We start from the raw sequence: 57671 nt of genomic DNA, 5'->3' as shown, positions 1-57671 counted from the left end.
CGTCGTGCGCGGCGGTCAGGGCCGCGTCGATGGGCGAGGGCCACGCCCCGTAGGCCAGCGTCCGCACCGTCTCCCCCACTCTCCTAGGCCGTCCGCAGGAACCGGTCGAGTACGCGGACACCGAAGTGCAGCGCCTCGATCGGTACCCGCTCGTCGACCCCGTGGAACATGGCCGCGTAGTCGTAGCCGTCCGGCAGCCTCAGCGGGGTGAAGCCGTAGCCGGTGACGCCAAGGCGGGAGAACTGCTTGGCGTCGGTGCCGCCGGACATGCAGAACGGCACCACGTGCCCCTCGGGCGCGAACTCCTCGATGGCGGCCCGCATGCCCGCGAAGATCGCCGAGTCCACCGGGGACTCCAGGGCGACCTCGCGGTGGTGGAACTCCCAGTCCACGTCCGGCCCGGTGAGCCGGTCGAGGGTGCTGCGGAACTCCTCCTCGCCGCCGGGCATATAACGGCCGTCCACGTGCGCCACGGCCTCGCCGGGAATGACGTTGACCTTGTAACCGGCGTCCAGCATGGTCGGGTTGGCGCTGTTGCGCAGGGTCGGTTCGACGAGCTGCGCGGCCGGGCCGAGCTTCTCCAGCAGCGTCTCGACATCGGTGAGGTCGGTCTCGATGCCGTAGAGCGCGCAGAGTTCGGTGAGCGCGGCGCGCACGGTCGGGGTCAGCCTGAGCGGCCACTCGTACGCGCCGATCCTGGCGATCGCGCCCGCGAGGCGGGTCACCGCGTTGTCCCGGTTGACCTTGGAGCCGTGCCCGGCGCGTCCGCGGGCGGTGAGCTTCAGCCAGGCGGTGCCCCGCTCCCCGGCCGCGATCGGGTAGATCTGCCGCCCGTCACCGTCGTGGAAGGTGAAGGCGCCCGACTCGCCGACTCCTTCGGTGCAGCCCTCGAAGAGGCCGGGGTGCCGGTCGGCGAGGAACCCGGCACCGTCCACGGCACTGGCCTCCTCGTCCGCGGTGAAGGCGATGACGATGTCCCGGCGGGGCCGGACGCCCTGACGTGCCCAGCCGCGCACGACGGCCAGGATCATCGCGTCCATGTTCTTCATGTCGACGGCGCCGCGCCCCCAGACGACCCCGTCGCGGATCTCCCCGGAGAACGGGTGCACGCTCCAGTCGGCGGCCTGCGCGGGCACGACGTCCAGGTGACCGTGGAGGAGCAGGGCCGGGGCCGAGGGGTCGGTGCCCTCGATCCGGGCGACGACGTTGGTCCGCCCCTTCGTGCGTTCCAGGAGGGCCGGTTCGATGCCGGCGTCGGCGAGCCGTGCCGCGGCGTACTCGGCGGCCGGCCGCTCCCGGCAGTCGCCCCCGCCCCGGTTGGTGGTGTCGATCCGGATGAGGTCGGACGTGAAGGTCACGACCTCGTCCAGCGCGGGTGCGTCGACCTGGTCAGCCATACTGCTCCTCCACCGCGGCCGAGACGATCGTGGTGACCGCCTTGAAGGCGCGGATGCCCTCGTACATGGTCTCGCTCGTGTACGCCACCTTCCGCTCCGCGATCCGCTCCACCCCCGGGACGACGGTGGCGGTCATCGCCAGGTGCTCCGCGTCGAACTCCACGGCCACGGTGAACGGTCCGGCGTGCACGGGCTCGTGACGCACCGCCAGTGCGGCCGCCTCCTTGGCCGCCGCCCGGATGTCGGCCGCGGTGCGGGCGGGGGTGCGGCACACCGCCGCGTAGCGCGACACGTGGTCCTTCACCGCGACCTTCAGCGCCTCGGGCGCGTAGCCGAGCGCGTCCTCGCAGGCGATGTCGTCCCCCGTGACCAGCACCACCGGCACCCCGTACTCGGCGACGACATGGGCGTTGAGCAGTCCCTCGCTCGCCCGGACGTCGTTCAGCCACACGCCCGTGATGGAGTTGGCGAGGTAGGTGTGCGCGAGGACGCCCTCCATGCCGGCCCCCGCGTGGTAGCCGACGAAGGCGATGCCGTCGACGTCGCCGTGCTGCACGCCCTCCACCATGGACAGCGCCTTGTGCCGGCCGGTGAGCAGCAGGGCGCGGTCGTCGAGCCGCTCCAGCAGCAGATTGCGCATCGTGGAGTGCGCCTCGTTGATGATCACCTCGTCGGCGCCGCCGTCGTGGAAGCCGAGGACGGCGGCGTTGACGTCGGAGGTGAACAGCGCACGGCAGCGCTCCCACTGCGAGGCCCCCGGCATCACGTCGTCGGGCCAGGTGACGCCGGTGGCGCCCTCCATGTCGGCGCTGATGAGGATTCTCATGACGAACCGTCCAGGGCGGAGATCTTCATGGTTCGTCACGTTACGCGCTGCGGGCGGAACCGGCTACGAAGCGCTCACCAACGGATCGGCAGGCCGGCGACGACCGCGGTGAGCCGGTCGGCGAGCAGCCGGTGGTCGCGCGCCGAGTAGTGCCAGTGGCAGCCGGCGAGGTCCAGGCCGGTGGTGTCGAGGGGCCAGTAGCGCACTCCCCGGTCGCCCGCGCCGGCGCGCTGCCGGACGGCGTGTTCGACATGGCCGGCGAACGGGCCGGTGCCCGCGGCCAGGATGGTGGTCGCGGCCCCGTAGCGCTTGCGCAGCTTCTCCAGGAAGCCCGTGTAGGCGCTGCGGAAGGAGGCGGCGAGGCTCTCGTCCGTCCAGGGCTCGCCGGGGTTGAGGGGGGTCGAGAAGTCGTTCGTGCCGAGGTGGACCACCACCAGCTGCGGCCGCCAGGTGCCCGGGTTCTGCCAGACGTCGCCCGGCACGTTCAGCAGCGCGCGATCGTAGAAGGTGCGGTAGTTCACCTCCGGGGAGCCTCCGTTGTAGTTGCGCACCATGCCCTGGCCCGAATACGCGTTGACCTGGTAATCGGCGTGCAGCCTCCGGGCGGTGAGGGCGCCGTAGCTCACGTCGGCGTTGGTGGTGCGCTTGACCTGTTCGCCGTCGCAGTCGCGGGAGGTGGAGAGGTTTCCGTAGCCGGCGGTGAGGGAGTCGCCGATGAACTCGATCTGGCGGCTGCGCGCGGCCGGCCGGGCCAGGACGGCACCGCCGGGGGCGGCGACGAAACCGCCGAAGGAACTGGTGCTCCAGGGGGTGTCGTTGCGTTTGACGAGCCGGACGGTGTGCGTGCCGTCGCGCAGGCCCCTGACCCAGTGGGTGGTCCTGCCCGGCGTGACGAGGGTCGCGACGGTGCTCCCGTCGACCTGGACGTCGTAGTCGGCGGCCGGGTCGTCGAGCACGACGCCCACGCCGGTGCCCCGGATCCGCCCCTCGAAGTAGACCCCGGGCCAGCTGTACTGGAGCACGTCACCGGCGGCCTTGACCCGCCCGGCGGTGTGCACACTGTCCCGCACTGCGCGGTGGTCCGGCGCGGCGGCGCTCGTGACGGCGCTCGTTCCGATCAGCGCCGTCGACACCGCTGACGCGGCCAGCATCCGTAACCAGGGCATGGGCATGGCTGTCCTCCGCGGGGGCGAGGCGGGCACATGGACGGGGGCGGAGTGACCGTACACCGACAAATACCCCGCCGCCAGACCACACCCTCCCGGGCACGCTCCCCCCGGAACCGGGTTCCTGACCGCCCGGCTCAGGCCGTGCGCCCCGCCACCAGCCAGATCGACGGCAGTTCGACACGCGTGCCGTCGGGGCGGTATTCCGTGCTCTTCAGCGGCGCCCGGCCGCTCGCCAGGACGGTGAGACCGGCCGAACGCACCAGTTCGGGCACGGCCTCGTCCGCGACCTCGCCGGGCGCCAGGCCGTGCCGGAAGACGGGCGCGAGCTTGGGCGGCGGACCCTCGGGGCCGCCCGCCAGGCCCGCCAGCACCGGTTTGGCGGCGGCCGAGAGCTCCACCAGGCAGGCCCGGCCGCGGTCGCCGACCAGGGTGGCGATGCCGTCGATCAGCGTCTGCCGGTCGTCCGGCTCGCACTGGTGCAGGACGCCCCGCATGTAGACGTTGGTGTCACCGAGTTCCGCGTGCAGGGCCTGGACCTCGTCCTTCTCGGCGGCGTCCAGCTGCCGGTAGGAGGCCTGCCCCGCCGGATCGGCCCGGCGGGCGTGGCCGAGGGCCGCCGCGGACAGGTCGACCCCCAGGACGTGCGGGAAACGGTCGGCGAGGTAGCGGGTCTGGGTGCCGTTGCCGCAGCCGAGGTCCACCAGGGGCAGGGCGTGATCCGCCAGGTACGGTTCGAACAGGGCGAGATGGGGGCCCACGGTCAGGACCGGTTCCGCGTCCCAGAACACCGCCCCCGGTTCGGCGGGTGCCTCTCGCCAGAACCCCTCCCAGGCCTCCCGGTACCGACGCGTCACGCTCATGGCCCACTCCCAGGGTGCGAACGAATCCCGCCGTACGCGGGCGAGTACGGTGTACCGCGCGCCGGTCGGGCCCACAAGAACGCGGGAGCCCGGCTTCCCACCGCGTTCGGCCCGGGCCTGCTCAGCGGCGCGGCAGCGTCAGCTCGAACCAGACCGTCTTGCCGGTCCTGGTCCGGCTGGTCCCCCACGCGTGGGCCAGGGTGCTGACCACGCGCAGCCCACGTCCACGGTCGTCGAGCGGCCCCGCGTCGATCAGCGTCGGCAGCTCCTGGTCGTCGTCGTCCACCTCGCACAGCAGGGTGTCCCCGCGGACCAGGCGCAGCGTGATCGGCCCGGCCTGGGAGTGCCGTACGGCGTTGGTGACGAGTTCGCAGGCCATCAGCTCCGCGGGGGCCACGAGTTTCGGCAGGCCCCACTCGTGCAGTCGCTCGCGCACCACAGCGCGGGCACGGCCGGCCTCGGCCGGGTCCGGGGCGAGGCGCCATTCGGCCACGTCGCCCGGCTCGATGCCGTTGAGACGGGCCATCAGCAGCGCCACGTCGTCCTTGCGGCCGCCTCGTCCCGCTGCCGGGAAGGTCGCGGCGAGGGCCCGGATGATGGTGTCGCAGGCGTCGTCCATGGACGCGGCGGGGTGGGCGGCCGACTCGCAGAGGGTGGCGAGCCCCACCCCGATGTCCTCGCCCCGCATCTCGACGAGCCCGTCGGTGCACATCACCAGCCGGTCGCCGGGCTCCACCCGCACCGAGACGGCCCGGAAGGGCACCCCGCCGACGCCGATGGGCGCACCGGTGGGCAGGTCGAGCAGTTCGCTGCGGCCGTCGTCGGCCCGGACCAGGACGGGCGGGATGTGACCGGCGTTGGCGAGGTGGAGCTCGCTCGCGATGGGGTCGTAGACGGCGTAGAGGCAGGTCGCGAGGTAGGTGTCGCCGAGGCGCTGGGCGAGGTCGTCGAGGTTGCGCAGCAGCTGGGCGGGCGGCAGGTCGAGCCCGGCCATGGTCTGCACGGCCGTGCGCAACTGGCCCATCTTGGCGGCGGAGTTGAGGCCGTGTCCCATGACGTCGCCGACGACGAACGCCGTGCGCCCGCCGTGCAGTTTCACCGCGTCGAACCAGTCGCCGCCGACCCTGCCGAGCAGCGTGCCCGGCAGATAGCGGGTGGCGATGTCGCAACCGGCCATCCGGGGCGGGATGTGCGGCAGCATGCTGTCCTGGAGCGTCTCGGCGACGTTCTCCTGGAAGGTGTACATGCGCGCGTTGTCCAGCACCAGGCCCGCGCGGGCGGCGAGTTCGGCGCCGGTGACGCGGTCCATGTCGTTGAAGACGGGCCGCTCGGGATGGCGCAGCAGGATCATGAACCCGAGGACGACGTCGCGTGCCTTCAGGGGCACGACCAGCATCGAGCGTCCGGTGATGAGCGGCCGGATGTCGCGCTTTTCGAACTGCGCGGCGATGGCGTGCCCCATCTCCTCGCTGATGCGCGGCACGAGGACGGGTTCACCGCTGGTCATGCACTGGAAGAACGGCGTGTGCGCCGGGAACGGCATGGCCTCGCCGACGGGGACGACGTCGTCCCAGCGGCCGGGTTCGTCGGTGTGCTCGACGGCGACCCGGTGCCACAGGGTGGTCGTGTCGGGCACGCCGTCCGCGAACTGCTCACCGGCGACGACCTGTTCCCGCAGGTAGGTCCCGGCCACGTCCGTGAAGCGGGGCACGACGGCCTTGCTGACCTCGACGATCGTGCGGGACAGGTCGAGGGAGGTGCCGATGCGGCCGCTGACCTCGTTGAGGAACTCCAGCCGCTCGCGGACGGCGGCGTACTCCAGATCCTCCCCCTCGTCCCGCAGTTCCTCGGGCACGGGTTCGCCCGCGGCCAGGGCCCGCGCGGCCAGGGCGCGGCGCACCTTGCGCTCGGCGCGCCGGGCCACGCCCCAGTCGGGGGTGACGGGCACCCGGTCGTTCTGGCTGAACTCCAGGACGGGGTAGCCGAGTTCGAGGATCTGGGCGACGATCCGGGTGCTCTCGCCGACACTCATGCCGGGCAGGATCTCGGGGAGTCCGCGGGCGAGGTCCTCCGCCCCGGGGAGGTCGGTGTGCGGCGCGAAACCGGGCCCGATCCGCTCGAACGCCCCGCCGCCCGTGCGCAGTCCCCCGGCGTCGGTGGCCAGGACGAGCAGCCGCTCGGGCCCTGGTCCGACCAGCGGGTAGGCCCACCACAGGACGTCGACGCGGTCGTTGCCGGGCGTGGTGAGCCGGGCGCGGCCCGCCGCCGGGTAGGAGAGCCCGCCGGCGAGGGTGGATCCGAGGCCCGGGCCGAGGCCGTCGCCGGCGGCGTCCGCGAGGGTGTCCCGTTGGTCGGGCAGGGCGCCGGAGACGGGGAGCAGGTCGAGGGCCGTGCGGCCGATCGCCTCTTCCCTGGGGACGCCGAACAGGCGCCGTGCGCCGCGGCTCCAGTGGGACACCAGCCCGTCGCGGTCGACCACGACGACGGCGAGGGGGACGCGGCCGGGCTCGGCGGGTTCCGTCACCGGGTCCTGCCCGGCCCTGTCGGTGCCATGGTCCATGGCCCAGGCCCTCTCTGGACGCAAGATCTGTGCCGGTGTCACCACCGTACGGCGCGGGCCGGTGGCCATGTGAGGCAATGCGGTAATTGGCCGCGCGGGGCGCGCACCGGCGTGCGACCCCGCGCGCCGGTGCCGTTCAGTCCTCGTGACTCAGCTGGAGATCCCGCTCGGTCCGGCCTCCTCCGGCCACCTGGAGGACGGTGGCCACGGGCGGGTAGCCGGCGGCGATGACGGTGTACTCGCCGGAGGACAGGTCGACGAAGCGGAACGTGCCGTCGGGGCCGGTGGTGAGGGTGTCGACGACGTTGCCCGCCACGTCGAGCAGGGTCACGCGCGCGTCCTCCACGGGCCGTCCGCCGCCCGCCCGGACGGTGCCGCGCAGCACGGCCCCACCGGCCAGTTCGATGTCCCGGCGGGTCTCGCGGGCGGCCTGGACGGTGACGGGGAGCGCCGCCGGGCGGAAGGCGGGCGCGCTGGCGGCGAGGGTGTACTCGCCCGCGACGAGGTCGGTGATGACGTAACCGCCCTCCCGGCCGCTGCGGGTGGTGGCCACCACCTCGCCGTGCACGTTGGTGAGCGTGACGGTGGCGTCCCGTACGGGCGTGCCGTCGGCGGTGACCACGCTGCCGCTCAGGTTTCCGGCGCCGCCGAGGACGATGTCGAGTTCGACGGGGCGTTCGCCGACGGTCACGGTGACCGCCTGGGGCTGGTGGCCACCGGCCGCGGCGATCAGGACGTACGAGCCGGGGCCCGGGGTGGCCAGCGCGTAACGCCCGTCCTCGCCGCTCGCGCCGCGCCCGGTCTGCTGCCCGGTGACGTCGATGAGGGTGAGGGCCGCGCGGGGCACGACCGTCCCGTCGGGGTGCTGCACCGAGCCGCACACGGGGACGCCGGGCGCGTACCCGGCGCGCGCCTGCGGGACGGAGGCGGTCCCGGGCGCCGTGTCCGGGTCGGTGGCGGGGGCGTGGTGGGACACCAGGGGTTTCTCCTTGAGGAAGAGGGCGAGGACCAGTCCGAGGACCAGCACCGGCACCAGGTAGAGGAAGATCCGCGGCATGGCGTCGGCGTACGCCCGGATGTAGTCGTCGCGCAGGGCCGGGGGCAGCGCGTGCACGAGCTGCGGGGTGAGGGACTCGGGGTCCGGCAGCCCGGTGCGCGCGGGAAGCCGGTCGGCGAGGGCGGCGGCGAGCCGGTCGGCGAAGAGCGTGCCGAAGACGGCGGCGCCGACACTGCCCCCGATCTGCCGGAAGTAGTTGTTGGCGCTGGTGGCGGTGCCCAGGTCGGCTGGCCGCACCGAGTTCTGCACGGCGAGGATCAGCACCGGCATCACCATGCCGATGCCGGCGCCGAGGACGGCCATCCAGATGCTGTAGTGCAGCCGGGGCGTGCCGACCTCCAGGCGCGACAGCAGCCACATGCCGACGGCCGAGAGGGCGCCGCCGAGGATCGGGTAGGCCTTGTAGCGGCCGGTGTGGCTGATGAGCTGGCCGACGACGACCGAGGCGCCGACGATGCCGGCCATCATCGGCAGCATGAGCAGGCCCGACTCGGTGGCCGAGGCCCCGTCGACCATCTGCAGGTACGTCGGCAGATAGCTGGCGGCGCCGAACAGGCCCATCCCGATCACCAGGCCGACCAAACCGGTGACGTTGAAGACGGAGTCCCTGAACAGCCTGAGCGGCATGAGGGGTTCGACGGCGAAGTGCTCGGTGACGAGGAAGAGGACGGTGGCCGCCGCCGCTCCGGCCGCGAGCCCCAGGATCGTCCGGGAGTCCCAGGCGTGCTCGGTGCCGCCCCAACTGGTCAGCAGGACGAGGCAGGTGGAGGCGGCGGTCAGCAGCAGCGCGCCGAGGACGTCCAGCCGGGCCTTGGCGGCCGGCCTGGGCAGCTTCAGCGCCACGGCGACCACGGCGAGGGTGACCAGGCCGAAGGGGACGTTGACGTAGAAGCACCAGCGCCAGGAGAGGTGGTCGGTGAAGTAGCCGCCGAGCAGCGGTCCGGCGACGGAGGCGAGTCCGAAGGCGGCGCCGATCACGCCCATGTGGCGGCCGCGCTGCCGGGGCGGCACGATGTCCGCGATGATCGCCTGGACGCCGATCATGAGACCGCCCGCGCCGACGCCCTGCACCGCGCGGAAGGCGATCAGCTGGTCCATGGTCTGCGCCCGGCCCGCGAGCGCGGAACCGGCGACGAAGACGACGATCGCGAACTGGAAGACGCCCTTGCGGCCGAGGAGATCACCGAGCTTGCCGTAGATCGGCAGACCGACCGTGGCGGTGAGCAGGTAGGCGGTGATCGCCCAGGACATGCGGTCCAGGCCGTGCAGCTCACCGACGATCTTCGGGAGCGCCGTGGCGACGATCATCTGCTCCAGGGCGGCCAGGAGCAGGGCCAGCATGAGCGCGAAGAAGACCAGCCGCACCCGGCGGGGGCTCGGCCCGGTGTCCGGCTCCGGCGGTGGAGCGGGAGTGCCGGGAGGCGCCACCGCCGGTTCGTCCTGCGCCAGAGTGATCCCGCCCACTCACCGCTCCCCTCGTCGCGCTGCCGCACCATTCCCGCGTAAAAGCGACAACTTCGAGCAAGCGCGACGAGTTACGGCACAGGAGCGAGCCGTACGGAGATCACCCGAACCGGTGAGGGGAGCAACGCCCCCCGGACGCCCGGGCCTTGAGGCGGGTTACTTCTCGACCTCGGCGGCGAGCCTGGTGAGCATAGCGTCGTAGATCCGGCCGAGGCCCTTGGGCGCGAAGGTCTTCTCGAAGAAGCCGCCGATGCCGCCGGCGCCGGTCCAGGTGGTGGTCACCACGACCCGGGACGTGCCCTCGCCGGCCGGGGTGACGCGCCAGGTGGTGACCATGGAGGAGTTGCGGTCCTTCTCCACCAGCTCGCCGTCGGTGGGCTCGGTGACCTCCAGGAGGCAGTCGCGCACGCGCTTGCTGGTGGCCTGGAGCTTCCAGTGGACGAGAGTGCCCTCGCCGTCGCCGCCCTCCCGGACCTCGTACTCGCTGAACTGCTCGGGCAACAGCTTCGCGCGGGTGCCGCTGTAGTCGGCGAGGGCGTCGAACACCGTCTCCGCGTCCGCCGCGACGATCCGCTCCGTAGTGGCCTCGACCTGCGCCATCGCTTTCCTCCAGGACCTGGTTGCTCGGGGGTCGGGGCAAGCCAACCACCCCGCCGCCCGGCCCCCCAAATCGGGGTGCCCCAACCCGGTCGAACGCGTTCGGAAAACGACCTCGCACGATCAAGGGAACATGTGTTCTATTCTGTGGTCAGTGCTACCGAGGAGGCGTCATGCGCTGGGAGAACCTCACCGTGGACTCCGAACACAGCCGGGCCGATGCCGCGCTGTTCGGCGCGGACGCGGTGGTCACACGGACCTTCGACACGCCGGAGTTCCGCGGGATCACCTTCCACGAGATCCGGGCCCGCTCGATCATCAATCGGGTCCCGGCGGTCTCACGGATGTCGTTCCAGTGGACGGTCAACCCCTACCGGGGCTGTTCGCACGCGTGCGTGTACTGCTTCGCGCGCAAGACGCACAGCTACCTCGACCTCGACACGGGCCTCGGCTTCGACAGCCAGATCGTGGTCAAGACCAACGCGCCGGAGCTGCTGCGGCGGCAGCTCGGCTCGCGCCGCTGGCAGGGCGAGCACATCGCCATGGGCACCAACGTCGACTGCTACCAGCGCGCCGAGGGCCGCTACCGGCTGATGCCGGGCATCATCGCGGCGCTGCGCGATCACGCGAACCCCTTCTCGATCCTGACCAAGGGCACGCTCGTGCTGCGCGACCTGGAGCTGATCAAGCAGGCGGCACAGGTGACCGACGTCGGCATCTCCGTGTCGGTCGGTTTCACCGACCAGGAGCTCTGGCGCACCGTCGAGCCGGGCACGCCCGCGCCGGAGCGGCGCCTGGAGGTGGTGCGCACCCTGGGCGAACACGGCATCGACTGCGGGGTGCTGATGGCGCCGGTGATCCCGTTCTTGAGCGACTCGCCCGACCGGCTCCGGGCCACCGTGCGGTCGATCGCGGCGTCGGGCGCCACCTCCGTGACGCCACTGGTGCTGCACCTGCGGCCCGGCGCCCGGGAGTGGTTCATGTCCTGGCTGGAACAACACCATCCGCACCTGGTCGCCCGCTACGAGCGGATGTACGCGGAGGGCTCCTACGCCCCGAAGTGGTACCAGCGGCAGATCACCCGTCAGGTGCACGAACTGGCCGAGGAGTACGGCATCGGGCCCACGCGCGCGGGGGCACGGCGCACGATCCGGCCGGCCGAACCCGCGGCCGAGGAGCCGCCGGTGACGGGTCCGACGCAACTCACTCTCCTCTAGAGAGGGTGCGACACCCTTCGGGGAGGCCCCTGCGCCCGTTGGCGGGCATTCGAGCGCATATGAAGATCCAATCGGGTCATGAGCTTGACGGAATGAGTTCTTCCGGGACCGGCTTCCGGGACGATGCGGCGAGGACGGTGACCCTCGCGGTCCGACATCCCGCCGTCCTGGGAGGACTCCATGAGAAAACGCGCAGCCGCGCTGTGCGGCGCCGCCGTCGTCATGGCCGGGACCTTCACGGCCGTTCCCGCCGAGGCGAGCGCACCCCGTACCGCGAACCCGACCACGCAGGCCGCGAAGCTCACCTGGAAGAGCTGCGCCACCGAGGACTACCCGACGCTCCAGTGCGCCTCCCTGAAGGTGCCGCTCGACCACCGCAGGCCGCACGGGGAGAAGATCACCCTCGCCCTGTCCCGCGTCCCGCACACCGCCCGGACCCACCAGGGCCCCCTGCTGGTCAACCCCGGCGGTCCCGGAGGCAGCGGCCTGACGCTCGCCGGGTTCGTCGCGTCCTCGCTGCCCGCGAAGGTCGCGGCCCAGTACGACGTCATCGGCTTCGACCCGCGCGGCGTGGGGGCGAGCAAGCCCGCGCTGGACTGCGCGCCGGGCCACTTCGGCCCGGTCCGCCCGAACTCGCTGCCCGCGACACCCGCGCTCGAGAAGACCAACCTCGAGCGCGCCAAGTCCTTCGCCGCCGCCTGCGGCAGGAAGTACGGGCACCTCCTGCCCTACATCAACACCACCAGCGCCGTCCGCGACATGGACGCCATCCGGCGGGCCCTGGGCGCGAAGAAGATCAACTACTTGGGCTACTCGTACGGCACCTACCTGGGAGCGGTCTACGCCCGTTTCTTCCCCGAGCGGGTCCGGCGCCTGGTCCTGGATTCCGTCGTCGACCCGACCGACGTCTGGTACGAGGCCAACCTCAACCAGGACCTCGCCTTCAACGACCGCCACCGCGCCTTCCTGGCCTGGATCGCCAAGCACGACGCCACGTACGGCCTCGGCACCGACCCGGAGAGGATCGAGGCCAGGTGGTACGCGATGCGCGCGGCCCTGGCCGCCAAGCCCGCGGGCGGCACGGTCGGCGCCTCGGAGCTGGAGGACACCTTCATTCCGGGCGGTTACTACAACGGCTACTGGCCGAGCCTGGCCGAGGCGTTCGCGGCGTACGCGCACGACAAGGACCCCGAGCCCCTGGTCGAGGCGTACCAGAACCTCGGCGCGGTGGACGCCTCCGGCGACAACGGCTACAGCGTCTACACCTCGGTGCAGTGCCGGGACGCCGACTGGCCGCGCGACTGGCGGCGGTGGCGCGAGGACAACTGGGCGGTGTACGCGAAGGCACCGTTCATGACCTGGAACAACGCCTGGTACAACGCGCCGTGTGCGTTCTGGCCGGCCGGCTCGCTGCGTCCGGTGAACGTCGCCAACGGCGAAATCCCGCCGGCCCTGCTGTTCCAGGCGACCGGCGACGCGGCCACCCCGTACGAGGGCGGCGTCACCGTGCATCGTCTGCTGGCCCGTTCCAGCCTGGTGGTCGAGGAGGGCGGCGGCAACCACGGCATCACGCTGAGCGGCAACGCCTGCCTGGACGAGCACCTGGCGGCGTACCTCACGGACGGCACCGTGCCGCGCGGACACGGCCAGGCGGACGCGGTGTGCGAGGCGCTGCCCGACCCGAAGCCCGCGGGGGCCGCCGCATCCGTCCCCAGAAGGGGAGCCTCGGCCTCCTCGAACGGCTCGACACTGCACGGCCTGCTCGGCTTCCGCCACTGAGCGGCTGACCCCCCGTCAGGGGCGGGCCGATGTCAGTCCCATGGTCCACCATGGACCCATGACCGAGCTGACGAGGATCCCCGCCCCCGACGGCGTCGCCGCGGCGCCCCAGTACAGCCATGTCGTCCTGGGCACCGGCCGGTTCGTGGCGATCGCCGGCCAGCTGGCGCTCGACGAGCGCGGCGGGCTGGTCGGCGAGGGCGACGCGGCGGCGCAGGCGCGCCAGGTCTTCGAGAACCTCCGGCGCTGCCTGGCCGCCGCCGGCGCGACCTTCGACGACGTCGTCAAACTCACCTACTTCGTCACGGACATGGCGCACATGCCGGCCCTCCGCGCGGCCCGCGCCGAGCACATACCCGACGACCGGCTGCCGGCCGCTTCGGCGGTACAGGTCGCCGCGCTGGTCCAGCCGGAGTTCCTGATGGAGGTCGAGGCGTTCGCCGTGGTCGCGCCTTGAGCGGCATCCGGATACGGGAGATGACGCTCGACGACTGCGACAGCGTCGCGGAGATCCGCGTCCGTGGCTGGCAGCGCGCCTACCGGGGCATGATGCCGCAGACGTACCTGGACGGGCTCAGCGTCCGGGAGGACGCCGAGCGCCGTCGCGCCCACCTGTCGCGGGGCGACGGCGGCGTGGTGAACCTGGTGGCCGAGGGCCATCACGGCGACCTTGTCGGCTGGGCCTGCCACGGACCGTACCGGGAGGGCGAAGTCCTCACCGGAGGCGCCGAGTTGTACGCCCTCTACGCACATCCCGACCGGGTCGGGCAGGGCGTGGGCCGGGCGCTGCTCACGGAGTCCGTCGCGCGCTGCTCCGCCGCGGGCCACGGCCGTCTCCTGCTGTGGGTGCTCAAGGAGAACGTCCGGGCCCGCCGCTTCTACGAACGGGCCGGCTTCGGCGCGGACGGCACGGAGGAGCCCTTCGAGGTGGAGGGCGTCGTGGTGCCGGAGGTCCGGTACGCGAGGACGCTTCCCGGCTGATACGGCACACCCGTAAGCGTCTGGCAGACGCCGGGGAGACGCCCACGCCGCATCGCCGTGCCGGGAGACGCCCCGGCCTGTGCGGCACATAGCGGCGCCTCGCCCGCCGCGCTCACCTCTGCCGGGGAATCCGCCCCAGCGCCCGCACCGCCGCCTCCGCCAGCACCGGGTGCGCGAGCGCCTCGTTCAACACGGGCCGGGCCCGGGCGTCGCCCAGCGTGCCGAGCCCGTCCACGCAGGCGAGGGCCACGCGGCGGTACGGGTCGTGCGGGCGCAGGCGCCGCTGGAGCGTGGTGATCAGCGCGGGCACCGCCTCCGGCGCGCGCAGCTCGACCAGCAGCCGCACCGGGTGCAGGGCGTAGGCGACCCGCAGTTCGTTGGTGGCCAGGGCGGCCGCCGCCCGGGCGGTCCGGGGGTCGCCGAGCCGGGCCAGGGCGTACGCGGCGGATGCGCAGCGCGGCGGGTCACGGTGGTTGAGCAGCAGCACCAGGGCCTCGAAGGCCCGCCGGTCCCGCGCGAGCCCGAGCCGGAACGCGGCCAGCTCCCTCGCCCACAGCTGCCGGCCGGGTTCGGTCAGCACCGCCGCCAGGGCGTCGAGGTCGTCGGTCGCCACGAGTCGCTCGAAGGCGGGCGGCGCCCCCGACTCCTGCCGTAAGCGCTCCGTGAGTGATCGCAACTCTTCGTCCATGACTCAGAGGTTAGGGGCGCCACGAGCCGCGCGGGACGTACATCACAAAGACGGGGGCTGGCGCGCTCGTTACCCGCCAGTTAAGCTCAGACGAGCGAGTTACCCACTCGTTTTTCCTCGTGGCGGTCTGGTGACGCGGCCGTCGCGAGAGCAGTCGGTTCGGTGCCTCAGGTACCGCAGTACGACTCGGCCCCGGGACAGGGCCGGTCGGAACCGCCGTCTCCCCGGGCGTGTGCACGCCCGTGGCGCGGCACCGGGCGTGTGCGCTTCGCGGCCCGGTTAACACCCGCACTTCATCACGCACCCGGTGCGCCCGTGGTCCGGCTTCCGCCGGGCCGCCCTCGGCGCACCCGGAGCGCGTTCCCCGTCGTCACCCTCATCCTGGAGTCCCGCGATGGCCACTCCCCTGCCCGACCCGTCCCAGTCCCCGTTGCAGACCATAGCCGTCGTCGGCCTCGGCACGATGGGCACCGGCATCGCCGAGGTCCTCGCCAAGGCCGGCCGCACGGTCGTCGGCATCGACATCAGCGAGGCCCAGGCCGCGAAGTGCGTCGCCGCGCTGGAGGCCTCCACCGCCCGCGGCGTGCAGCGCGGGCGGCTGACCGAGCAGGAGCGTGCCGAGATCCTCGGCCGCGTCCGCACCTCCGCCGACCTGACCTCGGCGGCCGACGCCGACCTGGTCATCGAGGTGGCCCCGGAGTCCTACGAGGTCAAGCACCAGATCTTCCGTGAGCTGGACGGGATCGTGCGCCCCGAGACGATCCTGGCGACCGGCACCAACGCCCTGTCCGTGACCCGTCTGGCCGCCGACTCCGCCCGCCCCGAGCGGGTGCTGGGCCTGCACTTCTTCAACCCGGCGCCGGCCATGAAGCTGGTCGAGGTGGTCTCCTCGGTGCTGACGGCGCCGGCGGCCGTCACGGCGGTCACCGGTCTCGCGCTCGACCTCGGCAAGGAGCCCGTCGCGGTCGGCGACCGCCCCGGATTCGTCGCCGACGGCCTGCTGTTCGGCTACCTCAACCAGGCGGCCGCGATGTACGAGGCGAAGTACGCCTCCCGCGAGGACATCGACGCCGCGATGCGGCTCGGCTGCGGCCTGCCCATGGGCCCGCTGGCGCTGCTCGACCTGATCGGCGTCGACACCGCGCGCACGGTCCTGGAGGCCATGTACGCCGCCTCCCGCGACCGGCTGCACGCCCCGGCCCCGATCCTCAAGCAGCTGAGCGAGGCGGGCCTGACCGGCCGCAAGGCGGGGCGCGGCTTCTACACGTACGAGGCGCCGGGCAGCGGCACCGTCGTGCGGGACGCGCTGACTCCGCTGGAGGGCGGCGAGCCGGGCCCCGGCCGGGAGATCCGCTCGGTCGGCGTCGCGGGCTCGGGCACCATGGCCTCCGGCATCGCCGAGGTCTTCGCCAAGGCCGGCTACGAGGTGGTCATCGCCGCCCGCAGCGAGGAGAAGGCGCAGACGGCGAAGGCCCGGATCGGCAAGTCCCTGACCCGCTCGGTCGACAAGGGCCGGATGACCGCCGAGGCGGCCGCCGAGACCCTGGACCGCATCACCGCCACGGGCACCTACGACGACTTCGCCGACGTGGACCTGGCCGTCGAGGCGGTCGCCGAGGACCTGGAGGTCAAGCGGCAGCTGTTCGCGGCCCTGGACAAGGTCTGCAAGCCGGGGGCGATCCTGGCCACCACCACCTCGTCGCTGCCGGTCGTCGCGTGCGCCCGGGCCACCTCCCGCCCCCAGGACGTCATCGGGATGCACTTCTTCAACCCGGCGCCGGCCATGAAGCTGGTGGAGGTCGTCCGGACGGTGCTGACCGCCGACGACGTCCACGCCACGGTCCGCCAGGTGTGCGCGCGGATCCGCAAGCACCCGGTCGACTGCGGCGACCGGGCCGGTTTCATCGTGAACGCGCTGCTGTTCCCGTACCTGAACAACGCGATCAAGATGGTGCAGGAGCACTACGCGACGCTCGACGACATCGACGCGGCGATGAAGCTGGGCGGCGGTTATCCGATGGGCCCCTTCGAGCTGCTGGACGTCGTCGGTCTCGACGTCTCGCTCGCCATCGAGAAGGTCCTGCACCGCGAGTTCCGCGACCCGGGGCTCGCTCCGGCGCCGCTGCTGGAGCACCTGGTGGCCGCGGGCTGCCTCGGCCGCAAGACCGGCCGTGGCTTCCGCGAATATGCCAAGCGCTGAGCGTCCCGGCTACTGGTTCCGGTCCGGCGCCGAGTGGGGCGGCCTGCTCGGCCCGGACCGGTTCCACCCGGCCGGCCGGGCCGCCCCTCCCCCGCCCTTGGGCGACGGGGGAGAACCAGGTCACGCGCACCGAGCTGCGCACATGCAGTACGTTCAGGGCATGCCCCAGCCCGCCAAGTCCTCACGTACACCCGCCGCGACCGACGCGCCGGAGAGTGCCGCCGGTTCTCGCGCCGCCGCCCAGCGGCTCAAGATGCGCCGGGAACTGGCGGCCGCCGCGATGGAACTGTTCGCGACGAAGGGGTACGAGGCGACCACCGTCGACGAGATCGCGGCCCAGGCCGGTGTCGCCCGCCGCACCTTCTTCCGCCACTTCCGCTCCAAGGAAGAGGCGATCTTCCCCGACCACGACGACACCCTGATCCGCGCCGAGGCGGTCCTCAACGCCGCGCCCGCCCACGAGCACCCCCTCGACACGGTGTGCCGCGGCATCAAGGAAGTCATGCGGATGTACGCGGCCCGGCCGGAGATCTCGGTCGCCCGCTACAAGCTGACGCGCGAGGTACCCACCCTGCGCGAGGCGGAGATCGCGTCGGTGGCCCGCTACGAGCGGCTGTTCACCCGTTACCTCCTCGGCCACTTCGACGAGCGCGCGCACGCCGACGACGCCAACGACGACCCGCTGCTGGCGGAGGTCGCCGCGTCCGCGGTCGTCACCGCCCACAACCACGTCCTGCGGCGCTGGCTGAGGGCCGGCGCGCAGGGCGACGTGGAGGCGCAGCTGGACCACGCCTTCGCCATCGTGCGCAAGACCTTCGGCTCGGGCATCGGGGCCGGGCGCTCCGCGGAACCGCAGCCGGCCGTCGCCACGGCCTCGGCGCAGGGCGAGGTGCTGGTGACGGTCGCCCGCACCGACGCCCCCCTCGACGAGGTCATGCGGACGATCGAGCAGGCCCTCAAGGAGCGCTGAGCGCCCCTTCAGCTGTGTGATGACGGCCACCCCACGGGGTGGCCGTTTTGGCATGTCAGGGGCCGTTTTGCAGGCCCTCCGAGGGCCTGTTCGATCGATCATCGCTCATTTGTTGCGTAAAGATTTCATCTGAGAGGAAGTTCTGGCACTCAGTGCCTTGCGAGGTGACACGCGGTGTCATACGTTGAAGGAGTCCGGACGACGTCCCGGCAGGCCCACCCGCCTGCACGCCCGGACGCCTGCGTCACAGGCAACCTCCCGCGCCACCATGCGCTGCCGAACAGCACCACCGCCGAACCGACGGCACTCCCTCAACCCTCAGCAGCACCGACGTAACCATCGGCGCCCCTCCCTCAGGGCGCTCACCGCCGGAGGCAACACCGTGACCGTGAAGGACATCCTGGCCGCGATCCAGTCGCCCGACTCCACGTCGGAGGACTTCGCCGCCCTCCCGCTCCCCGAGTCGTACCGCGCGATCACCGTGCACAAGGACGAGACGGAGATGTTCGCCGGGCTCGCCACGCGCGACAAGGACCCCCGCAAGTCGATCCACCTGGACGAGGTGCCGCTGCCCGAGCTCGGCCCGGGCGAGGCGCTGGTGGCCGTCATGGCCTCGTCGGTCAACTACAACTCGGTGTGGACGTCGATCTTCGAGCCGCTGTCGACGTTCGGCTTCCTGGAGCGCTACGGCCGCACCAACGAGCTGGCCAAGCGCCACGACCTGCCGTACCACATCATCGGCTCCGACCTCGCGGGCGTCGTCCTGCGCACCGGCCCGGGCGTGAACGCCTGGCGCCCCGGTGACGAGGTCGTCGCGCACTGCCTGTCCGTCGAGCTGGAGTCCAGCGACGGCCACAACGACACGATGCTCGACCCGGAGCAGCGCATCTGGGGCTTCGAGACCAACTTCGGCGGCCTCGCCGAGATCGCCCTGGTCAAGTCCAACCAGCTGATGCCCAAGCCCGACCACCTCAGCTGGGAGGAGGCCGCCGCCCCCGGTCTGGTCAACTCCACCGCCTACCGCCAGCTGGTCTCCCGCAACGGCGCCGGCATGAAGCAGGGCGACAACGTCCTGATCTGGGGCGCGAGCGGCGGACTCGGCTCCTACGCCACCCAGTTCGCGCTGGCCGGCGGCGCCAACCCGATCTGTGTCGTCTCCAGCGACCAGAAGGCGGACATCTGCCGCTCGATGGGCGCCGAGGCGATCATCGACCGCAACGCCGAGGGCTACAAGTTCTGGAAGGACGAGAACACCCAGGACCCCAAGGAGTGGAAGCGCTTCGGCAAGCGCATCCGCGAGCTCACCGGCGGCGAGGACATCGACATCGTCTTCGAGCACCCCGGCCGCGAGACCTTCGGCGCGTCCGTCTACGTCACGCGCAAGGGCGGCACCATCACCACCTGCGCCTCCACCTCGGGCTACATGCACGAGTACGACAACCGCTACCTGTGGATGTCCCTGAAGCGCATCATCGGCTCCCACTTCGCCAACTACCGCGAGGCCTGGGAGGCCAACCGCCTCATCGCCAAGGGCAAGATCCACCCGACGCTGTCCAAGGTGTATTCCCTGGAGGACACCGGCCAGGCCGCCTACGACGTGCACCGCAACCTGCACCAGGGCAAGGTCGGCGTGCTGTGCATGTCCCCCGAGGAGGGCCTGGGCGTGCGCGACCAGGAAAAGCGCGCCCAGCACATCGACGCCATCAACCGCTTCCGCAACATCTGAGACGTACGGGGGCAGCAGATGACTGAGCGTCAGAAGGACCGGCCGTGGCTCATGCGCACGTACGCCGGTCACTCCACGGCCGAGGCGTCCAACGAGCTGTACCGGCGCAACCTCGCCAAGGGCCAGACGGGTCTGTCGGTGGCGTTCGACCTGCCGACGCAGACCGGCTACGACTCCGACCACATCCTCGCCCGCGGCGAGGTGGGCCGGGTCGGCGTGCCCATCGCGCACGTCGGTGACATGCGCCGGCTGTTCCAGGACATCCCCCTGGAGCAGATGAACACCTCGATGACCATCAACGCCACGGCCATGTGGCTGCTGGCGCTCTACCAGGTCGTCGCCGAGGAGCAGGGTGCCGACATCACCAAGCTCCAGGGCACGACCCAGAACGACATCGTCAAGGAGTACCTCTCCCGCGGTACGCACGTCTTCCCGCCGGGGCCGAGCCTGCGCCTGACGACGGACATGATCGCGTACACGGTCTCCCACATGCCGAAGTGGAACCCCATCAACATCTGCAGCTATCACCTGCAGGAGGCGGGCGCCACACCGGTCCAGGAGATCGCGTACGCGATGTCCACCGCGATCGCCGTCCTCGACGCCGTACGCGACTCCGGCCAGGTGCCGCAGGACCGCATGGGCGACGTCGTGGCCCGCATCTCCTTCTTCGTCAACGCGGGCGTCCGCTTCGTCGAGGAGATGTGCAAGATGCGGGCGTTCGGCCGCATCTGGGACCGCATCACCCGCGAGCGGTACGGCATCGAGGACCCCAAGCAGCGCCGCTTCCGCTACGGCGTCCAGGTCAACTCCCTGGGCCTGACGGAGGCGCAGCCGGAGAACAACGTCCAGCGGATCGTGCTGGAGATGCTGGCCGTGACCCTCTCCAAGGACGCCCGCGCGCGTGCCGTGCAGCTGCCCGCCTGGAACGAGGCCCTGGGTCTGCCCCGCCCGTGGGACCAGCAGTGGTCGCTGCGCATCCAGCAGGTGCTGGCGTACGAGAGCGATCTGCTGGAGTACGAAGACATCTTCGAGGGCTCGAAGGTGATCGAGGCGAAGGTGGAGCAGCTGGTCGAGGCGTCGTTCGCCGAGATCGAGCGCATCCAGGAGATGGGCGGCGCGATGGCGGCCGTCGAGTCCGGCTACCTGAAGTCGCAGCTGGTCGCCTCGCACGCCGAGCGCCGGGGCCGGATCGAGTCCGGCCAGGAGAAGATCATCGGTGTCAACGCCTTCGAGGGCACCGAGCCGAACCCCCTGACCGCCGACCTGGACACCGCGATCCAGACGGTGGACCCGGCGGTCGAGGCCCGTGTCATCGCCGGGCTTCAGCAGTGGCGTGACAGCCGCTACCAGCCGCCCTTCAACCACCCGCGGCCCTGCAAGGCCCTGGAGCGGCTGAAGGAGGCCGCGCGCGGCGACGAGAACCTCATGGAGGCCACCCTGGAATGCGCGCGCGCCGGGGCGACGACCGGCGAGTGGGCCGGGGCCCTGCGCGAGGTGTTCGGCGAGTTCCGGGCGCCCACGGGCGTCTCCTCGGCGCCGGTGGCCGTCCCCGTCGAGGAGGGCAGCGCGCTCTCCCTGGTCCGCCGCAAGGTCGAGCTCACGGCCAAGGACCTGAACGTGGGCAAGCTGCGCTTCCTGGTCGGCAAGCCGGGCCTGGACGGCCACTCCAACGGCGCCGAGCAGATCGCGGTGCGCGCGCGGGACGCCGGCTTCGAGGTGGTCTACCAGGGCATCCGGCTGACGCCCGAGCAGATCGTGGACGCGGCCCTCGCCGAGGACGTGCACGCGGTCGGCCTGTCGATCCTGTCCGGATCGCACGCCCAGCTGGTCCCGGACGTCCTCGAACGGCTGCGTGTGGCCGGTGCCACAGACATCCCGGTGATCGCCGGTGGCATCATCCCGAACGGTGATGCCGAGCAGCTCAGGGCAGCCGGAGTGGCCGCGGTCTTCACCCCGAAGGACTTCGACATCACCGGAATCATCGGCCGCATCGTCGACGAGATCCGGAAAGCGAACAAGCTCGACCCCCTGGAGGTCCCCGCATGACGACCGTCAACCGCCTTCGCCCGCGGCGTTCCTGTCTGGCGGTGCCGGGCTCGAACCCGCGCTTCCTGGAGAAGGCCCAGGGCCTCCCGGCGGACCAGGTCTTCCTCGACCTGGAGGACGCCTGCGCCCCGCTGGCCAAGCCCGAGGCGCGGCACACCATCGTCAAGTTCCTCAACGAGGGCGACTGGACGGGCAAGACGCGGGTGGTGCGCGTCAACGACTGGACGACCGAGTGGACGTACCGCGATGTCGTGACCGTCGTCGAGGGCGCCGGCCAGAACCTCGACTGCATCATGCTGCCGAAGGTCCAGGACGCCCAGCAGATCGTCGCCCTGGACCTGCTTCTGACGCAGATCGAGAAGACGATGGGCTTCGAGGTCGGCAAGATCGGCATCGAGGCGCAGATCGAGAACGCGCAGGGCCTGAACAACGTCAACGAGATCGCGACGGCCTCCCAGCGCGTCGAGACGATCATCTTCGGCCCGGCCGACTTCATGGCGTCCATCAACATGAAGTCGCTGGTCGTGGGTGAGCAGCCGCCCGGTTACCCGGCGGACGCCTACCACTACATCCTGATGAAGATCCTGATGGCCGCCCGTGCCAACAACCTCCAGGCGATCGACGGCCCCTACCTCCAGATCCGCAACATCGACGGCTACCGCGAGGTCGCCCGGCGTGCCGCGGCCCTCGGCTTCGACGGCAAGTGGGTGCTGCACCCGGGCCAGGTCGAGGCGTCCAACGAGATCTTCTCGCCGTCGCAGGAGGACTACGACCACGCCGAGCTGATCCTGGACGCCTACGACTACTACACGTCCGAGGCCGGCGGCAAGAAGGGCTCGGCGATGCTCGGCGACGAGATGATCGACGAGGCCAGCCGCAAGATGGCCCTGGTCATCTCCGGCAAGGGCCGCGCCGCCGGCATGCGGCGCACGAGCAAGTTCGAGATCCCGGAGGCGTGACGGCGATGCAGTTCGGACGCACCTACGAGGAGTTCGAGGTCGGGGCGACGTACAAGCACTGGCCGGGGAAGACGGTCACGGAGTACGACGACCACCTCTTCTGTCTCCTCACCATGAACCACCACCCTCTCCACATGGACACGAACTATGCGGAGAAGACGACGGACTTCGGCAAGAACGTCGTGGTGGGCAACTACATCTACTCGCTGCTGCTCGGCATGTCCGTGCCGGACATCTCCGGCAAGGCCATCGCCAACCTGGAGATCGAGTCGCTGAAGCACGTGGCGCCGACCTTCCACGGCGACACGATCTACGGCCAGACGACGGTGCTGGACAAGTGGCCGTCGAAGTCGAAGAACGACCGCGGAATCGTCTACGTCGAGACCAAGGGCTACAAGCAGGACGGCACGCTGGTCTGCGTGTTCCGCCGCAAGGTGATGGTGCCGACCGAGACGTACATCAAGGAGCGCGGCGGCGAGCAGCCCGGCCGCCCGGAGCTGCGAGAGCAGGAGAAGTAGTCATGGCGCGACTCGCCCAGACCGCCGGTCTGACCGACGTCCAGCAGGAGATCCTGTCCACCGTCCGCGACTTCGTGGACAAGGAGATCATCCCGGTCGCGACCGAGCTGGAGCACCGCGACGAGTACCCGCAGCAGATCGTCGACGGGCTGAAGGAGTTGGGCCTGTTCGGCCTGATGATCCCCGAGGAGTACGGGGGTCTGGGCGAGTCGCTCCTGACCTACGCGCTGTGCGTGGAGGAGATCGCCCGCGGGTGGATGTCGGTGTCCGGCATCATCAACACCCACTTCATCGTGGCGTACATGCTCAAGCAGCACGGCACCCAGGAGCAGAAGGACCACTTCCTGCCGCGGATGGCGGCCGGCGACATCCGGGGCGCGTTCTCGATGTCGGAGCCGGGCCTCGGCTCGGACGTGTCGGCGATCACGTCCAAGGCGGTGAAGGACGGCGAGGAGTACGTCCTCAACGGCCAGAAGATGTGGCTCACGAACGGCGGAACGTCGTCTCTGGTGGCCGTTCTGGTCAGAAGTGACGAAGGTCACCCCGAGGGCACGGCGCCCCACAAGTCGATGACCACGTTCCTGGTCGAGAAGGAACCCGGTTTCGGTGAGGTGCGCCCCGGCCTCACGATCCCCGGCAAGATCGACAAGATGGGCTACAAGGGGGTCGACACCACCGAGCTCATCATGAATGGCCTGCGGATTCCCGCCGATCGCGTGCTCGGCGGGGTCACCGGCCGCGGTTTCTACCAGATGATGGACGGGGTCGAGGTCGGCCGGGTCAACGTGGCGGCCCGTGGTTGCGGCGTCGCGCAGCGTGCGTTCGAACTGGGCGTCCAGTACGCGCAGCAGCGTCACACCTTCGGCAAGCCGATCGCCCAGCACCAGGCGATCCAGTTCAAGCTGGCCGAGATGGCTACCAAGGTCGAGGCCGCGCATGCGATGATGGTGAACGCAGCACGCAAAAAGGACTCCGGGGAGCGAAACGACCTCGAGGCCGGGATGGCGAAGTACCTCGCCTCCGAGTACTGCAAGGAGGTCGTCGAAGACGCCTTCCGGATCCACGGCGGCTACGGCTTCTCCAAGGAGTACGAGATCGAGCGCCTCTACCGCGAGGCTCCGATGCTGCTCATCGGTGAAGGTACCGCCGAGATCCAGAAAATGATCATCGGCAGGCGGCTGCTCGAAGAGTATCGATTCCAGGGCTAGATGTCCGGATACGGGGTGTTTTCTTGGAGAAGAAGATCACACCCCGTCAGCACCCTTCTGCCGCCGACTCGGCTGCCTGGCTTACCCAGTTCGGGCCCCGAGCCGCTACGATCGCCGGAAAGCCGCCGTCCCCCGTCAGTGTGCGGCATCATCCGCTACGAAGGTCATCCATGCCCCACAGCCAAACCTCTGCATCTCGCGACAGCCGGGCCGGCGTACGCCTCGCGCGCGGAGCATCGCCGTGGCTCCTTCCGACCGTCGCCACCGCAGCACTCAGCCTGGTCCGGGCGCGCCGTTCGGGCGCCGCCAAGGCCGTCGCCGTTCCCGCCACCGCGCTGGCGGCGGGGATGCTGTGGTTCTTCCGCGACCCCGAGCGCGAGATCACCCAGGGCCGGGTCATCTCGCCCGCCGACGGTGTGGTGCAGAGCATCATGCCGTGGAAGGACGGCCGCACCCGCGTCGCGATCTTCATGAGCCCGCTGAACGTCCACGTCAACCGCGCGCCGCTGGCCGGCACGGTGACGTCGGTCGAGCACATCCCCGGTGGCTTCGTTCCCGCCTTCAACAAGGAGAGCGAGAACAACGAGCGTGTCGTCTGGCACTTCGACACCGAGCTCGGCGACATCGAGATGATCCAGATCGCCGGCGCCGTCGCCCGCCGCATCGTTCCGTACCTGCCCCAGGGCACCAAGGTCGAGCAGGGCGAGCGGATCGGTCTGATCCGCTTCGGCTCGCGCGTCGACCTCTACCTGCCCGAGGGCGTGGAGGTCGCGGTCGAGGTGGGACAGAAGACCGTGGCTGGGGTGACTCGCATTGACCGTGATTGATCCTGACACCAAGGCCGGCTGGGTCCCGGAGGCCGACGAGGTGGACGAAGAAGAGGAGATGCCCCTCTCTCTTCGCCTGTCGATAGCGGACACGCTGACGCTCGGCAACGCCACGTGCGGCTTCATGGCGGTGTACTTCACCACCACCGGCATCCTGATCCCCGACCTCATGGGCAGCCAGGAGACCGGCATGGCGCGCAACAGCGCGGCCACCGCGGTCATCCTGATGCTGTGCGCGGCGGTCTTCGACCTGTTCGACGGCCTGGTGGCGCGCAAGCTGCGCTCCTCCCCCATGGGCGCCGAGCTGGACAACCTGTCCGACCTGATCAGCTTCGGCCTGGCACCGGCGTACTTCGTCCTCGTCTACGGCATGGTGGCCGACGGCGCGTACCAGCGGGTCGCGGCGGTCGGGGCGATCGTGGTGCTGCTGGCGGTGGTGCTACGGCTTGCGCGGTTCTCGTGCGTCACGGTCAAGGACGGCACCTTCCAGGGCATGCCGTCACCGTTCGGCGCACTGACGGTGGTGTCCATCGTGCTGCTGGAGCTGCCCTTCGTGGCGACGCTGCTGGCGATCCTGGGGACGGCGTGGCTGATGGTGAGCCGCGTGGAATACCCGAAGCCGCGCGGCCGGCTCGCTGTGGCGATGCTGTCGTGGATCGTGGTGGGCATGGGCATGATGGCGGCCTGGGCGTTCGACGCCCCGAGCGGCCAGCTGCTGCTCCAGACGGGCTGTGCGCTCCAGCTGGTCATGGGGGCGGTGATCCCGCTGTTCGCGACGGCCCGGCGGGTGAACAACTTCCGCGACAACCGACGGGAAGCACGCGCGGCACAGCTGCCGTGACCTCGTCCCTCCGCTGACGGGTGTGGCCCGGGCCTTCAAGGCCCGGGCCACACCCGTTCCGCGTTCAAGGACGTCCTTCTTCTGCCCTTGACCGGTCAACTACCTCTGGTTGAGGCCGATTTGCCAGAAAAGTACAGGAAGAGGAGGGTGGAAAGAGGGGGGTTTCAGATAGTTTTCCCCACTTCCCGCACCGGGAGGCGGCCATGCCCGCACCCATCCTCAAAGAGCACAACGTCACGCTGGAATCCCAAATCCCCGCCAACTTCGGCGAGACGGTGACGCTGCCCGTACGGGAGTACGACGGCACCAAGCCGAACCATCCGCACCAGCCGGTACTGATGCTGCACGGCAGAAGCGTGCCGGCGCTGGCGGGCTTCGATCTCGCGCCGGTGCCCGGCGGCTCCGCCACCCGGTACAGCTGGGCACAGGAACTCGCGGACGACGGTTACGACGTCTTCATCATGGACCTCCAGGGCTCGGGCCGGTCGCCGCGCCCCAGGATGGACGATCCGTGCAACGCCAACCCGGCTCAGCAGCGGGTCCTCGTCCCCAACCCGCTCCAGCAGCCCTGCCCTCCCCCTCCCCCTTACGCGTCCCAGCTGGGGAACTCGGAGAGCGAGTGGGCCGAGCTCGACGCGGTGGTCCGGCACATCAGAGGCCTGCCCGACCGGAACAAGCCGATCCGTTTCATCGGCTGGTCCCTGGGCGCGGCCATCATGGGCCCCTACACCCTCCAGCATCCCGAGCTTGTCGAGAGCCTGCTCCTGCTCGCCCCTGTCTTCCCGCCCAGGGGACGGTGGTCGGGCAAGCCCGACGAGCCCTTCGGACGCCCGGCCGAGGCCCAGACCCTCCCCCTGTCCAAGCCCGCGCTCACCTGGGGCTTCCCCATGTTCGTCGGCACCAGGACCGGGTTCGGGACCGGGCTGGACGGCAACCCCGCCCTGCGGGAGCCGGACATCGTCGACTACGCCTGGGAGGCCTGCATGGACAGCGACCCCACCGGCAGCAAGTGGGGCCCCGAGGTGGAGCCGGGCAGGGCCGAGGGCATCCTGCGCTACCGCAACACCTACTGGTGGGGCTGGAACGAACAGACGGTGCCCCACCGGGACCCGGGCGGCGCGTACATCCTCGGCCGGCGGGTCCCCGTGCTCATCATCTATGGGGAGCTGGACCGGGCCGCCAACAGCCCGGCGACCTTCCCCGACGCCACCCGCTTCTCCGTGCCGGCCCTCTACTCGGCTGTCAAGGGACCGCACAAGCTGATGTTCTGCCTCGCCGGCGCGGGCCACTCCCTGGTGTGGGAGCTCACCGCCAAGACCGTCCACCACATGTCGAAACAGTGGTTCAAGAACGGCATGGTGGAAGGCCTCACCGAGGGCAGCTACTTCAGGGACGGGGACGGTGAGCTGACGGCCCTGACGTGACGGCTCAGGTCAGGAAGTCCCGGGCGATCCGTTCCGCGACCCGTTCCAGGATCGGGCCCGCCTCGGCGATGCACTTCGCCACGTCCGGCTCCGCGTCCGTCAGCGGGTAGGCCCGGCGGAAGCCGGCACGGCCCAGAACCTGGGGTGGCAGGGCGAGGCGGCCGCAGACGGCCACCACGTCCTTGTCCGCGGCGCGGGCCGCCGCGGCGACGCCCGCCGGGGCCTTGCCGTGCAGGGTCTGCTCGTCGAGGGAGCCCTCGCCGGTGATGACCAGGTCGGCGCGGTCCAGGGCGGGGGCGAAGCCCAGGACGTCGAGCATCACCTCGATGCCGGGGCGGAACCGGGCGCCCAGCAGCAGGGCGCCGTAGCCGATGCCGCCCGCCGCGCCCGCGCCGGGCGAGGCCGCGTACTCGGCGGCCTTCGGTCCGGCGGGCCCCTCCAGCACCTTCGCGAAGTGCGCGAGGGCGGCGTCCAGTGCCTCCACGTCGTCCGGTGAGGCGCCCTTCTGCGGGCCGTAGACGGCGGGTGCGCCCTTCGGGCCGGTCAGCGGGTTGTCCACATCGCTCGCGAGGACCAGCTCGACCTCGGCGAGACGCGGGTCCAGTCCCGACAGGTCGGCGGTGGCCAGCTCGGCGAGTCCGCCGCCGCCCGGGGGCACCGGCTCCCCGTCGGCGTCCAGGAACCGGGCGCCCAGCGCGGACAGCATCCCGGCACCGCCGTCGGTGGTGGCACTGCCTCCGACCCCGAAGACGATCGTGCGGGCGCCCGCGTCCAGGGCGGCCCGCAGCAACTCGCCGGAGCCGTACGTGGACGCCGTGAGCGGGGCGAAGACCCCGGCGGGAAGCCGTTGCAGCCCGCTCGCCTCGGCCATCTCCACGACCGCGGTGCCCTCACGCAGCGCGAACGCCGCCGTGACCTCCTCGCCGAGGGGGCCGGCGACCCGTGCCTCCCGGCGTTCGAAGCCCGCCGCGACCGCCGCGGCCACGGTGCCGTCGCCGCCGTCGGCCACGGGCAGCGCCTCGACGTCGAGGTCCGGCAGGACCCGGCGCAGCCCGGCCGTGATCCGCTCGGCGACCTCCACGGCCGTCAGCGACCCCTTGAACTTGTCCGCGGCGACGAGCACTCGCTGTGTCCTGCGGGTGTCGCTCACTGCAGCGTCCGCCACTTGCTCTCCCCTTGCTCTCCGGGCCCTCACGCATGTCAAGGCCAGTCGCGCCGCTGTGACCTTAACCGGAGGACGCCCCGGTCGTCAGCACATGCCCACCTCCTGGACGGGTGGCTCCCGCTCGCGAACGGGTGGATCGCGGGAAACGGGTAGACCGTAACCATGGCCCTTGCGCACACCGAGACGGACCTGGCCGACCGCGTCCTCGGCGGATGGACGGGGCGCGTCGCGGGCAACATGCTCGGCAAGCCCGTCGAACAGGGCGAGGTCTGGTCGCGCGACCGCATCGACCGCTACCTCAGACGGGCAGCCGCCCTCCCGCTGACCGACTACCTGCCCGAGCCCACCGGCGACGAGGCGACCGCGCTGCGCCCCGAGTGGCGCCAGTGCGTCCGTGGCCGCATCCACGGCAGCTGCCGCGACGACGACGTCGACTACGCGATCCTCGGCCTGGACCTGCTGGAGACGCACGGCTTCGGCTTCAGCACCGAGCAGGTCGGCGACCTGTGGCTGCTGCGGCTGCCGTATCTGCAGACGTTCACCGCCGAGCGGGCCGCCTACCGCAACCTCGCCACCGGGCTGAAGCCGCCGCTGACCGCGACGTACGACAACCCCTACCAGGAGTGGATCGGCGCCCTCATCCGCGCCGACATCTTCGGCTGGACCTGCCCGGGCGAGCCGCGCCGGGCCGCTTCCCTCGCCCGGCGCGACGCGGTGCTCTCGCACACCGGCAACGGGGTCTACGGGGCGATGTGGGCGGCTGCCCTGATCGCGGCGGCGTTCACGGCGCCCACGGTGCGCCACGCCGTCGACGAGGCCCTGACCGTGATCCCTGCCAGCAGCCGGCTCGCCCGCACGGTGCGCCGGGTGACCTCGCTGCACGACACCCGCATGCCGTGGGAGGACACGCTCACCACGGTCGCCGAGGAGACCGCGGGGATGGGCTGGATCCACACCGTGCCGAACGCGGCCGTCCTGACCGCGGGCCTGCTCTACGGCGACGGCGACTTCACGCGCACCATCACCCTGACCGTCCGGGGCGGCCTGGACACCGACTCCAACGGCGCGACGGCGGGTTCGGTGGCCGGCGTGTTCGGCGGGGCGGGGGCCATCCCCGACCAGTGGAAGGTCCCCCTGGAGGACACGGTCCGCAGTGCGGTGTTCGGCTTCGACGGGGTGCGGATCAGCGAGCTGGCGCAGCGGACGCTGCGGCTGGCGCAGCCGGCTGCCCCGAGGGCCGGGGGATGAGCCGTGGCCCGGTGGTTACCCTGCACCGATGACGTCCTTCCCTGATTTCGCCGCCTACATCGCCTCCCTGCCCCGCGTGCTGGCCGGCGCCGCCGCGCTGTTCCGGGACGACGAGGGCCGGGTGCTGCTGGTCGAGCCCAACTACCGGGAGGGCTGGGCGCTGCCCGGCGGCACCGTGGAGTCCGACGACGGCGAGACCCCGCGGCAGGGCGCGCGGCGCGAGACGGCCGAGGAGATCGGTCTCGACCGTGAGCTCGGCCAGCTGCTGGCGGTGGACTGGGTGCAGGGCCCGGGCCGCCCGCCCCTGGTGGCGTACCTGTACGACGGCGGGGTGCTGAGCGAGGACGAGTTCAAGGCGATCCGCCTCCAGGAGGAGGAGCTGCTGTCCTGGCGGCTGGTCCCGCGCGAGGAACTGACCCGGTACCTGCCGGGCGCCCTCGGCGGCCGTGTGCTGGCGGCCCTCGACGTACTGGCGGAGGGCTCGGGGACGGCGGAGCTGGAGAACGGGCGGCGGGTGCACTGACGGGGCCGCCGCTCCCCCCGCGGTCCGGCGATATCCGCTCGCCGCGTGCCACGGCCCCGCCTACCCTCGGTGCCATGGCCAAGCCCCTCGTCGCCCTGCTCACCGGTGCCGGTATCAGCACCGACTCCGGGATTCCGGACTACCGCGGGCCCAAGGGGCTGTGGCGGCGGGATCCCGAGGCCGAGAAGCTCGTCACGTACGAGTACTACATGGGCGATCCGGAGATCCGCCGCCGGTCGTGGCGCATGCGGCTGGAGAACCACGCGCTGCGCCCCGAGCCCAACGCCGGGCACCGGGCGGTGGTGGAGCTGGAGCGGTCCGGGGTGCCGGTGCGGGTGATCACGCAGAACGTGGACGGGCTGCACCAGCTCGCCGGGATGCCCGACCGCAAGGTGCTCGAACTGCACGGCACGGCACGGCGTTTCGTGTGCACCGGCTGTCCTGCCCGCGGCCCGATGCCGGAGGTGCTCGCCCGGGTCGAGGCCGGGGAGGGCGACCCGCCCTGCCGGGAGTGCGGCGGGATCCTGAAGCCGGCGACGGTGATGTTCGGCGAGCGGCTCGACCCCGTCGTGCTCGGCGAGGCGGCCGCCATCAGCAAGGCCTGCCAGGTGTTCATCGCGGTCGGCACCAGTCTCCAGGTCCAGCCCGCGGCGGGACTGGCCGAAGTCGCCGCCGACCACGGCGCCCGCCTGATCATCGTCAACGCGGAACCGACCCCGTACGACGACCGGGCCGACGAGATCGTCCGCGATCCGATCGGCACGGCGCTGCCGCGGCTGCTGCGCCGCCTCACGGACTCGCCGAGTCCCGCAGGTCCGCCAGGCGCGTGAGCGCGTCACGCCCCCGGGATGAAGGTGACGAGCCGAAGGGTCAGAACAGCGCGGCCCCGCGTTCGAAGTCCAGCAGCCGCCGCTTGCGCTCCAGTCCGCCCCCGTATCCGGTGAGGCCGCCGTTCGCGCCGATGACGCGGTGGCAGGGGACGATGATGCCGATGGGGTTGCGGCCGTTGGCGAGGCCGACCGCGCGGGAGGCGGCGGGGGCGCCGAGGGCGTCGGCGAGCTGGCCGTAGGTGCGGGTCTCGCCGTAGGGGATGCGGCGCAGCTCGTCCCAGACGGCGCGCTGGAACGGGGTGCCGGTCAGGCGCAGGGCGACGGTGAAGTCCTCGAGTTCCCCCGCGAAGTAGGCCTTCAGCTGCTCCTCCGCCTCGGCAAAGAGGGTGTCGTCGCGGGTGCCGAAGGTCTCCTCCTGCGGGCGGTGGCGCTGGTCGGTCATGTAGAGCCCGCACAGGACGCCGTCGTCGGCGACGAGGGTCAGGGGGCCGTAGGGGCTGTCGGTCACGGTGTGCTGCTTCATCGGACGTCCCTATACCGGAAGGAAGTTGATCGGGTGGCTGTCGGTCGCCCAGAGGTACTGGACCGCGTAGGCCCGCCAGGGGCGCCAGGCCGCCGCCCGGGCGGTGAGCGCGGCCGGGGTGGAGGGCAGGCCCAGCTCCCGGGCGGCGCGGCGGATGCCGAGGTCGGTGGGGAGGAAGGCGTCGGGGTCGCCGAGGGCGCGCATGGCGATGACGTCGACCGTCCAGGGGCCGAAGCCGGGCAGGGCCAGGAGCTGGGCGCGGGTGCGCGGCCAGTCGCTCTCCACACCCAGGTGGAGAGCGCCGTCGGCGAGGCCGCGGACCAGGGTGGTGAAGGTCGCCCGGCGGGTGCGCGGCATGGCGAGGGTCTGCGGGTCCAGCGCCGCGAGGGCCCCGGGGGCCGGGAAGAGGTGGGTGAGGCCGCCCTCGGGGTCCTCGATCGGTTCGCCGTGCGCCGCGACCAGGCGGGCCGCGTGGGTACGGGCGGCGGCGGTGGAGACCTGCTGGCCGAGCACCGCCCGGACGGCGAACTCGGCCTCGTCGACCGTGCGCGGCACGCGCCGGCCGGGCGCCTTGTCGACCAGGGGCGCCAGGACCGGGTCCGTGCGCAGCTGGTCGTCGATGGCGACGGGATCGGCGTCCAGGTCGAGCAGGCGGCGGCAGCGGCTGATGGCGACGGTCAGATCGCGCAGGTCGCTGAGGGTGAGGCGGCAGGCGATGTGGTCCGGGCCGGGGGTCAGCGCCACGATGCCCTGGCCGTACGGCAGACGCAGGGTGCGGCGGTAGGAGCCGTCGCGCCACTCCTCCACACCGGGCACGGCCGTCGCCGCGAGGTGGCCGAAGAGGTTGTCGGGATTGAGCGGGGCGCGGAACGGCAGCCGCAGCGACAGCACACCGGGCGTGCTCGCGCCCTGTCGCTTCGGGGCGCGGGCGCGCAGGTCGCTCGGGGCCAGGGCGAAGACCTCGCGGACCGTGTCGTTGAAGGTGCGGATCGAGGCGAATCCGGCGGCGAAGGCGATCTGCGCCATGGGCAGGGCGGTCGTCTCGATGAGCAGCCGGGCCGTCTGGGCGCGCTGGGCGCGGGCGAGCGCGAGCGGGCCGGCGCCCAGCTCGGCCAGGAGCTGCCGCTCGACCTGCCGGGTGCTGTAGCCGAGCCGGCCGGCGAGGCCGGGCACGCCCTCGCGGTCCACGACTCCGTCGGCGATCAGCCGCATGGCGCGGGCCACGAGGTCGGCGCGCTGGTTCCACTCCGGCGAGCCGGGGCTGGTGTCGGGCCGGCAGCGCTTGCAGGCCCGGAACCCGGCCTGCTGACAGGCCGCGGCGCTCGGGTGGAAGACCATGTTCTCCGGCTTGGGCGGCACCACCGGACAGCTGGGACGGCAGTAGATGCCGGTGGTCAGGACGGCCGTGAAGAACCAGCCGTCGAACCGCGCGTCCTTGGACCGGACGGCGCGTACGCAGCGCTCGGTGTCGGTGTGCATCCCCATCTGCATGCGTCCAGCATCCGGCACCCGGCGGCGCGGGGCTGGCGAGAATCCGACATCGACGTGGCAGTGCCGCACCACCTCACCGGCACAGATGAAGATTCATTCATGTGTTCGTGCGGGCCCGGTACGATGACGTCATGGGTCATGGAGCCGTCACCCCCGCGCCGGACGCCGGCGAGCGCGTACGCCTGGACGCCGACAACGTCGCGAAGGTCGCCACCACGCTCCAGGCCCTGTCCACGCCCTCGCGGCTGCTGATCCTGGCGCGGCTGCGCGAAGGCCCGCTGCCGGCCACGGAGTTGGCCGCCGAGGTGGGCATGGAGCAGTCGGCCTGCTCGCACCAGCTGCGGCTGCTGCGCAATCTGGGCCTGGTCGTGGGCGAGCGGCGGGGCCGTTCGGTGGTCTACGCGTTGCACGACCACCATGTCGCCGAGCTGCTCGACCAGGCCGTCTACCACGTGGAGCACCTGCGCCTGGGCATCAGCGACGCCGCCGACTGAGGCGGCGCCGCTGACCCCCCGCTCGTGCTATTCGGTGGCGGTCGGCCGGCGCGAGGCCTCCATCGCCTCGCTCACCCGCGTCAGCGGACGCAGCCGGTAGGTGTAGGCGTAGTCGCGGTTCGCGAACAGCTTGAACTCGTCGTGCGTGTGCGCTCCCCAGCTGTTGTCGCCGCCCACGCCCATCTGGCGGTGGTTGACCCGCAGGACGACCGCGTCCCGGGGGGTGAGCTGGTAGTCGTGGCGGGCCCCGACGGACAGGTCCTCGGGGGTGAAGCGTGAGGCGTTGACCTCCAGCAGCGGCTCACCGGAGACCAGCAGCCCGCGCCCCCTTGCGTCGGTCAGCGCGGCCCAGCGGACATCGGTCTTGTTGCCGTTCTCCTGGGGGCGCAGGTAGGAGGTCCACTGCCCGGAGACGCTGCCGGAGTACAGGCCGACGTCGGTGGCGTTGTTGCGGTCCCACATGTTCTCCTCGGGGCCCCGGCCGTAGTAGTGCAGCCGGTCCAGGCTCCGCGGCAGGAACAGCAGATTGCCCACCTCCGGGATGTACGGCAGGTTCGCCGCGCCCGGGTGCAGCGTGTTGTCGACCTTGATCTCCCCGTTGCCGAACACCGTGTAGGTCGTGCTGTAGGTGGATTCGGTGCCGGTGGGCAGGGTGCCGGTGACGGTGATCTCCACGGCCCGGTCGTCCAGGGGCCGGACCCGTACGCCGGCCACCTTCCGCCTGGCTCCGGCGTCGCGCCACACCTGGTTGCGGGTGTGCTGGCCGTTGCCGCGGTCGTTGTCGGTGGGCGCCCGCCAGAAGTTGGGGACGGGGCCGGAGGTGATGAGCGGGATGCCGCCCGCCTCGTACGAGATGATGGTGCCGCTGCTCTTGTCGACGGTGACGGTGAAGCCCTTGCCCTTGACGGTGACCGTCTCGTCCCCGTCGGTGTGGCGCAGGGCGGGCACGCCGCGCAGCGGGGCGGGCTTCACGGCGGGGCTGTTCGCGTCGAGGGCGAGCTGCTGCTTGGCCACCTCGAAACCGGCCTTGGCCCACCGGGTGGCTTCCCTGGTGGTGAAGGAGAGCTGGAGGAAGTACTCCGTGCCGGGCTCGGGCCTGGCGGGCAGCCGCACCGGTACCTTGACGTCCTTGCTGCCGAGCGGGGCGACGTCCAGCTGGTCGCGGGTCAGCCGGCCGCGCTGGACGACCTCGCCGTCGGCGACCAGGGACCAACGGCCGTCGAACTCACGGAGGTTGGTGAACAGGTACTCGTTGGTGAGGGTGACGGCGCCGGGACCGCCCGAGGCCGGGGTGGCGTTGATCGCCTGGTAGATCTGCTTGACCTCGGCGGACTTGCCGGTGAGGCCTCGGTCGGCGGTGACGATGCCGTCGCCGGCGAATGCGCCGTCGTTGGGGTTGTCGCCCCAGTCGCCGCCGTAGGCGTAGAACGTCTTGTCGCGCGGGCGCTTCTCGGTGAAGCCGGCGGTGGCGGCGTCGAACCAGAAGCGCACGCCCTCGTCGTCCGGCTCGCGGCTGTCCGAGGCCAGTTCGGCGGCGCTCAGCGCGCGGGCGTACACCCGGGCCCGGCGGATGGTGCCGCTGAACTCGCGGGTCGGGTTGTCGACGTCGGTGCCGAGGGACAGGGAGGCGGTGTTCACGCCGGGGCGCCGGGTCGTGGTCTTGCTGCCGCGCGCCTGGCCGTCGACGTACAGGGTGAGCGTGCCCGCGTCCGCGTCGAAGACGCCGGCGATGTGGTGCTCCTTGCCGGTCCAGCCCTCGGGCAGGGCCCAGCTCGCGGTGACCCACTGGCCGCCGCCGTGGATGAAGAACTCCAGGTTCCTGTCGCTCTGCTTGAGGGCGTACTGGGTGTCGCCCTTGGCGAGGATCGGCTGGTGGAAGCCGGTCACGCGCGGGGTGACCCAGGCCTCCAGCGTGAGGGAGCCGGTGAGGTCGAGGCGGGTGTCGCGGGCGAAGACGGTGCCGCCGGAGACGCCCTTGGCGCGGTCGAAGGTGCCGCTGGGGTTGATGACCTCGCCGTGGATCCCACCGGGCCCGGTCTCCGTGAGCAGCTTGCGCGTCGGCGTCGGCCAGGCCAGGGCCTGGTCGACGAAGTCCCAGATCCAGCCGCCCTGGAGGACGTCGTAGCGGCGGACGATGTCCCAGTACTTCTTGAAGTTGCCGCTGGAGTTCCCCATCGCGTGGGAGTACTCGATCATCACGTACGGCCGGGTGTCGCCGGTGTCCTTGGCGCGCTGCTCGACGCGCTGCGGGCTGTCGTACATCTCGGAGCGGATGTCGCTGATGCCCGGGCGGTCGTCGCCCTCGTACTGGATGACACGGGTGGGGTCGTAGGAGCGGATCCAGTCGTGCATGGCGTTGAAGGTGGTGCCGCCGCCCGCCTCGTTGCCGAGGGACCAGATGACCACGCTGGCGTGGTTCTTGTCGCGGTGGACCATGTTCTGGGCGCGGACCACGCACGCCTCGGTCCACTCGGGATGGCCGCTGCCAGGGAACCTGTCGCGGATGCCGTGGGTTTCGAGGTTGGTCTCGTCGACGAGGTACAGGCCGTACTCGTCGGCCAGTTCCAGCCACAGGGGGTTGTTGGGGTAGTGCGAGGTGCGGACGCTGTTGATGTTGAGCCGCTTGATGATCTCGATGTCCTGGACCATCTGCGCGCGGGTGAGCGCCGAGCCGGTGACGGGGTGCATCTCGTGCCGGTTGGTGCCGCGCAGGGAGACCGGCTTGCCGTTGATGCGCATCAGGCCGTCCTTGAGCGCGAACTCCCGGAAGCCGACCCGGTGCGAGAGCGTCTCGACCACCTTGCCGGCCGGATCGCGCAGGCGGAGCACGGCGGTGTAGAGGTTCGGGTGCTCGGCCGACCAGAGTTTCGGCGCGGGTACGGCCCTGGAGACCTCGACTGACGTCTCGTCGCCGTCCGGGACGTCGGCGGTCCCGTTCAGGGGCCGGGACCACACGGCGTGGCCGCGCTCGTCGTACAGCTGGGTCTCGACGGTGTAGCGGCCCCCGCCCTCGCCGCCGTAGTCGCGCACCTGCGCGGTGACCTTGAGCTCGGCGGAGGTGTAGCCGTCGCCGAGCGGGGTGTCCAGGCGGAAGTCGCGCAGGTGCACGCTCGGTGTGGAGTACAGGTGGACCGAGCGGAAGATGCCGCTCAGCCGGATCATGTCCTGGTCCTCCAGCCACTCCGCGTCGGAGTAGCGGTACACCTCGACGGCGATCTGGTTGGTGCCCGGCTTGAGGTGCGGCGTGATGTCGTACTCGGCGGAGGTGTACGAGTCCTCGTGGTAGCCCACCAGTTCGCCGTTGATCCACACGTAGTGGGCGGACTTGACGCCCTCGAAGTGCAGGAAGGTGCGCCGGCCCTTCCAGCTCCGGGGCACGGTGAACGTACGGCGGTACTGGCCGACGGGGTTGTAGCGGGTCGGGGCGGCCGGCGGCTGGGCGTCCTCGCCGCCGCCGTTGGGGCCCCACCAGGGGTAGGTGATGTTGACATAGATCGGGAAGTCGTAGCCGTGCAGCTGCCAGGCCGAGGGCACGGGGATGGTGTCCCAGCCGGAGTCGTCGACGTCGGTGCGGTGGAAGTCGGTGTCCCGGTCGTCGGGGCGGTCCACGTAGGCGAACTTCCACGTGCCGTCCAGGCTCAGGCGGTAGGGCGAGCGCTCACGGTCGCCTTTCAGCGCCTGTCCGAGATCCGCGTACGGCATGAGGGTGGTGTGCGGCGGCTCGGTGCCGATCCGGTACGTGCCCAGGCCGTCGTTCCACTCCGGCGGGGCGTCCGCCGCCGGGCGCCGGCCGGCCGCGTGCGCCGCGCCGGGCGCCCCGGCCAGGGCGAGCGCGCCGAGCACGGCGGCTCCGCCCTCCAGCAGTCGGCGGCGGCTGACGACCGGCCGGTCGGCGGGAGAGGGGTGGGTGTGCGGGTGCGGCATGACCGTGGCCTTCCTCGGTTCGACAGGGTGCTGCACGGACTGAGGGCATGTCAGATGCGATCCCCAACCGCCCATCCGTGATGGGTGTTTCTGTTGGTACGCGTGCAACTCACGGTGACGGAGCAACTGCTGAGCAGGCACACCCTAGAACTCGAACACAACCGAAGCAATGATCCCGTCGGACTTTGTGCGGTCCTGATGGTTACGCGGGGTCACACGGCTGGGCCCCGGCCGGATGCGGCCCGCGACAGGCGGCGGGACGGCCGGCTGGAGAGTCGGCTGAAGAGCCGGAGGGACAGTCGGCGGGCTTCCTGATCAGCGACCCGTGCGGCGGCACCACCGGCTCGCCCCCGGCTCGCCGGGCCGGTTCCGGCGGCCCTGTCCGCCGCGGTGACCAGCCTCTCCGCGGCGTCCGGTCCCCCGCGACACCGCTTCCTCGCACCCCGCGCGCCCACCCGCGACTTTTTGTCATTTCGGCGCGACAGTGCTGCTCCTCCGACCGTAATGTGACCTCATCGGACAGCCCGCGCAACAGATCTTGGCGGTACCTTTTGCCGCGCCGGAAGAAGGAGCGGCTCGCATGAACGGGTATGCGACCCCGGACCCCGACGCCGTCACGGCCGCGCCCGGCGGGCTGCTGGATCTGCTGAAGGTCGCGGCCGTGGTTTTGGACGCGGGCGGGCACATCGCGCTGTGGAGCCCCGAGATCGAACAGCTGCTCGGCTGGACCGCGCAGGAGGCCCTGCGGCAGCGCGCCGACACCCTCCTGGTGTCCCCTGCGAACCGCACCCGGGGCAGGGAACTGTTCGCCCAGGTCAGCACCGGCGCGCGATGGGCGGGAGTGTTCCCGCTGCGGCATCGCGACGGCACGGAACGCGCCGTCGAGTTCCGCACGATGCGCCTGCTCGACCCCGACGGGCAGCCCCACCTGCTGGGGCTCGCCACGGACGCCACGACCGTGCGGAAGGTGGAGCGCGACCTCGCCCTCTCGCACAGCCTCGTCAACCAGACCCCGCTCGGCATCGCCGTCTTCGACAACGACCTGCGCTGGGTCGGGGTCAACCCCGCGCTGGAGCGGATCAACGGCCTGCCCGAGGAGGCCGTGCTGGGGCGCCGGATCGCCGAGGTGCTGCCGGACCTGGACGTGCGGACCATCGAGGCCCGGATGCGGCACGTCCTGGAGACCGGCAGACCGCTGCTCGACCAGCAGACCGTCGGCCGGACGGCGGCGGACGACCAGGACCGCGCCTACTCCGAGTCGTACCACCGCATCGAGGACACCGACGGCCGGGTGCTCGGACTGGCGATGGCCGTGCTGGACGTCACCGAGCGGCAGCAGGCCGCCGCCGAGGTCGCACAGGCCCGCCAGCACCTGTCGGTGATCGCCGACGCGGGAGTGAGGATCGGCACCACGCTCGACCTCCAGCAGACCGCCAGGGAACTGGCCGACGTGGTCGTGCCGCATCTCGCGGACCTGGCCGCCGTGGACGTGCTGGAGTCCGTCGTCGCAGGCGGGACCATCGTGCCCGTGTCGGGCGGCGCCCCGGCCGAGTTCCGGGCGCTGGCCGTCGCGGCCGGTTACCCCACCGACGCCATCCACGCCGCCGACCCGGTGGGCGAGCTGGCCACGTACGGCTCGTCACGGATCATCACCCAGTGCGTCCGCCACGCCCGCCCGGTCCTGGTCCAGCACGTGGACGGCAGGATGCTGCGGCGGCTGGCCCGGGACGCGCGGGCCGCCCAGGCCCTGCACGAGGCCGGGGCCCACTCCTACCTGGCGCTGCCGCTGATGGCCCGCGGCAAGGTGCTCGGCACGCTGTCGCTGTTCCGCACGGTCAACGAGCGCCCCTTCGACGACCAGGACCGGGTGCTCGCCTCGGAACTCTCCGCCCGCGCCGCGATCTGCATGGACAACGCCCGCCTCTACGGCCGCGAACGCGGCACCGCCCTCACCCTCCAGCGCAGCCTGCTGCCCAGCACGCCCGCCGAGCGGGAGGGGCTGGACATCGCCGCCCGCTACCGCCCGGCCCTCAGCGAGGTCGGCGGCGACTGGTACGACGTCCTGCCGCTGGGCCCGGGCCGCACCGGGCTGGTCGTGGGGGACGTCATGGGCAAGGGCGTGCAGGCCGCGGCGATCATGGGGCAGCTGAGCACGGCGACCCGGGCGCTGGCCCGGCTGGATCTGCCGCCCGCCGAGCTGCTGCGGCACCTGGACGACATCGCCGGCTCCCTCGGGGACGCGATCGCCACCTGCGTGTACGCGGTGTGCGACCTGCGGCGCGGCACCTGTGAGCTGTCCAGCGCGGGGCATCTGCCGCCGGTGCTGGTCGGGGCGGACGGCGATGCGCGGCTCGTCGACGTGCCGGGCGGTGTGCCGCTCGGGGTCGGCGGTGTGGAGTTCGGCACGGTGGAGGTGGATCTCGCCCCCGGCTCGCTGCTCGCCCTGTACACGGACGGGCTTGTGGAGAACCGCGTGGAGCCGATCGACGCCGGCCTCGACACCCTGACCCGGCTGCTCCGGACGGCCGGGCCCAGCCTTCAGCGCGCGAGCGACAGTCTGCTCGGCGCGCTGAGTCCGGAACCGGACGACGATGTGGCCCTGCTGCTGGTCCGCACGCGGGCCTGAACAGCGACGGCTCAGGCATCACCCCTGCGGGGGGCGCACAGGGCCCAGATGATGAACGCGGACATCGCGATCATGACCACGGACCAGACCGGGTAGGCCGGCAGGGACAGGAAGTTGGCGATGATGACGAGTCCCGCGATGCCCACGCCGGTGGCACGCGCCCAGCCCGCCCCCTGGAACAGGCCCAGGCTGACGAGGACGGCGACCACACCCAGGATGAGGTGGATCCAGCCCCAGCCGGTGAGATCGAACGCGAAGATGTAGTTGCGGGTCGAGACGAAGACCTCGTCCTCGGCGATCGCCGCGATGCCGCGGAAGACGGCCAGGATCCCGGCGATCATCAGCATGACGGCCGCGAAGACCATCATTCCGGTGGCCAGGCCGTGCCTCGCCGACGTGTGCCCGTGCGTGGGGTGGGTGGCGGTCATCTGCTGCCTCGTTTCTGCCGGGTCCGGCGCGGTCAGCGACCGGAGGTGGGGGTACCGGGGGCGGAGGCCCCCGAGGTTCCGGAGCCGCTCAGCACCAGCTCCTTGGCCCTGCGGAACTCCTCGTCGGTGATGTCACCGCGGGAGCGGATCTCGGACAGCCGGGCGAGCTCGTCGACGCTGCTGGGCCGGTCCTCGCCGCCCCGGGCGGTCTCCCTGACGTAGCTGTCGAAGGCCTGCTGCTGCGCGCGGGCCCGGTCCGTCTCCCGGCGGCCCATGTTCCGGCCGCGGGCGAGGACGTAGACGAAGACGCCCAGGAAGGGCAGGACGACACAGAAGACCAGCCAGCCGGCCTTGGCCCCGCCGCTCAGGGAGTCGTCGCGGAAGATGTCGAGGATCACCCGGAAGAGCAGGACGAACCACATGATCCAGAGGAAGAACCACAGCATCGACCAGAAGGCGCTCAGCAGCGGAAAGTCGTACGCCAGGTAGGTCTGCGCACTCATGTCGGTCCTCCGATCCGGGGGGCGCGCCCGACGGGCGTCCCGTCGATCCCAGCCTGCCGGGGGTCCTGGCCGGGCTGCCTCACCCGTGGCGGGTGATCCCCACGCGGCGCCAGGGCGCTGAAGTGGTGGGGCAGGCCTTGTGGGGTGTCCGGGTGCCGGGCAGGACCGAGACCGAGAGTCGCGCGATGGACCGACCAGCAGAGGTGCCGTACCGGCGGCGGCCGGGGCACCGGCGTGCGGCGGTCTCGGCCCTCGTGCGGACCCTCCTGATCGCGGTCGGGCTCGTCGCCGTCTACTACGTGCTGCCGCTGGACGGGCGCGCCACGAGCGGCGACTCGGTGGTGCTGGCCTGCGGTCTGCTGCTCGTGACCGTGGTCTTCTGGTGGGAGGTGCGGGCCATCGTGACCTCGTCCCACCCCCGGCTGAAGGCCGTCGAGGCCCTGGGGACGACGCTGGCGCTGTTCCTGCTGCTCTTCGCCGGCGCCTACTACCTGCTGGAGCACAACACCCCGGGCTCGTTCAGCGAGCCGCTGACCAAGACGGACTCCCTGTACTTCACGCTCACCACCTTCACCACCGTCGGCTACGGAGACATCGCGGCCCGGTCCCAGACCGGGCGGGTGCTGACGATGGTGCAGATGACCGGCGGGCTGCTGCTGGTGGGCGTGGCGGCACGGATCCTGGCGGGCGCGGTGCAGACGGGACTGCGCCGGCAGGGCCGGGATCCCTCGGACGACTTCCCCTCGCGGCCGGAGCGCTGAGCCATGACCGAACCGAGCCCCTTCTCGACCTTCCTGTCACCGGCCGAACGGGCCGCCACGGGCCGGGACGCGCGCAAGCGCGTGCCACGCTCGTCGCAGGCCGGGTTCGAGGCGGGCCCGGACCGGTTCGACCCGGTCGAGGTGGTGGAACGCCAGTCGGCCACCCGCGTACCGGAGTTGGTGCCGCTGCGCTACGGCCGCATGCTCCAGTCGCCGTTCCGGTTCTACCGAGGCGCGGCGGCGATCATGGCGGCCGACCTCGGGGCCACCACCGACACCGGGCTGCGGGTGCAGCTGTGCGGGGACGCCCATCTGCTGAACTTCCGGCTGCTGGCCTCGCCGGAGCGCCATCTGGTCTTCGACATCAACGACTTCGACGAGACGCTGGGCGGGCCCTTCGAGTGGGACGTCAAACGGCTCGCGGCCAGTTTCGCCATCGCCGGCCGGGCCAACGGCTTCTCGGCGGCGCAGCAGAACAGCGCGGTGGAGACATGTGTCCGGGCCTACCGGCGGCGGATGCGGGAGTTCGCCCGGATGCGCACGCTGGACATCTGGTACGCCCAGGACGACGCCGACCGCATGCGCGAGCTGATGGCCGCGTCGCTGTCCAAGGAGGCCCGGCGGCGCACCGCCCGGGCCACGGCGAGCGCCCGGACCCGCACCCACATGCAGGCCTACGAGAAGCTCACCCGGGCCACGGCCGAGGGGCGGCGGATCACACCGGACCCGCCGCTGATCACCCCGTTGCGGGACCTGGTGACCGACAGCTCGCCGCACGGCCAGGAGCAGGAGCTGCGCGCCGTCCTGGACGGCTACGCCCGGTCCCTGTCCTCGGAGCGCCGGCATCTGCTGCGCCGCTACCGGCTGGTCGACATCGCCCGCAAGGTGGTCGGGGTCGGCAGCGTCGGCACCCGCTGCTGGATCGTGCTGCTCCTCGGCCGGGACGACGACGATCCGCTGCTGCTCCAGGCCAAGGAGGCCCAGGAGTCGGTGCTCGCCGCCCACGGCGGCGGTGGCCGCTGGGACAACCAGGGCCGGCGCGTGGTGGCGGGACAGCGGCTGATCCAGACGACCAGCGACATCCTGCTGGGCTGGACCCACGCGGTGGGGCTCGACGGGCACGAGCGGGACTTCTACGTGCGGCAGTTGCGGGACTGGAAGGGCATCGCCCGGCCGGAGACCATGGACCCCGGTCTGCTCCGGCTGTTCGGGCAGCTGTGCGGGGCGAGCCTGGCGCGGGCCCACGCCCGCTCGGGCGATCCCGTCGCCATCGCGGCCTATCTGGGCCGCGGCGACCGCTTCGACCGCGCGCTCACCGCGTTCGCGCAGGCGTACGCCGATCAGAACGAACGGGATTTCGAGGCCCTGGGCGCGGCGGTCCGCTCGGGCCGTGTGCGCGCCGCGACGGAGTGACGCCCGCCCCCTCCGGCAGGCCAGGGGGCCGAACGACCGGCGAGCAGCCCGGGCGCGGAGGGGGCGCTTGTGGGCGGCCGGCGCTGGCCCGGGCGGGTGTCCTCCCCAGGGAACGGCCTGCGCGGCCGTCCCGAGCCATGTGGGCGGCCGATGGCGGGCGAGCCGGTACGGTTCGCCGACCCCCTCGGCGGCCTGGGCATGCCGGGTCACCGTCGGTCCAGCCGAGCGTTCCCCCCAGGTGGGGCGGTGCGGTCGGCGGTGCCGTATGCCTCCCGGGACGGGCCAGAGCCGGTCGGGGCGGTCACCGGCGGTCCGGTCGGCGTTCTCCCCCGGGACGGGCGGTCGGGGAACCACCCGTGGCGGGCGATGCGTGGCGGGGGCGGAAGGGGGTTTCCTGGGTGCACGCACCTCGCCTATGGAGCCGTACGGCCCGCCCGGGCGGCTCGGAACGGGGGTATCGGCCATGTGCCGCTGGCTCGCCTACTCGGGCACTCCCGTGCTGCTCGACGACGTCCTCTACCGCCCGGAGCACTCCCTGATCGACCAGAGCCTGCACGCGCGGATGGGGGTGGAGACCACCAACGGCGACGGTTTCGGCGTGGGCTGGTACGCGTGGCACCTGCGCACCCCCGCCGTCATCCGGGACACCGGTCCGGCCTGGAGCAACCGCAACCTGCGCGAGATCGCCGACCACGTCCGCTCGCCCCTGTTCTTCGCGCATGTGCGTGCCTCCACCGGCTCGGCCGTGCAGCAGACGAACTGCCATCCGTTCCGCCACGGGCGCTGGATGTGGATGCACAACGGGGCGATCGACGGGTTCCGCGCACTGCGCCGGGACCTGATGCTGGCCGTGGACCCGGGGCTGTTCCCGTCTCTGGAGGGCACGACGGACTCCGAGGTGATGTTCCACGTGGCGCTCACCTTCGGGCTGGACGGCGATCCGCCGGGTGCGGTGGCCCGGATGACGGGGCTGATCGAGCGGCTGGGCCGGGAGCACGGGGTGCCGCAGCCGCTGCAGATGACCGTCGCGGTCACCGACGGGGAGCGGGTGTGGTTCTTCCGGTACTCCAGCGCCGGCACGTCACGGTCGCTGTACTACAGCAGCCGGGTGGAGGACGTCCGGGCCCTCCACCCCGACCTGGGGTTCCTCAACCATCTCTCCGACGAGACGCGGCTGGTCGTGTCGGAGCCGCTGGGCGATCTCCCGGGCGTGTGGAACGCCGTACCGGAGAGCACCTACGGCGTCGTGCAGCCCGGCCGGTACCTGCTGCGGCACTTCGAGCCCGAGCCCGTCTGATCGCTGAGGTCCTTCGCCTCAGCGCAGGTGCGCGGCGAACGCCTCGTAGGCGGGCTGGTCGAAGAGGACGAACCTGACCTCCTCGACGGTGGTGTCCGCCGCCCGTACGGTCGCCAGCGCGATACGGGCGCCGTCGTCCATGGGCCAGCCGTACACGCCGGTGGAGATGGCGGGGAAGGCGACGCTGCGGGCGCCGAGTTCACCGGCGACGCGCAGCGACTCGCGGTAGCAGGAGGCGAGGAGGCCGGAGCGGTCCTCGCTGGTGCTGAACACCGGGCCGACGGTGTGGATGACCCAGCGGGCGTCGAGGTCGCCCGCGGTGGTGGCGACGGCCTGTCCCGTGGGCAGGCCCTTGCCGAGGTGCGCCGCGCGGAGCCTGCGGCAGTCCTCCAGGATGGCGGGGCCGCCGCGGCGGTGGATGGCCCCGTCGACCCCTCCCCCGCCCAGCAGTGAGGAGTTGGCGGCGTTGACGATCGCGTCGACGCTCTCGCGGGTGATGTCGCCCCGGACCAGTTCGATGGTGGTCATGTCTGCCTCAGTCGCTTCCATACGGCCTTGGCCGCGTTGTGCCCCGACATGCCGTGTACTCCAGGGCCCGGCGGGGTCGCCGACGAGCAGATGAACACGGCCGGATGGGGCGTGTGGTACGGGAACAGGGTGGGCTTGGGGCGCAGCAGGAGCTGGAGGCCGGAGGCCGCGCCGGAGGCGATGTCCCCGCCGACGTAGTTGGCGTTGCGGGCGGCGAGTTCGGGAGGGCCGGCCGTGGCCCGGGCCAGGACGCGGTCGCGGAACCCGGGGGCGAAGCGCTCCAGTTGACGCTCGATGGTGTCGGTGAGGTCGCCGGTCCAGCCGTGCGGGACGTGCCCGTAGGCCCAGAAGACGTGCTTGCCGGCCGGGGCCCGGGTGGGGTCGACGACGCTCGGCTGCACCGTGATCAGGAACGGCTTGTCGGGGGCCCTGCCCTCCCGGGACACCGCGCGCAGGGCGGCGCCGATCTCCGCGCTGTCCGCGCCGACCTGCACCGTGCCGGCGGCGCGGGCCTCCTTCGCGGTCCACGGCACGGGGCCGTCCAGGGCGTAGTCGACCTTGAAGGCGCCCGGTCCGTAGCGGTAGTCGCCGTAGTGGTTGCCGAGGCCGGCGATGCGGGCCAGGGCGGTGGGCGAGGTGTCGAAGACGTACGCCCGGGCCGGTGGCAGGTCGTCGAGGCGCTTGACCTCGTAGTCGGTGTGGACGCTGCCGCCGAGATCGCGCAGGTAGGCGGCGAGGGCGTCGGAGAGGGACTGGGAGCCGCCGCGGGCGACGGGCCAGCCGCGGGCGTGGGCCGCGAGGGCGAAGACCAGGCCGACGGCGCCGGTGCCGAGGCCGCCGAGGGGTGCCATGACGTGGGCGACGAGCCCGGAGAAGAGGGCCTTGGCCGGTTCGTCGCGGAAGCGGCGCATCAGCAGCGTCGACGGGGGCAGCCCGGTCAGGCCGAAGCGGGCGAGGGTGACCGGGTCGCGGGGCAGCGCGGTCAGCGGCAGGGACATGAAGTCCCGGGCGAGGGTGTCCCACTTGGGCAGGAACGGCGCGACGAGCTTGCGGTACGCGCCGGCGTCGCGCGGGCCGAAGGAGGCGGCCGTCTCACCGACCGTCCGGGCCAGCACGGCCGCCCTGCCGTCGGGGAAGGGATGCGCCATGGGCAGCTCGGCGTGCAGCCACTCCAGGCCGTAGCGCTCGAGCGGCAGGGCGCGGAACGCCGGTGAGTTGACGGCGAGCGGATGGGCCGCGGAGCACGGGTCGTGCCGGAAACCGGGGAGGGTGAGCTCCTCGGTGCGGGCCCCGCCGCCCACGGTGCCCTTGGCCTCGAAGACGGCGACGGAGAAGCCGCGGCGGGCCAGTTCCACGGCCGCGGTCAGTCCGTTCGGCCCCGCACCCACTACGACGGCATCGAGCATCGACTGCACTGTCGGACCCCTTCGTCAGCCGACGGCCACTGAGGATCAGGATAGGCCCGGGGACTGTCCGTCACCGGACGCGGGCTGTTTCGGCCGAGGAAGGCCGGTTTGCTCCGGTCGGAGGCCTCGCCGACGCACGCTGGGTGTCCGTTCGTGTGCGCCGGGCGACCGGCCGGGTGCTCAGGCACCGCCCGCGAGCAGGCCCGCCACCCTGCGGGCCGTGGCCGCGTCCCGGGCCGCGGTGAAGGGCAGGACATTGCCGCCCGTGATGCGGAACGGCTCGCCCGCGCGGGTCAGATGAGCACCGCCCGCCTCTTCGACCAGGAGCAGACCGGCCGCGTGGTCCCAGGCGGCTTCCCACGAGAACGCGACGGCGTCCAACTCGCCGCGGGCGATGGCGAGATACTCCAGTCCGGCCGAGCCGCACGGTCGTGGTTCCACCCCGTCGGTGCGCAGGCTGAGCAGGGCCTGCTTCTCCTGGTCCGTCGTGTAGTCAGGGTGGGAGGTGGCCACCCGCAGGTCGCGGCCGGGCTCCGGCACTCCGGCGAACAGCCGCTCCCCGTCGAGGTGGGCGCCCTTGCCCCGCTGGGCGGTGGCGAGCCGGTCACGGGCGGGCGCGTACGTCCAGGACGCGAGCAGGGTGCCGCCGCGTGCCAGCGCGACCAGGGTGCAGAACCCGGCCTCGCCGCGCACGAACTGCCGGGTCCCGTCGACCGGGTCGACGATCCAGACCGGGGCGTCGCCCTGGATCGCCCCGTAGGACGCGGGGTTGGCGTGGACCGCCTCCTCGCCGACCACGACCGAGCCGGGCAGCAGGGCCGTCAGCGCCTCGGTCAGGTACAGCTCCGCCTTGCGGTCGGCGTCGGTCACCAGGTCGTGCGGGCCGCTCTTCTGGTCGACCTCGTGCGCGGCGAGCCGGCGCCAGCGCGGCATGATCTCGGTGGCGGCCGCCGTGCGGATCGCCTCTTCGACGTCGGGGGCGTGCTCTGCGAGAAACTCTTCGATGGTTTCGGTCATGTCGATCACATCTCCCATGACACCACGCGCCACTGACAGGGCGCCCCCGGCGGGTGCACTCCGGGTGGCATCGCGATGAACAGCCCTCCGCCCGGTCAGCGGCCCACCGCGTATCCCTGCATCCCGCGCGGGTTGGCCGCCGCCGACAGCACGCCGGTCTCCGGGTCCCGTGCGACCGCGCACAGCCGGCCCTCCGACCAGGGTCCGCCGACGGTCACGTCGTGGCCGCGGCGCCGCAGTTCCGCGACGACGGCCGGGTCGGTGCGGGACTCCACCGTCACGCTGCCGGGGCGCATGCCGCGCGGGTAGAAGGAGCCGGGGAAGCTGTCGTTGTGCCAGTTCGGGGCGTCGATCGCGCCCTGGAGGTCGAGGCCGCCGCGCACGGGCGGGCGCAGCGCGACCGCGAGGAAGAAGTGCAGCTGCCACTGGTCCTGCTGGTCCCCGCCGGGCGTGCCGAACGCCATGACGGGCACGCCGTCGCGCAGGGCGATCGAGGGCGTCAGGGTGGTGCGGGGGCGGCGTCCGGGGGTCAGGGAGTTGGGCAGCCCCTCCTCCAGCCAGGTCATCTGGAGCCGGGTGCCGAGCGGGAAGCCGAGTTCGGGCACGACGGGGTTGGACTGGAGCCAGCCGCCGCTGGGGGTGGCCGAGACCATGTTGCCCCAGCGGTCGACGACGTCGAGGTGGCAGGTGTCGCCGCGGGTGGTCCCGTCGGCGAGGATCTCCGGCTCGCCCGGCACGGGGGACGCGGGGCTCTTGGCGACGGTCGGTTCGCCGACGCCCAGGGCGTCGAAGCCTTCCTGTGCGGCGGCCGCCACGCGCGCGTGCGCGCACAGCCTGGGGGTGCGTCCGCCGGGGCTGCCGGGCCGCAGGCCGTTCTCGGCCCGCTCGCCGACGAGGGCGCGGCGGGCGGTGTTGTACGCGTCGGACAGCAGGTCGTCGAGCGGCACGTGGGCGGCGTCCCCGTACCAGGCCTCACGGTCGGCCATGGCGAGCTTGCAGTTCTCGACCAGGAGGTGGACGTGGTCGGCCGAGCCGGGACGGGGCAGGTCGGGCGGGAGGAGGGCGAGTTGCTGGAGCAGGACGGGACCCTGGCTCCACGGGCCGGGCTTGCACAGGGTCCAGCCGTTCCAGTCGTACGTCACCGGGGTCTCGTAGGTCGCGGACCAGCCGGCGAGATCGGCGGCCGTGAGGGTGCCGGTGTGGCGCTCTCCGGTCGTGTCCCTGGTGGGGCGCCCGGCCTGGCGGACGAGGGCGTCGGCGATGAACCCGGTGCGCCACACCTGCCGGGCCGCCTCGATCCGCGCCTCCCGGTCACCCGCGCCGGCGGTCTCGGCGAGCAGCCGCTTCCAGGTGGCGGCGAGCGCGGGGTTGGCGAAGAGCTCGCCGGGGCGCGGCGCCTTGCCGCCGGGGAGGTAGACCTCCGCCGAGGAGGTCCACTCGGTCTCGAACAGCTCGCGCACCGTCTCGACGGTCTCGCCGACGCGCTCCACCGGCGCGTGGCCGTGCTCGGCGTAGCCGATGGCGTACTTCAGGACCTCGTCGAGGGATCTGGTGCCGTGGTCGCGCAGCAGCAGCATCCAGGCGTCGAACGCGCCGGGCACGGCCGCGGCGAGCGGGCCGGTGCCGGGGACGAGGTCAAGGCCGAGTCCCCGGTAGTGCGCGACGCTCGCTCCGGCCGGTGCGACGCCCTGGCCGCACAGCACCCGCACTTTCCCGCCGGCCGGGGCGAGCAGGATCGGCACCTCGCCGGCCGGGCCGTTGAGGTGCGGCTCGACGACGTGCAGCACGAAGGCGCCCGCCACGGCCGCGTCGTAGGCGTTGCCGCCGCCCTCCAGCACGGCCATCGCGGACTGCGAGGCGAGCCAGTGGGTGGAGGAGACCATGCCGAAGGTGCCCTGGAGGGTGGGGCGGGTGGTGAACATCTGACCTCTCACCGGGCCTCGGGACTCGGACCGGGAGCCGGAGCCGTCGGGTCCGGGATCTCCCTCCCCTTCGCTGCCCCCGCCCGGGCGACGTCAATCACAGTCGGCGGCGAGCCCGATGTCGTGCCCTCGGAAAACCGCAGGTCAACGCTCGAATGTCCTGGGGTTATGGATCTCCGTCCTGTCAGGCATTGGACGCATGCCACGCAGCGTCACAGGGTGGAACGAACCCCGGTACCGACCTTGTGAGGAGTCATCATGGGCACGGAGAGGAGCACCGTCGACGGTGCCATCCGGACGAGCGCGCGCGGACACGCCGTCCTGAACAGTCCGCGTCTGAACCGGGGTACGGCCTTCACCCGGCGGGAGCGGCAGGAGCTCGGGCTGACCGGTCTGGTGCCGCCGCAGGTCCTGACGCAGGATCAGCAGGCCGCCCGCGCCTACGCACAGTTCCGGTCCCAGCCGGACGACCTCGCCAAGAACGTCTATCTGACGGCGCTGCGCGACCGCAACGAGGTGCTGTTCCACCGGCTCCTCGGGGATCACCTCTCCGAGATGCTGCCGATCGTCTACACCCCGACCGTGGGCACGGCGATCGAGCGCTACAGCTACGAGTACCGCCGCCCGCGCGGCGTGTACCTCTCGGTCGACGACCCCGAGTCCATCGAGAGCTCCCTGCGCGCCTGCGGGCTGGGCGCCGACGACGTCGACCTGATCGTGGCGACGGACGGCGAGGCGATCCTCGGCATCGGTGACTGGGGCGTGGGCGGCATCGACATCGCGGTCGGCAAGCTCGCCGTCTACACGGCCGCCGCCGGCGTGGACCCGGCCCGGACCCTGGCGGTGATGCTGGACGTCGGCACGGACCGGCAGGAACTGCTGGACGACCCGCTGTACCTCGGCAACCGGCACCCGCGCGTGGACCGGGACCGCTACGACGCGTTCGTCGACGCCTACGTCACCGCGGCCACGAAGCTGTTCCCCGACGCGCTGCTGCACTGGGAGGACTTCGGCTCGTCCAACGCCCGCCGGATCCTGGACCGCTACCGCGAGAAGACGCTCACGTTCAACGACGACATCCAGGGCACCGGCGCCGTCAATCTGGCCGCCGTGCTCTCCGGCGTGCGCGCCGGTGGTGCCGCGCTGCGCGACCACCGGGTGGTGCTCTTCGGCGCCGGCACCGCCGGCATCGGGATCGCCGAGCAGCTCCGCGACGCGATGATCGTCGACGGACTCACGCCGCGGGAGGCCGCGGAGCGCATCTGGGCCGTGGACCGTCACGGCCTGCTGGCCGAGGGTCAGCAGGGGCTGCGGGACTTCCAGCTGCCCTACGCCCGTCGCCGCGCCGAGGTCGCCGACTGGCGGCACGACGAGGACCTCGGCGGGGTGCCGCTGGCCGAGGTCGTCGACCGGGTGCGTCCGAGCGTCCTGATCGGCACCTCGGGGCAGGGCGGCGCCTTCACCGAGGACATCGTCCGCGCCATGGCCGCGCACACCGACCGTCCGGTCATCCTGCCCCTGTCCAACCCCACGCGGCTGGCCGAGGCCGTCCCCGCCGACCTGCTCGCCTGGACCGGCGGCCGGGCCCTGATCGCCACCGGCAGTCCCTTCGAGCCGGTGGAGACGGACGGCGTCACCCACCACATCGGCCAGGCCAACAACGCGCTGGTCTTCCCCGGGCTGGGTCTGGGCACGGCCGTCTCCCGGGCCGAGCGGATCACCGACGGCATGCTGGTGGCCGCGGCCCGCGCCATCGCGGACCGGACCGACCCCACGGCGCCGGGAGCGCCGATCCTGCCCCCGATCGACCGGCTGCGCGAGACCTCCGTGGCGGTGGCCGTGGCCGTGGCCCGCGCCGCGGTCGCCGACGGCGTCGCCCGGGTCAGCGCCGACGACACGCTCGAGGAGCGTGTCCGCGCGGCCATGTGGCATCCGGTGTACCCGCCGATCGAGGCCGTCTGACGGTCCCGCGCCCGGCTGTCGCTCCTCCCCCGAGGGGGCGCCGACCGAAGCTCCCGGCTCTCTGACGTACCGTCACCGGCCCGCACGGTCGCGCCCCCGCCTTGCTCCTAAGGATTGACGCAGTCATGTCTTTCGCCGAGATCTTCACCGTCGTGGTGCCGGTCTTCCTCCTCATCCTGGTCGGCTACGGCACCGGCCGCCGGGCGCTCTTCGACGCGGGCGGCGCCCGGGCTCTGCGCGAGCTGACCATGCAACTCGCGCTGCCCGCCGCCCTGTTGCTGAGCATCTGGCAGACACCACGGCACGTGCTGATCGAGCAACTGCCCCTGGTGGGCCTGCTGGCGTTCGGGTTCCTCGCCGTGTACGCCGTCCTGCTGGGCGTGCTGCGCCTCGCGGCCCGCCGGCCGCTGAGGCGGGCGGCCCTGTTCGCGCTCGCCTGCGTCCAGCCGCAGTACGCCTTCATGGGCACGTCCATCTTGGGAGGCCTGTTCGGGACCGCGCAGGCCGCGGTCCCGATCGCCGTCGCGGGCATCATCGTCAACGTCGTCCTCGACCCGGTCGTCCTGATCCTCCTCGGCATGCCCGGCCATCCGGAGCGCCGGACGGTCACCGCCGGGGCGGCGGACCCCGCACGGCGGCCCGTCCTGGCCACCGTCGGCGGTCGAGCGCCCGAGGCGGCCGTCCGGCCGGCCCCCGCCGGGTCCGGGGCACCGGACCCGCGCCCCTCCGTGCTGCGCACCGTCGGGCACGCGCTGCGCGAGCCGTTCTGCTGGGGCCCCGTCCTGGGCCTGGTGCTGTCGATCGCCGGGGTGGGCGTGCCGGAGATCGCCGATGCCACGCTGAGTCTGCTGGCGGGCGCCGCCTCGGCGACGGCCCTGCTGTACGTCGGCGTCTCCGTCGCCCGGATCGGCCGGCCCGCGCTGTCCCCCGCCGTGTGGGCCGTCTCGCTCACCAGCGTGGTCGTCCTGCCCCTGCTCGTCTACGGCACGGGGCTGCTCCTGGCCTCCGAGGCGGTCGCCGCCCAGGCCGCGCTGATCCTCGCGTTCCCCGTCTCGCCCGTCCCCCTGATGTTCGCCGCCCGGCACGGCTCGGCCGAGGACGTGCGGACCATCGGCTCCGCCGTCGTGGTGAGCCTGCTCCTCTCCTTCGTCACCCTGCCCCTGCTCATCGAGCTGGTCGGCTGACCTCGGCGGGAGCACGGATGCCGGGGCCGCGCCCCGCACGCTCCGCGCCCGCCTTCCGCCCGACCCCTGCGAAAGGACACGGCCTCATGACACCCGCCGCCGACACGCGAGCGGCCCGCCCAGGCCGCCCGTCGCCGTGGTGGCCGCGCTCCGTTCTCGGCCGGCTGCCCGGATCCCTGCCGTTCGCCGCGGCGGCCCGGGGGGCCGTCGCGCTCGCGCTGCCCCTGCTCGCCGGGCTCGCCACCGGGTGGGTCGTGCTCTCGGCCATCGCCGCCATCGGCGCCCTGTGGGGGGTGAGCCAGGACGGCTCCGACCCGTACCGGGTCCGGGTGCGGCGGCTGGGCTGGACCGGGGTGTCCAGTGCGCTCGGCCTGCTCGCCGGTGAAGTCGCCCTGCGCAGCGGGGAGTCCGTGGCCGTGGCGGGGTGCCTGGTGGCCGCCGCGCTCGTGGCGGGCGGTGTCGGCCTGCGCGGGCGGATCGCGTCCGTGTCGGGCATGCACCTGCTGCTCGGCGTCACGATCGGCAGCGGCATCCCCGTACCGGGGCCGTGGTGGCAGCCGCCGCTGGCGCTGCTGGCCGGTGTCGCGCTCGTCCTCGTGCTGTCCGCGGCGCCCTGGCTGTGGCGCCGGCACCACGTCGAACGGGACGCCGTGCTGGCCGTGTACCGCAGCGCGGGCGAGGCCCTGGCCGCGGCGGGCACCGAGGCCGCCGAGGAGGCCCGCCTGCGCATGACGCTGGCCCTGAACCACGCCCACGAGGTGATGGCCCCCCATCTCGCCCCGCGCGGGCGGCGGCAGCGGGACGGCACAGGGGACCTCGTCCGGGCGTTCCACCACGCCGTGCGGCTGGGCGAGGCCGTGACGGCGGTGATGTGGGAGGGCCGCGCGCTGCCGTCCGCCCTGACCCGCGTACCGCGGCACCTGGCCGGACGCCTGCTGCCGGGGCACTCCGCGGCCCCGGAGGACCGTGCGGCGCAGCCGGTACCGGCGACCGGCTCGCCGGGCAGGCGCGCCCTGGCCGAACTGGTCGCCGCCGTGGACGGTGAACCGGACGGGCCCGATCTGGAGTTGCGTCTGCCGGCGCACGACGGGCCCGGACGGGCGGCGCGGGTGCGGTACGCCCTGCTGCTGGCCGGGTGCGTGCTCGCCGCCCATGTGCTCGCGGAGGTGCTGCACCGGCCTCGCGGCTACTGGCTGCCCATGACGGTGGCCTTCGTCTACAAGCCCGACTTCGGGCCGCTGTTCCCCCGGGCCCTGCACCGGTGCGTCGGCACGATCGTCGGGGTGGCCGCCATCGGGGCGGTGTCCGCGGCGGCCACCGGTACGTACGCCGTGGTGGGTGTCGTGGCCGTGTTCGGCGCGCTCATGGCCATCGGCGTGCGGCACCACTACGCACTCGCCACGCTGGGCCTGACCGCCGTCGTGTTCGTGCTGCTGGACCTGCTGGGCGACCATCGTCCGCTGTACGGCACGCGGGTGGTGGACACGGCGCTGGCGTCCGCGCTGGTGCTCGTCGCGCACTTCGCGGTGTGGCCGGACTCCGCCGCGCACCGCGCGGAGGCACAGACCGAGGCCGCCGTCGCCGCCGCGCGGCGCTACCGCGACGCCGCTTCGCAGGCGGGCCCGGTCCAGCGGCAGGCGCTGCGCCGCGCCGCCTACCACCAGCTGGCCGAGGCCCGCCGCACGGTCGCTCACGCCCGCCGGGAACCGGCCCGTCGCGGGCGGCCGCTGCCCGACTGGGAGAGCGCGATCACGGCAGCCGAACAGCTCTGCGACCAGGTGACGGGACACGTGGTCGCGGGTGCGGCGATCCCGGCCCGGTAGCGGGTCCCGGTCCGGACGTCAGGCTCCGGCCCGGTTGTCAGGTCCCGGCCCGGTTGTCCGGTCCGGCCCGCGCGCGGGTGTGATCCACGCTGCCGTCGCCCGGGTCGTCGGCGACCGTGACGGGGAAGAATGGCGGCATGGATCTTCAGGTGCTGCGTTCCTTCCAGTCCGTCGCGGAGGGGACGACGGTGACCGACGCCGCGACGGACGCCGGCATCACCCAGCCCGCCCTGTCCCGCGCTCTGGCCCGGCTGGAGGACGAGGTCGGCGCCGAGCTCCTCCAGCGCGTCGGGCGCGTGCTGCGCCTGACCCCGGCGGGCCGGGTGTTCAAGGAGTACGTCGACGGGGTGCTCGACAACTACGACCGGGGCCGGCGGGCCGTGGCCGAGATGGTCCACCCCGACGCGGGCGTGGTGTCGCTCGCGTTCCTGCACACCCTGGGCACCTGGCTGGTCCCCCGGCTCGTCACCGACTTCCGGCGGACCTTCCCGCAGGCGCAGTTCGAGCTGCACCAGGACGGCGAGATGGGCCTGACCCGGCACCTCCTCGACGCGACCGCGGATCTGGTCATCACCAGCAGCGACCCCGGCCACCCCCTGATCACCTGGCGGCGCCTGCTGGTGGAGCCGCTGCGGCTGGCCGTACCGTCCCGGCACCGGCTGGCCAAGCGCCGCCGGATCCGCCTGGCCGAGGTGTCCGAGGAGCGGTTCATCCTGCTCAAACAGGGATACGGGCTGCGCGACATCACCGCGGGGCTGTGCCGCGAGGCCGGCTTCGCGCCGGTCATCGCCTTCGAGGGCGAAGAGGTGGAGACCCTGCGTGGCCTGGTCGCCGCGGGCCTCGGGGTGTCCCTGATCCCGTCGTCGCCGGACACCTCGGCGGCCTCCGAGTCCCCGATCCGCTACCTGGAGATCACCGACGTACGGGGCGCCCGGGACATCGGCATCGCCTGGCTGAGCTCCCGCTCCGTGCCGCCGATCACCCGGCGCTTCCTCGACCACGCGCTGCGGGCGTCGGCCGGGGAGTGAATGTCCCTTCCTGTCATGGGAAGTTGAGGCATGTCCGGCCTTGTCCCGGGCGACACGGGCAGGTTGTGCCGGGCGCAGCGCGACGGCGCCGACACGCACGGTGGTGCACGGAACATGGGAGGGAGACCGCCCTTCCGCCGCACAGGGACGCGTGTGACACTGTCGTCCCGTCCGCCGTGCGGACCCGTTCCGCACCGCCGTCCCCCACGAGAAGGGCGCCGTGCGTTCTCTACCCCTGCCCCTCGCCCTGACCGCCCGTCTGTCCCCGGTGGTGGTGCTCGCCGCGCTGGGCTGGGCGCTGTCGTCCGGTCCGCTCGCCGCGCCGCAGGCCGCCGGGCCCAAGCCGGCCGAGGACAAGACCGAGACGCGGTCGGCGTCGGCGCCGTCCAGGTCGACGGTGTCGAAGACGTACGCGGCCGCGCCCGCCCCGTGCGAGAGCGTCGCCAAGAAGACGATCGAGGCGCTGGTGCCCGGCGCGAAGACGGGTGGCAAGGAAATCCCGTCCACGGACACGAAACTGCGCCGCACCTGCTCCTGGAACGCGCTCAAGGGGTACGACTACCGCTGGCTCGACGTGTCCTACGAGATCATGGAGTCGGACGAGGCGGCCCGCGGCTCCTACGAGGAGCACACCGGGAAGAAGAGCGGCGGCGGGGCCGTCCCCGGCCTGGGAGACAGTGCCTACTCCGTCGTGAACCTCACCACCGAGGACAAGCAGGAGACCCGTGAGGGTGTCGTGATCGCCCGCGCCTCCAACGCGCTGGTGACGGTCACCTACAACGGCAGCGACTTCGAGTCGAAGAAGGCGCCCGGCACGGACACCATCAACAAGGGCGCCATCAAGGCGGCGAAGGAAGCGGTGGCGGCGCTGGAGGCCGGCAAGGGCTGATCGCCGTCCTCCAGCGCCGGTCCGCGTCCGTCAGACAGCCGTGCGGTCACGGCCTCGCAGGGCCATCAGCAGCAGGTACAGCACCATGGACGTCCCCAGGCCGACGGCCCAGCCGTAGTCGGCCAGATCGGCCAGCGCCGGGATCGGACGGCCGTCGATCAGCGGCTTGAAGTTGGCGCCGCCCACGGCGAGGACACCGCCGACCGCGAAGGCGAGGACCGCCCGCCAGTTCCAGCCGCCCTCGTACCAGTAGCGGCCGCCGGGCCGGTACAGGTCGGCGAGGTCGAGGCGGGAGCGGCGCAGGATCCAGTAGTCGGCGATGAGGATGCCCGCGACGGTGCCGAGCAGGCCGCCGACCAGGCCGAGCCAGGTGAAGATGTAGCCCTGCGGGTCGGAGTACAGCTTCCACGGGAAGATCAGCACACCGAGGACGCAGGTGGCGAGGGCGCCGGCCCGGAAACTGATGCGCCGGGGCGCGATGTTGGAGAAGTCGAACGCCGGGGAGACCAGGTTGGCGGCCACGTTGACGGAGAGCGTCGCCACCAGGACGGTGACCAGGGCGAAGAGCAGGCCCACCGTGTTGTCGGTCTTGGCGGCGAGCTGTACCGGGTCCCAGATGGCCTCTCCGTAGACGGCCTGGGAGCCGGAGGTGACCATCACCGACAGGAACGCGAAGAGGGTCATGGTGGTCGGCAGGCCGAGCGCCTGGCCCCGGGTCTGCGCCTTCTGGCTCCTGCCGTAGCGGGTGAAGTCGGGGATGTTCAGCGACAGGGTGGACCAGAAGCCGATCATGCCCATCAGGGCGGGCGCGAACAGCTTCCAGAAGTCGGCACCCCAGCCCAGCTTCGACGGCTGGTCGAACAGCGGGCCGAAGCCGCCCGCCTTGTCGCTCATCCACCACAGCATCACGAACGCGCCGACGAGGACGAAGGGCGCCGCCCAGTTCTCGAAGCGGCGGATCGTCTCCATGCCCCGGTAGATGATGACGACCTGCAACGCCCAGAAGATCGCGAACGACAGCCACATGGTCCAGGCGTAGCCGCCGACCTTCGCGGCGTCCGTCCAGCCGGTGCCGACGAGCTTGCCGGCGAGGAAGTAGATGGCCTCGCCGCCGATCCAGGTCTGGATGCCGAACCAGCCGCACGCCACCAACGCCCGTACGACGGCGGGCAGGTTGGCGCCGCGGATGCCGAAGGAGGCCCGGGCGAAGACCGGGAAGGGTATGCCGTACTTGGGCCCGGCGTGCCCGGTGAGCAGCATCGGTATCAGCACGATGATGTTGGCCAGGGCGATGGTGAGCACCGCCTGCTTCCAGTCCATGCCCACGGCGATGAGCCCGGAGGCCAGGGTCCAGGAGGCCGTGTTGTGGGCC

The 57671-nt window shown here is 72.2% G+C and carries 46 protein-coding genes and 1 pseudogene (2 of these 47 cut by a window edge); 27 read left to right on the top strand and 20 right to left on the bottom strand.

Features of this window, described 5'->3' with window-relative positions; translation table 11 throughout:
* The 8 genes from AB0I06_RS31050 to AB0I06_RS31015 form a co-directional block, all read right to left on the bottom strand.
* Positions 1-79, bottom strand: the beginning of a protein-coding gene (locus AB0I06_RS31050) for a prolyl oligopeptidase family serine peptidase (RefSeq protein ID WP_363122168.1). Its footprint begins 1886 nt before the window's first position; the window shows 79 of its 1965 coding nt (coding positions 1-79); it begins with the start codon at positions 77-79; its stop codon lies beyond the left edge, outside the window.
* A gap of 4 nt (positions 80-83) precedes the next feature.
* Positions 84-1397, bottom strand: a complete 1314-nt coding sequence (locus tag AB0I06_RS31045; protein WP_363122167.1) for a M20/M25/M40 family metallo-hydrolase — start codon at positions 1395-1397, stop codon at positions 84-86.
* Positions 1390-2223, bottom strand: a complete 834-nt coding sequence (locus tag AB0I06_RS31040) for a M55 family metallopeptidase (protein ID WP_363122166.1) — start codon at positions 2221-2223, stop codon at positions 1390-1392. The genes AB0I06_RS31045 and AB0I06_RS31040 overlap by 8 nt, the downstream gene beginning before the upstream one ends.
* Positions 2224-2297: 74 nt before the next feature.
* Positions 2298-3395: a GDSL-type esterase/lipase family protein gene (locus AB0I06_RS31035; protein WP_363122165.1), complete on the bottom strand. Its 1098-nt coding sequence runs from the start codon at positions 3393-3395 to the stop codon at positions 2298-2300.
* A gap of 131 nt (positions 3396-3526) precedes the next feature.
* The gene (locus tag AB0I06_RS31030; RefSeq protein ID WP_363122164.1) at positions 3527-4252 is read right to left on the bottom strand and encodes a methyltransferase domain-containing protein; all 726 of its coding nucleotides are present in this window, start codon (positions 4250-4252) and stop codon (positions 3527-3529) included.
* A gap of 121 nt (positions 4253-4373) precedes the next feature.
* Positions 4374-6812 (bottom strand): SpoIIE family protein phosphatase, encoded by a 2439-nt coding sequence (locus tag AB0I06_RS31025; RefSeq protein ID WP_363122163.1) that lies wholly within the window; start codon positions 6810-6812, stop codon positions 4374-4376.
* Positions 6813-6948: 136 nt separating this feature from the next.
* Positions 6949-9333 (bottom strand): MFS transporter, encoded by a 2385-nt coding sequence (locus tag AB0I06_RS31020; protein WP_363122162.1) that lies wholly within the window; start codon positions 9331-9333, stop codon positions 6949-6951.
* A 156-nt stretch (positions 9334-9489) separates the two neighbouring features.
* On the bottom strand, positions 9490-9933 hold the full coding sequence (locus AB0I06_RS31015) for an SRPBCC family protein (protein WP_363122161.1): 444 nt from the start codon (positions 9931-9933) through the stop codon (positions 9490-9492).
* A gap of 170 nt (positions 9934-10103) precedes the next feature.
* Between AB0I06_RS31015 and AB0I06_RS31010 the strand changes: the two genes are divergently transcribed.
* The 4 genes from AB0I06_RS31010 to AB0I06_RS30995 all read left to right on the top strand — a co-directional run bounded on the left by AB0I06_RS31010 (position 10104) and on the right by AB0I06_RS30995 (position 13907).
* Positions 10104-11147, top strand: a complete 1044-nt coding sequence (locus AB0I06_RS31010; RefSeq protein ID WP_363122160.1) for an Rv2578c family radical SAM protein — start codon at positions 10104-10106, stop codon at positions 11145-11147.
* 180 nt (positions 11148-11327) lie between these two features.
* Positions 11328-12926, top strand: coding sequence for an alpha/beta hydrolase (locus AB0I06_RS31005; protein ID WP_363122159.1), 1599 nt, complete (start codon positions 11328-11330; stop codon positions 12924-12926).
* A 58-nt stretch (positions 12927-12984) separates the two neighbouring features.
* Positions 12985-13383, top strand: a complete 399-nt coding sequence (locus AB0I06_RS31000; RefSeq protein ID WP_363122158.1) for a RidA family protein — start codon at positions 12985-12987, stop codon at positions 13381-13383.
* A 20-nt stretch (positions 13384-13403) separates the two neighbouring features.
* Positions 13404-13907, top strand: a complete 504-nt coding sequence (locus AB0I06_RS30995) for a GNAT family N-acetyltransferase (RefSeq protein ID WP_363122157.1) — start codon at positions 13404-13406, stop codon at positions 13905-13907.
* Positions 13908-14019: 112 nt separating this feature from the next.
* Here the strand turns inward: AB0I06_RS30995 and AB0I06_RS30990 are convergent, their stop codons facing one another.
* On the bottom strand, positions 14020-14595 hold the full coding sequence (locus AB0I06_RS30990) for an adenylosuccinate lyase (RefSeq protein ID WP_363122156.1): 576 nt from the start codon (positions 14593-14595) through the stop codon (positions 14020-14022).
* 394 nt (positions 14596-14989) lie between these two features.
* On the opposite strand from AB0I06_RS30990, the gene AB0I06_RS30985 reads away from it, so the two are divergent.
* From AB0I06_RS30985 to AB0I06_RS30940, 10 genes and pseudogenes are all read left to right on the top strand, one after another.
* The gene (locus AB0I06_RS30985; protein WP_363122155.1) at positions 14990-16795 is read left to right on the top strand and encodes a 3-hydroxybutyryl-CoA dehydrogenase; all 1806 of its coding nucleotides are present in this window, start codon (positions 14990-14992) and stop codon (positions 16793-16795) included.
* 142 nt (positions 16796-16937) lie between these two features.
* Complete coding sequence (locus tag AB0I06_RS30980; protein WP_363122154.1) at positions 16938-17765, top strand: TetR family transcriptional regulator; 828 nt, start codon at positions 16938-16940, stop codon at positions 17763-17765.
* A gap of 382 nt (positions 17766-18147) precedes the next feature.
* Complete coding sequence (gene ccrA, locus AB0I06_RS30975; protein ID WP_363122153.1) at positions 18148-19491, top strand: crotonyl-CoA carboxylase/reductase; 1344 nt, start codon at positions 18148-18150, stop codon at positions 19489-19491.
* Between the two features lie 15 nt (positions 19492-19506).
* Positions 19507-21537: pseudogene (locus tag AB0I06_RS30970) on the top strand (protein meaA); the annotation flags it as partial.
* Positions 21534-22496, top strand: coding sequence for a CoA ester lyase (locus AB0I06_RS30965; RefSeq protein WP_363122152.1), 963 nt, complete (start codon positions 21534-21536; stop codon positions 22494-22496). The pseudogene AB0I06_RS30970 and the gene AB0I06_RS30965, both read left to right, overlap by 4 nt.
* 5 nt (positions 22497-22501) lie before the next feature.
* A complete protein-coding gene (locus AB0I06_RS30960; protein ID WP_030843910.1) occupies positions 22502-23014 on the top strand; it encodes a MaoC family dehydratase in 513 nt (170 codons plus the stop codon).
* A 2-nt stretch (positions 23015-23016) separates the two neighbouring features.
* A complete protein-coding gene (locus tag AB0I06_RS30955; protein ID WP_363122151.1) occupies positions 23017-24222 on the top strand; it encodes an acyl-CoA dehydrogenase family protein in 1206 nt (401 codons plus the stop codon).
* A gap of 170 nt (positions 24223-24392) precedes the next feature.
* Positions 24393-25049: a phosphatidylserine decarboxylase gene (locus tag AB0I06_RS30950; RefSeq protein ID WP_363122180.1), complete on the top strand. Its 657-nt coding sequence runs from the start codon at positions 24393-24395 to the stop codon at positions 25047-25049.
* Positions 25050-25107: 58 nt separating this feature from the next.
* Positions 25108-25890: a CDP-diacylglycerol--serine O-phosphatidyltransferase gene (pssA, locus tag AB0I06_RS30945; RefSeq protein WP_363122179.1), complete on the top strand. Its 783-nt coding sequence runs from the start codon at positions 25108-25110 to the stop codon at positions 25888-25890.
* A gap of 203 nt (positions 25891-26093) precedes the next feature.
* The gene (locus tag AB0I06_RS30940) at positions 26094-27314 is read left to right on the top strand and encodes an alpha/beta fold hydrolase (protein WP_363122150.1); all 1221 of its coding nucleotides are present in this window, start codon (positions 26094-26096) and stop codon (positions 27312-27314) included.
* Between the two features lie 4 nt (positions 27315-27318).
* Here the strand turns inward: AB0I06_RS30940 and AB0I06_RS30935 are convergent, their stop codons facing one another.
* Positions 27319-28437: a glycerate kinase gene (locus AB0I06_RS30935; protein WP_363122178.1), complete on the bottom strand. Its 1119-nt coding sequence runs from the start codon at positions 28435-28437 to the stop codon at positions 27319-27321.
* Between the two features lie 204 nt (positions 28438-28641).
* On the opposite strand from AB0I06_RS30935, the gene AB0I06_RS30930 reads away from it, so the two are divergent.
* The 3 genes from AB0I06_RS30930 to AB0I06_RS30920 all read left to right on the top strand — a co-directional run bounded on the left by AB0I06_RS30930 (position 28642) and on the right by AB0I06_RS30920 (position 31080).
* On the top strand, positions 28642-29727 hold the full coding sequence (locus tag AB0I06_RS30930) for an ADP-ribosylglycohydrolase family protein (RefSeq protein WP_363122149.1): 1086 nt from the start codon (positions 28642-28644) through the stop codon (positions 29725-29727).
* Positions 29728-29755: 28 nt separating this feature from the next.
* A complete protein-coding gene (locus AB0I06_RS30925; RefSeq protein ID WP_363122148.1) occupies positions 29756-30250 on the top strand; it encodes an NUDIX hydrolase in 495 nt (164 codons plus the stop codon).
* Between the two features lie 74 nt (positions 30251-30324).
* Positions 30325-31080 carry a Sir2 family NAD-dependent protein deacetylase gene (locus AB0I06_RS30920; protein ID WP_363122147.1) on the top strand — a complete coding sequence of 252 codons (756 nt, stop codon included), beginning with the start codon at positions 30325-30327 and terminating at the stop codon, positions 31078-31080.
* A 40-nt stretch (positions 31081-31120) separates the two neighbouring features.
* On the opposite strand, the gene AB0I06_RS30915 is transcribed toward AB0I06_RS30920, so the two are convergent.
* Both AB0I06_RS30915 and AB0I06_RS30910 read right to left on the bottom strand, forming a co-directional pair.
* The gene (locus AB0I06_RS30915; RefSeq protein ID WP_363122146.1) at positions 31121-31603 is read right to left on the bottom strand and encodes a methylated-DNA--[protein]-cysteine S-methyltransferase; all 483 of its coding nucleotides are present in this window, start codon (positions 31601-31603) and stop codon (positions 31121-31123) included.
* Between the two features lie 9 nt (positions 31604-31612).
* Positions 31613-33094, bottom strand: coding sequence for an AlkA N-terminal domain-containing protein (locus AB0I06_RS30910; protein WP_363122145.1), 1482 nt, complete (start codon positions 33092-33094; stop codon positions 31613-31615).
* Positions 33095-33225: 131 nt separating this feature from the next.
* Between AB0I06_RS30910 and AB0I06_RS30905 the strand changes: the two genes are divergently transcribed.
* A complete protein-coding gene (locus tag AB0I06_RS30905) occupies positions 33226-33588 on the top strand; it encodes a metalloregulator ArsR/SmtB family transcription factor (RefSeq protein ID WP_363122144.1) in 363 nt (120 codons plus the stop codon).
* A 27-nt stretch (positions 33589-33615) separates the two neighbouring features.
* On the opposite strand, the gene AB0I06_RS30900 is transcribed toward AB0I06_RS30905, so the two are convergent.
* Positions 33616-37512 (bottom strand): glycoside hydrolase family 2 TIM barrel-domain containing protein, encoded by a 3897-nt coding sequence (locus tag AB0I06_RS30900; protein ID WP_363122177.1) that lies wholly within the window; start codon positions 37510-37512, stop codon positions 33616-33618.
* A gap of 580 nt (positions 37513-38092) precedes the next feature.
* On the opposite strand from AB0I06_RS30900, the gene AB0I06_RS30895 reads away from it, so the two are divergent.
* A complete protein-coding gene (locus AB0I06_RS30895) occupies positions 38093-40138 on the top strand; it encodes a SpoIIE family protein phosphatase (RefSeq protein ID WP_363122143.1) in 2046 nt (681 codons plus the stop codon).
* 11 nt (positions 40139-40149) lie between these two features.
* Here AB0I06_RS30895 and AB0I06_RS30890 read toward each other — a convergent pair whose 3' ends face one another.
* Both AB0I06_RS30890 and AB0I06_RS30885 read right to left on the bottom strand, forming a co-directional pair.
* Complete coding sequence (locus AB0I06_RS30890; protein ID WP_363122142.1) at positions 40150-40566, bottom strand: hypothetical protein; 417 nt, start codon at positions 40564-40566, stop codon at positions 40150-40152.
* A gap of 32 nt (positions 40567-40598) precedes the next feature.
* Complete coding sequence (locus AB0I06_RS30885; protein WP_363122141.1) at positions 40599-41069, bottom strand: PLDc N-terminal domain-containing protein; 471 nt, start codon at positions 41067-41069, stop codon at positions 40599-40601.
* Between the two features lie 185 nt (positions 41070-41254).
* On the opposite strand from AB0I06_RS30885, the gene AB0I06_RS30880 reads away from it, so the two are divergent.
* The 3 genes from AB0I06_RS30880 (at position 41255) to AB0I06_RS30870 (ending at position 44540) form a co-directional block, all read left to right on the top strand.
* The gene (locus tag AB0I06_RS30880; RefSeq protein ID WP_363122140.1) at positions 41255-41830 is read left to right on the top strand and encodes a potassium channel family protein; all 576 of its coding nucleotides are present in this window, start codon (positions 41255-41257) and stop codon (positions 41828-41830) included.
* A gap of 3 nt (positions 41831-41833) precedes the next feature.
* A complete protein-coding gene (locus tag AB0I06_RS30875; RefSeq protein WP_363122139.1) occupies positions 41834-43243 on the top strand; it encodes a DUF2252 domain-containing protein in 1410 nt (469 codons plus the stop codon).
* Between the two features lie 463 nt (positions 43244-43706).
* Positions 43707-44540 (top strand): class II glutamine amidotransferase, encoded by an 834-nt coding sequence (locus AB0I06_RS30870; RefSeq protein WP_363122138.1) that lies wholly within the window; start codon positions 43707-43709, stop codon positions 44538-44540.
* 18 nt (positions 44541-44558) lie between these two features.
* On the opposite strand, the gene AB0I06_RS30865 is transcribed toward AB0I06_RS30870, so the two are convergent.
* The 4 genes from AB0I06_RS30865 to AB0I06_RS30850 all read right to left on the bottom strand — a co-directional run bounded on the left by AB0I06_RS30865 (position 44559) and on the right by AB0I06_RS30850 (position 49413).
* Positions 44559-45068, bottom strand: coding sequence for an O-acetyl-ADP-ribose deacetylase (locus AB0I06_RS30865; RefSeq protein ID WP_363122137.1), 510 nt, complete (start codon positions 45066-45068; stop codon positions 44559-44561).
* The gene (locus tag AB0I06_RS30860) at positions 45065-46474 is read right to left on the bottom strand and encodes an NAD(P)/FAD-dependent oxidoreductase (RefSeq protein WP_363122136.1); all 1410 of its coding nucleotides are present in this window, start codon (positions 46472-46474) and stop codon (positions 45065-45067) included. Before AB0I06_RS30860 ends, AB0I06_RS30865 begins: the two co-directional genes overlap by 4 nt.
* Before the next feature lie 180 nt (positions 46475-46654).
* Positions 46655-47500 carry an inositol monophosphatase family protein gene (locus AB0I06_RS30855; RefSeq protein ID WP_363122176.1) on the bottom strand — a complete coding sequence of 282 codons (846 nt, stop codon included), beginning with the start codon at positions 47498-47500 and terminating at the stop codon, positions 46655-46657.
* A gap of 86 nt (positions 47501-47586) precedes the next feature.
* Positions 47587-49413 (bottom strand): gamma-glutamyltransferase, encoded by a 1827-nt coding sequence (locus AB0I06_RS30850; RefSeq protein WP_363122135.1) that lies wholly within the window; start codon positions 49411-49413, stop codon positions 47587-47589.
* A gap of 258 nt (positions 49414-49671) precedes the next feature.
* Between AB0I06_RS30850 and AB0I06_RS30845 the strand changes: the two genes are divergently transcribed.
* The 5 genes from AB0I06_RS30845 to AB0I06_RS30825 all read left to right on the top strand — a co-directional run bounded on the left by AB0I06_RS30845 (position 49672) and on the right by AB0I06_RS30825 (position 56299).
* Positions 49672-51375: an NAD-dependent malic enzyme gene (locus AB0I06_RS30845; protein ID WP_363122134.1), complete on the top strand. Its 1704-nt coding sequence runs from the start codon at positions 49672-49674 to the stop codon at positions 51373-51375.
* A 125-nt stretch (positions 51376-51500) separates the two neighbouring features.
* A complete protein-coding gene (locus AB0I06_RS30840) occupies positions 51501-52559 on the top strand; it encodes an AEC family transporter (RefSeq protein ID WP_363122133.1) in 1059 nt (352 codons plus the stop codon).
* Between the two features lie 86 nt (positions 52560-52645).
* Positions 52646-54382: an FUSC family protein gene (locus tag AB0I06_RS30835; protein WP_363122132.1), complete on the top strand. Its 1737-nt coding sequence runs from the start codon at positions 52646-52648 to the stop codon at positions 54380-54382.
* Between the two features lie 137 nt (positions 54383-54519).
* Positions 54520-55410: a LysR family transcriptional regulator gene (locus AB0I06_RS30830; RefSeq protein WP_363122131.1), complete on the top strand. Its 891-nt coding sequence runs from the start codon at positions 54520-54522 to the stop codon at positions 55408-55410.
* A 220-nt stretch (positions 55411-55630) separates the two neighbouring features.
* Positions 55631-56299: a hypothetical protein gene (locus AB0I06_RS30825; protein ID WP_363122130.1), complete on the top strand. Its 669-nt coding sequence runs from the start codon at positions 55631-55633 to the stop codon at positions 56297-56299.
* 30 nt (positions 56300-56329) lie between these two features.
* Here AB0I06_RS30825 and AB0I06_RS30820 read toward each other — a convergent pair whose 3' ends face one another.
* On the bottom strand, positions 56330-57671 hold the 3' portion of the coding sequence (locus AB0I06_RS30820) for an NCS1 family nucleobase:cation symporter-1 (protein WP_363122129.1). 185 nt of this gene lie beyond the right edge of the window; only the last 1342 of its 1527 coding nucleotides appear in the window; its start codon lies off the right edge, out of view; the stop codon is at positions 56330-56332.

The organism is Streptomyces sp. NPDC050674 (genome assembly GCF_040654575.1).
GTDB lineage: Bacteria > Actinomycetota > Actinomycetes > Streptomycetales > Streptomycetaceae > Streptomyces.
The sequence above is the reverse complement of the archived record's forward strand: the minus strand, read 5'-3'. Positions and strand labels throughout refer to the sequence as shown.

Bases quoted from the DNA above. Each gene is read 5' to 3' on its own strand.
- AB0I06_RS30990 (WP_363122156.1), bottom strand. From the start codon at position 14,595: ATGGACGAAGAGTTGCGATCACTCACGGAGCGCTTACGGCAGGAGTCG.
- AB0I06_RS30950 (WP_363122180.1), top strand. From the start codon at position 24,393: ATGCCCCACAGCCAAACCTCTGCATCTCGCGACAGCCGGGCCGGCGTA.
- AB0I06_RS30870 (WP_363122138.1), top strand. From the start codon at position 43,707: ATGTGCCGCTGGCTCGCCTACTCGGGCACTCCCGTGCTGCTCGACGAC.
- AB0I06_RS31040 (WP_363122166.1), bottom strand. From the start codon at position 2,223: ATGAGAATCCTCATCAGCGCCGACATGGAGGGCGCCACCGGCGTCACC.
- AB0I06_RS30880 (WP_363122140.1), top strand. From the start codon at position 41,255: ATGGACCGACCAGCAGAGGTGCCGTACCGGCGGCGGCCGGGGCACCGG.
- AB0I06_RS30915 (WP_363122146.1), bottom strand. From the start codon at position 31,603: ATGAAGCAGCACACCGTGACCGACAGCCCCTACGGCCCCCTGACCCTC.
- AB0I06_RS30995 (WP_363122157.1), top strand. From the start codon at position 13,404: ATGACGCTCGACGACTGCGACAGCGTCGCGGAGATCCGCGTCCGTGGC.
- AB0I06_RS30850 (WP_363122135.1), bottom strand. From the start codon at position 49,413: ATGTTCACCACCCGCCCCACCCTCCAGGGCACCTTCGGCATGGTCTCC.
- AB0I06_RS30920 (WP_363122147.1), top strand. From the start codon at position 30,325: ATGGCCAAGCCCCTCGTCGCCCTGCTCACCGGTGCCGGTATCAGCACC.
- AB0I06_RS30930 (WP_363122149.1), top strand. From the start codon at position 28,642: ATGGCCCTTGCGCACACCGAGACGGACCTGGCCGACCGCGTCCTCGGC.
- AB0I06_RS30925 (WP_363122148.1), top strand. From the start codon at position 29,756: ATGACGTCCTTCCCTGATTTCGCCGCCTACATCGCCTCCCTGCCCCGC.
- AB0I06_RS30980 (WP_363122154.1), top strand. From the start codon at position 16,938: ATGCAGTACGTTCAGGGCATGCCCCAGCCCGCCAAGTCCTCACGTACA.
- AB0I06_RS30940 (WP_363122150.1), top strand. From the start codon at position 26,094: ATGCCCGCACCCATCCTCAAAGAGCACAACGTCACGCTGGAATCCCAA.
- AB0I06_RS30955 (WP_363122151.1), top strand. From the start codon at position 23,017: ATGGCGCGACTCGCCCAGACCGCCGGTCTGACCGACGTCCAGCAGGAG.
- pssA (WP_363122179.1), top strand. From the start codon at position 25,108: ATGCCCCTCTCTCTTCGCCTGTCGATAGCGGACACGCTGACGCTCGGC.
- AB0I06_RS30910 (WP_363122145.1), bottom strand. From the start codon at position 33,094: ATGCAGATGGGGATGCACACCGACACCGAGCGCTGCGTACGCGCCGTC.
- AB0I06_RS30965 (WP_363122152.1), top strand. From the start codon at position 21,534: ATGACGACCGTCAACCGCCTTCGCCCGCGGCGTTCCTGTCTGGCGGTG.
- AB0I06_RS30860 (WP_363122136.1), bottom strand. From the start codon at position 46,474: ATGCTCGATGCCGTCGTAGTGGGTGCGGGGCCGAACGGACTGACCGCG.
- AB0I06_RS30845 (WP_363122134.1), top strand. From the start codon at position 49,672: ATGGGCACGGAGAGGAGCACCGTCGACGGTGCCATCCGGACGAGCGCG.
- AB0I06_RS30885 (WP_363122141.1), bottom strand. From the start codon at position 41,069: ATGAGTGCGCAGACCTACCTGGCGTACGACTTTCCGCTGCTGAGCGCC.
- AB0I06_RS30865 (WP_363122137.1), bottom strand. From the start codon at position 45,068: ATGACCACCATCGAACTGGTCCGGGGCGACATCACCCGCGAGAGCGTC.
- AB0I06_RS30835 (WP_363122132.1), top strand. From the start codon at position 52,646: ATGACACCCGCCGCCGACACGCGAGCGGCCCGCCCAGGCCGCCCGTCG.
- AB0I06_RS30900 (WP_363122177.1), bottom strand. From the start codon at position 37,512: ATGCCGCACCCGCACACCCACCCCTCTCCCGCCGACCGGCCGGTCGTC.
- AB0I06_RS31015 (WP_363122161.1), bottom strand. From the start codon at position 9,933: ATGGCGCAGGTCGAGGCCACTACGGAGCGGATCGTCGCGGCGGACGCG.
- AB0I06_RS30890 (WP_363122142.1), bottom strand. From the start codon at position 40,566: ATGACCGCCACCCACCCCACGCACGGGCACACGTCGGCGAGGCACGGC.
- AB0I06_RS31000 (WP_363122158.1), top strand. From the start codon at position 12,985: ATGACCGAGCTGACGAGGATCCCCGCCCCCGACGGCGTCGCCGCGGCG.
- AB0I06_RS31010 (WP_363122160.1), top strand. From the start codon at position 10,104: ATGCGCTGGGAGAACCTCACCGTGGACTCCGAACACAGCCGGGCCGAT.
- AB0I06_RS30960 (WP_030843910.1), top strand. From the start codon at position 22,502: ATGCAGTTCGGACGCACCTACGAGGAGTTCGAGGTCGGGGCGACGTAC.
- AB0I06_RS30905 (WP_363122144.1), top strand. From the start codon at position 33,226: ATGGGTCATGGAGCCGTCACCCCCGCGCCGGACGCCGGCGAGCGCGTA.
- AB0I06_RS30895 (WP_363122143.1), top strand. From the start codon at position 38,093: ATGAACGGGTATGCGACCCCGGACCCCGACGCCGTCACGGCCGCGCCC.
- AB0I06_RS31025 (WP_363122163.1), bottom strand. From the start codon at position 6,812: ATGGACCATGGCACCGACAGGGCCGGGCAGGACCCGGTGACGGAACCC.
- AB0I06_RS30875 (WP_363122139.1), top strand. From the start codon at position 41,834: ATGACCGAACCGAGCCCCTTCTCGACCTTCCTGTCACCGGCCGAACGG.
- AB0I06_RS31030 (WP_363122164.1), bottom strand. From the start codon at position 4,252: ATGAGCGTGACGCGTCGGTACCGGGAGGCCTGGGAGGGGTTCTGGCGA.
- AB0I06_RS31045 (WP_363122167.1), bottom strand. From the start codon at position 1,397: ATGGCTGACCAGGTCGACGCACCCGCGCTGGACGAGGTCGTGACCTTC.
- AB0I06_RS31005 (WP_363122159.1), top strand. From the start codon at position 11,328: ATGAGAAAACGCGCAGCCGCGCTGTGCGGCGCCGCCGTCGTCATGGCC.
- AB0I06_RS31035 (WP_363122165.1), bottom strand. From the start codon at position 3,395: ATGCCCATGCCCTGGTTACGGATGCTGGCCGCGTCAGCGGTGTCGACG.
- AB0I06_RS30985 (WP_363122155.1), top strand. From the start codon at position 14,990: ATGGCCACTCCCCTGCCCGACCCGTCCCAGTCCCCGTTGCAGACCATA.
- AB0I06_RS30840 (WP_363122133.1), top strand. From the start codon at position 51,501: ATGTCTTTCGCCGAGATCTTCACCGTCGTGGTGCCGGTCTTCCTCCTC.
- AB0I06_RS30830 (WP_363122131.1), top strand. From the start codon at position 54,520: ATGGATCTTCAGGTGCTGCGTTCCTTCCAGTCCGTCGCGGAGGGGACG.